The sequence below is a fragment of the Enterobacter sp. kpr-6 genome, assembly GCF_900116015.1.
In the GTDB taxonomy this organism is placed as follows: Bacteria; Pseudomonadota; Gammaproteobacteria; order Enterobacterales; family Enterobacteriaceae; genus Enterobacter_D.
The window spans coordinates 172,667-230,337 of the sequence record NZ_FOYH01000001.1 but is presented as its reverse complement, the minus strand read 5'-3'; the positions used below and the strand labels follow the sequence as shown (position 1 = coordinate 230,337).

Below are 57,671 nucleotides of genomic sequence, written 5' to 3'. Positions count from 1 at the left end.
TGCCCGCTACTTTACGCAGGGGGGCATCATCGCGGCGCACATCATACACTAAATGCACCAGCCTTTTCAGCGTTGGCTGATCGAGCGGGCCGTGCAGCGTGATGCGACCAAATTCCGGCGCGGGCAGCAGTGTATCCAGCGCAACCTGCTGGCGTTTGCCGAGAAATTCGCTGTAGGCTTCGAAGACCTGGGTTGTGCCGCGCGCTTTGCCTTCAAGCGTGTAGCCCGCAATGTGCGGAGTGCCGATATCCACCTGCGTCAGGAGTTCAACGTTAAGATCCGGTTCAGGCTCCCACACGTCCAGCACTACGCTGAGATCCTGACCCGCATTCAGGCAGTGTAACAGCGCGGCGTTATCCACCACCGGTCCCCGGCAGGCGTTGATCAAAATCGCGCCCGGCTTCAGGCTGCTGATAAGTGCTTCATCGGCCAGATGCAGCGTTTTGTACGGCCCGTCTTTGAACAGCGGCGTGTGGAAGGTCAGGATATCGGCTTCACGCACCAGTGTTTCCAGCGGGTGGAAATCGGCTTCATCGCCGCGATCGGCGCGCGGTGGATCGCACAGCAGCGTGCGCATGCCCAGCGCTTCCAGCCGCGCCTGCAAACGGGAACCGACATTACCGACGCCGACAATGCCGACAGTGCGATCGGTCAACGTAAACCCGTCGCGCTCAGCGAGCATCAGCAAAGAAGAAAATACATATTCGACCACCGCAATGGCATTGCAGCCGGGGGCAGCGGAAAAGGCGATACCAGCGGAATCAAGCCAGGATTCATCCACATGATCGGTCCCGGCGGTCGCCGTGCCGACAAATTGAATGGCCGTGTCTTTGAGCAGGGATTCATTGACCTTTGTTACCGAACGCACCATCAGCGCATCAGCGCCGGCGAGCTTTTCAACCGGGATCGGGCGGCCCGGTACAGGCACTACGTCCCCCAGTCGGCTGAAGAGATCGCGGGCATAAGGCATATTTTCATCAACGAGAATTTTCACGTTACAGTACCTGTATGATAACGGGAGATAACCGCGCAAGTGTGCCATAATCTCGCCGCCAGGCATACCGACAATGCCGACCACCGTAACGAGGATTTAGATGATGCAACCCATCCAGGGTGCGCCGGTGCGCCCTCCAGGGCACGACCCCATTAGCCCCGCCAATATTGCGGGCGAACAGCCATTATCCACGCAGCAGCGCACGGTTCTGGAACGCCTTATCACCCGCCTGATTGCCCTGACGCAGCAACAGGGTGCGGAGGTCTGGGCGGGTGTAAAAAACGATTTAGGGCTTAAAAGCGACGCCCCGCTCCTGTCGAAGCATTTCCCGGCGGCGGAACAAAGCCTCAGTCAGCGTCTGGAAACCGCCACGCAAAATCACGGCAACCGTCAGGTGCTCTCGCAGCTTACCGAGCTGTTAAGTCAGGGCAACAATCGCCAGGCGGTGAGTGATTTTATCCGCCAGCAGTTTGGGCAGACCGCGCTCAGCCAGTTGTCACCAGAGCAACTCAAGACGGTGCTGGTGATGCTGCAAAAAGGCGAACTGACGATCCCGCAGCCGCAACAGCGCCCGGTCACCGACCGCCCGTTGCTGCCGGCAGAGCATCAGACGCTCAATCAGGCCGTCACCAAACTGACCGCCGCCACGGGAGAATCCGCGAAGGTTGTCTGGCAGTCGATGATGGAACTGTCTGGCGTCGAAAGTGGCGAGATGATCCCGGCAAAACACTTTGCCCCGCTGATGACCTGGCTTCAGGCGCGTCAGACGCTCAGCACCCAGACGGCTCCCACGCTGCACACGCTTCAGGCGGCGCTAAAACAGCCGCTGGATAGCAACGAGTGGAACACGATGCAGGATTATGCTCAGCAGACGTATCAGATTACGCCGCAGACCATTCTGACCACCGCTCAGGTTCAGGATTTACTCAATTTCGTCTTCCTGCGTCGTGCCGATCGCGCGCAGGAAACACTGGAAGTGCGTGACATTCAGCCGATCTACAATCCGCTGTTTGCCCCGGTGATGGAGTCGGTGAAATCACTTTCTGCCCGGCCGGGCCTGCTGTTTATTGCACTGATGGTAGCGTTGCTGCTGGTGTGGATTGTTATTTAGTCCTGACCATTAAAACCGGGTAGTCACCCTACCCGGCTTCAGAGTGAAATTACAGATTCTCACCGTTGGTTTTAATCACGTTCTGGTACCAGTCGAAGGATTTCTTCTTGCTACGCGCCAGCGTGCCGTTGCCTTCGTTATCTTTATCGACGTAAATAAAGCCGTAGCGTTTTTTCATTTCGCCCGTCCCCGCCGACACCAGATCGATACAGCCCCATGGCGTATAGCCCATTAAATCCACGCCGTCTTCAACGACCGCTTTTTTCATTTCACGAATATGGTTGTCCATATAATCGATACGATACTGATCGTTAACCGTGCCGTCGTCTTCTTTCTGATCGATTGCACCAAAGCCGTTTTCCACAATAAACAGCGGCAACTGATACAGGTCGTAGAAATAATTCAGCGAATAACGTAAACCGACCGGATCAATTTGCCAGCCCCAGTCCGACGCTTTGACATAGGGGTTGGTCACCAGGCTTTTGGTTTCGTCATAATCCAGATGCGGGTTATCTTCCGTCGCTTTGGTGGCGAACGACATGTAATAACTAAAGCCGATGTAATCGACGCAGCCACGGGTAAGAATATCGAGATCCGCGTCGGTGATATCGAGATTAAAGGCTTTTTGCTCGAAGTAATTAAGAATGTGTTTCGGGTAATATCCACGTACGTGCACATCGGTAAACCAGTAGCGGCGGTGCATAGCGCGGACAGACATCATCATATCGTTCGGCGCGCAGGTGAGCGGATAAATGGGGCACATGGCAATCATGCAGCCAATCTGGAAATCGGGATTAATCGCATGTCCGGCTTCGACGGCCAGCGCGCTGGCGACCAGCTCGTAATGCGCCGCCTGGTACATGATTTTTTCACGGTCTTCACCCGGCTTATAATGCAGGCCGGAGTTGGTGAACGGCGCGAAATCTTCGTGGAAATTAGCCTGGTTATTAATTTCGTTAAACGTCATCCAGAATTTGACTTTCTTCTGGTAGCGGGTAAATACCGCTTTGGCAAAACGGACAAAGAATTCGATAACCTGACGATTACGCCAGCCGCCATATTCTGTCACCAGGTGATAAGGCATTTCAAAATGGGAAAGTGTAATCACCGGTTCGATATTGTATTTCAGACACTCATCAAACAGATCGTCATAAAACTGCAGGCCTGCTTCATTAGGCTCTTTCTCATCACTGTTCGGGAAAATACGCGTCCAGGCAATAGACGTGCGGAAACATTTAAAGCCGAGTTCCGCAAACAGTTTGATGTCTTCTTTATAGCGATGGTAAAAATCGATGCCTTCGTGATTCGGGTAATATTTCCCCTCAATCACACCGTTGGTAATTTCTCGTGGGACGCCGTGTCTGCCCGCGGTCATGACATCCGCGACGCTGACCCCTTTACCGCCTTCGCGCCAGCCGCCTTCCAGTTGATGTGCTGCGACCGCGCCGCCCCAGAGAAAATCCGCTTTGAATCCTGGCATGTTTACCTCCTTTCCGTTGATAACTCAAAGAGAATAACAACGAAGCGTCAGCATTGCCGGATCGACATCACATTATTGGCCTGCTCTGCGACGGAAAGCCGCCAGCGTTACGGCCACGCCTGCCAGCGCCGAAACCGCGCCTGCGAGGAAGACAGACGGGTAACCATATGCGGTAGCCAGCAATCCCGCCAGCGGGCCGGTGACGCCGTAGGAGATATCCTGAAACGCAGCGTACCCGCCGAGCGCCGTACCGCGTACCTGCGGCGGAACGCGCTTCACCACCTCGACACCCAGCGCCGGGAAGATCAGCGAGCAGCCGCAGCCCGTTAATGCCGCGCCGAGTAATGCTATTCCTTCAACCGGAGCCAGCCATAACAGGAGAAGCCCGGCGGCCTCCACCAGCAGCGACACAATCGCCACATTGACGCCGCCAAATCGATCCGGCATCCAGCCAAACAGCACGCGCATTAATACAAATGCGCCACCAAAGGCCGTCAGGGTAAAGCCCGCCATCGCCCAGCCGTGGCTGACGAAGTAAAGGGAAACGAAGGTGCCAATCACCGCAAACCCTACGCCCTGTAATGCCAGCCCCAGACCCGGTTTCCAGATAAGCCCAATAACGCTAAGCAGCGACGGACGCTCCCCCGCATGGGCCGGCACTTTTCGCACCGTTCCGTTAAAGAGCAGCGCCAGCAGCGGAAGCAGGATCGTGGTCGCGGCCAGTACGGCAAAACCATAATGGCTATGAATAAACAGTCCTAAAGGTGCGCCGACAGCCAGCGCGCCATAGATCGCCATCCCGTTCCACGACATCACTTTGCCTGAGCGCGCCGGGCCGACCAGCCCCATGCCCCACGTCAGCGTCCCGGTGAGCAACTGGCTTTCCCCAAAGCCCAGCATAAGGCGGCCAACAATAAGCAGCGCGAATTGTACCGGCGCAGAAACCGGCAGTAGCGCGGCGAGTAGCCAGGCGACACCCGCCAGGCCGCAGGCTAACATCCCCTGCAAGGCGGAACGTTTGGCACCAAACTGATCGGCCAGTCGCCCGGCGTAACCGCGCGTCAGAACGGTAGCCAGAAACTGGATACCGACCGCGATGCCTACCATTGTGTTGCCGTATCCCAGTTCCTGATGCACAAACAGCGGGATCACGGGCAGCGGGAGGCCAACGGTCATATAGGTGAGGAACACCGCGAAGGCGATGCGAAACAGCGGGATATTTGCCGGGGGTGTATTTTGTGCTGAGGTGATGGCAGTCATGCAACGCTCCGAAAGACAAGCATAAAAAAAAGGGAGCCATTCGGCTCCCTTATACTATACGTTCAAAAACTTACGCTTTCAGCTTACGCATAACCAGTGTGGCGTTGGTGCCGCCGAAACCGAAGCTGTTGGACATGACGGTGTTCAGTGCCGCGTCAGTCGGTTTGGTCACGATGTTCAGACCTTCGGCCTGCTCATCCAGCTCTTCAACGTTAATGCTTGGGGCGATAAAGCCATGTTCCAGCATCAGCAGAGAGTAGATGGCTTCCTGCACGCCAGCCGCACCCAGAGAGTGACCGGTCATTGCTTTGGTCGCGGAGATGGCCGGGCTGTTGTTGCCGAACACTTCGCGGATCGCACCCAGTTCTTTCACGTCGCCAACCGGGGTTGAGGTGCCGTGGGAGTTCAGGTAGTCAATCGGGGTATCCACGCCGTGCATTGCCATCTTCATGCAACGCACTGCGCCTTCACCTGACGGAGCAACCATGTCAGCGCCATCAGAGGTTGCGCCGTAACCGACGATTTCAGCATAAATGTGCGCGCCACGGGCCAGCGCATGTTCCAGCTCTTCAACCACGACCATGCCGCCGCCGCCTGCGATAACGAAACCGTCACGGTTCGCATCATAAGTACGGGAAGCTTTTTCCGGGCATTCGTTGTATTTGGTGGACAGTGCGCCCATCGCATCGAACTCACAGGCCATTTCCCAGCCCAGCTCTTCGCCGCCGCCAGCAAATACGATGTCCTGTTTGCCTAACTGGATCTGCTCTACCGCGTTCCCGATACAGTGGGAAGAGGTCGCACAGGCGGAGCTGATGGAGTAGTTTACACCGTGAATTTTGAAGGGTGTTGCGAGACAGGCAGAAACCGCTGAGCCCATCGCTTTGGTCACGACATACGGACCGACCGCTTTCAGGCCGCGCGGGCTACGCATTGCGTCCGCACCGAATACCTGCGCTTTAGAAGAACCACCGGAGCCAGCAATCAGGCCCACGCGCGGGTTGTTCTGGTAAACCTCTTCTTTCAGGCCAGCATCAGCGATAGCTTCCTGCATGGAGAGGTAGGCATAAATGGAGGCATCGTTCATGAAACGGACCACTTTGCGATCGATCATGCCTGTGGTGTCGAGTTTTACGTTACCCCATACGTGGCTGCGCATGCCGGAATCAAGAAACTCTTGAGAGAAAGTGATCCCTGAACGCCCTTCACGCAGAGATGCCAGGACTTCCTGCTGGTTATTACCGATGCTGGAAACGATGCCCAAGCCAGTAATCACTGCACGTTTCATTCAATACCTCTGTAAGTCGCACTATTTAAGTTTCGATTGGCAAGATAGCGTACACTTGTACGCCGAACAAGTCCGATCAGACAATTTCTGCGGAAATTTGCACCAATTGACACACCTCGTTAAGATCATCCCACTGCCTGTCAGACGAGTAACTTACGTGAAACCAACCGCTATACAATCTGCTAACCTTGAATTCAATGCTGAGGGTACACCTGTTTCCCGAGATTTTGATGATGTCTACTTTTCTAATGATAATGGACTTGAGGAAACCCGCTATGTTTTCCTGGGCGGTAACCAGCTTCCCCCGCGTTTTTTAACCCATCCCCGCCCGCTGCTGGTGGTGGCTGAGAGCGGATTTGGTACCGGGCTTAATTTCCTCACGCTCTGGCAGGCGTTTGAAGCACACATCCAGTCGCATCCTCAGGCTACCCTGCAAAGATTACATTTCATCAGCTTTGAAAAATTTCCGCTCAAAGCAGCCGATTTACAGAAAGCGCATCAGCACTGGCCAGAGCTTGCGCCCTGGGCGGAACAACTCCAGGCGCAATGGCCCCTGCCTTTTGAAGGCTGTCATCGTCTGCTGCTGGATGGCGGGCGTGTCACGCTCGATTTATGGTTTGGCGATATCAACTCCCTGACCAACGAACTGGATGACTCGCTGGAGCAGAAAGTAGATGCCTGGTTTCTTGATGGCTTTGCGCCCGCGAAAAACCCGGATATGTGGACACCCGCGCTCTTTAACGCCATGGCGCGGCTGGCCAGGCCAGATGGCACGCTTGCTACCTTCACCTCCGCCGGATTTGTCCGTCGGGGATTACAGGATGCGGGTTTCACCATGCAAAAATGCAAAGGCTTTGGCCGCAAGCGCGAAATGCTGACCGGTGTGATGAAGCAAACCCGCCCGCTCTCCCCTCGCGTGCCCTGGTTTGCCCGCACCGGTAGCGAAAGCCGCGAAGCAGCAATTATTGGTGGCGGCGTCGCCAGCGCACTGCTTGCACTCGCCCTGCTGCGTCGCGGCTGGCAGGTGACGCTCTATTGCGCCGATTCTGCGGCCGCACAGGGGGCATCCGGTAATCGCCAGGGGGCGTTGTATCCGCTATTAAGTCAGCACGATCGGGCACTGGCGCGTTTTTTCCCCGCCGCGTTTACCTTTGCCCGCCGACTCTATGACTCCCTGCCCGTCACCTTTGATCATGACTGGTGCGGCGTCACGCAACTGGGCTGGGACGAAAAAAGCCAGCGTAAGATCGAACAAATGCTTGCGCTCAACCTGCCGGACGGGATTGCCACGGCGGTGGATGACGCGCAGGTAAAACAACTTACCGGGGTGGAAACGGGTTGTTCCGGGATCCACTATCCTTCCGGCGGCTGGCTGTGTCCGGCGCAGTTGACCACCGCAGCGATTGAACTGGCCGTTACGCAAGGGTTGCGGGTGCATTATGAGCATGAGGTCGCTTCGCTCTCATCCAGTGAGCATGGCTGGCAACTGGGTTTTGCCGGGGGAGAGTGTGCAATGCATCAGAACGTGGTGCTGGCGAATGGTCACAGGATTAATCGTTATACGCAGACGGAAGATTTGCCAGTCTATTCTGTCGCCGGGCAGGTCAGCCATATTCCCTCTACGTCTGCGCTGGCAAATTTGCGCCAGGTACTGTGCTACGACGGCTACCTGACGCCACAAAACCCCACAAATCAGCAGCACTGTATTGGCGCGAGCTACCACCGTGGTAGCGAAAGCACAGAATACAGCGAAGACGATCAACAGCATAACCGCCAGCGGCTGATCGACTGCTTCCCGGATGCGGAGTGGGCAAAAGAGGTGGATGTAAGCGCTAAAGCGGCACGTAACGGCGTGCGCTGCGCGACACGCGACCACTTGCCTATGATGGGAAATGTGGCGGATTTAGCGGCGACACTACGCGAATATGCGGATCTTGCGGATAGCACCGAGCAGGCCGTCAGCGCCCCGGTGTATGAAGGGTTGTATCTGATTGGCGCGCTAGGCTCACGCGGAATGTGCAGCGCCCCGCTGGCGGCTGAGATTCTGGCCTCGCAGATGAGTGAAGAACCCATTCCGCTGGATGGGGAAACGCTGGCGGCGCTTAATCCGAACAGATTGTGGGTGAGGAAGTTATTGAAGGGTAAGGCGGTTAAGCAGGACTAAATCTAAGAAAGAAACTCTTATTGCCAGGGCACGCAGTGCGTGCCCTGATTAAGGCTACTCGTTATCGTTGAATTTAAGGTAAATGGCAATTGTCTGGTTTGAATGACCCGTCTTTTCATGCACTGTATTCATCTTCTCATCGAAGAGAGCGATATAAGGTTCTCCTGGTTTAAGATTGCTGAGGTCATTCAAAGAACTATCTGTCAAAGGATGAGTGACGCCCTGCTTACATTCCTGATCCAGATTCCCAACGATAGCGTAAAACAAGGGCACGTAACCTTTTTCAAGCGGTAACGTATTGCTTAATTGTGCAATAGAGAAACTATCTGACGATTTATCACATAGAGAAATTTTACTCATAACTTCAGTTTTATAGTTAATTCCTGATGCAGGAGAATAATTGTAACTGTTACGCACAAGGAAAAGGCCTGGATCAGAAATCTCGGTTCCTGCAACACTGGTGGATTTAACAATAGCGTTAATACCGGCCGCTGAAACTGTGTTTTCCGTATGACTAATTTGGGTCTCAGGAGTAAAAATTACTTTTCCCCAGTGAATAAGGTTTTTATCTATAAGTTCTTTTCTAAAGTAAGATGCCTGCGATGAGGAAATAGTGAAAGCATTATCCATCTCCAACTTTATCGATGAATTATCATTTGATATCAGGGATGAAACAGAACGCGTAGAGGCCAAAGAACCATTATAATAACAGTAGCTTCCTTTGTATCCTCCCAAACCCGGATTCAAGGTGGCCAATGCATCACATCGGTCAATCCATAAAAACAATTGATTATTAACAATTAAACTACTCAAAAAGAACTCAAGCAAAAAACGGTTATCACCCGATGAAAGAACATTTTCACTTCCGTATAATATCTCTTCGATCTTGCCAGAAGGCGTATAGCGAATTAAAGCAGGGAATGGGAATTTTTGGTTATCGATAACAATTTTTTTATCATTGAGGCTAATAGCTAAATTATTCTTTAAATCTGGATATCCCCAAAAAGACATATCAATAACTTTACGCCACGATATAAGTTTAGCGTCAATTAATTTTTGTAAGGGAAAGGTTTCAGCAAGGGTTGGTAATTTCCCGTTTAAATCCCGCCCCAATCCGATAGCCTGCGAACCGAATTGTAAATAATTCAGTAGAGTCGGAGCAATATCTAACGTCGTTCCTGGCCGGGTTTTTTTTGCAGGATGGATGCCTGCACCGGACACCATAAACAGATTATGGCGTTCCGCTTTTTCTAATGTCTCATAAGGTTTAACAGTAACAGGGGCCAGGTGATCTGACGCAAAAACGACGACGGTATCGTCAAAGATGCCTTCTGCTTTCAGGGCACGGTATAGTTGACCAATCAGAGCATCAGTACAATGAGCAGCGTTCAAAAGATTGTCATTGCCATCACCGTATTTAACTTTCTCACATTGCCGAGCCAGGTAACCTTCTGGTTGATGCGTACCAATATTGATCGAAAAAACACCCCATGGGGATTTCTTTTTATGCAAAGTTTTTATTCGATTAAACAATTGTTCATATAAAGTATCATCAAATAACCCCCAGCTATTTAGATACCCATCTCCTATATCCTTATCAATAAACTCCTTTTGGCCTTCAACGTTGATAAAACCATGGTTTTTATAAAACAAACCTTTACCAGCAAATTCATTGTTGGCCCCGCCCATAAACTCCAGATGATAGCCTTGTGATTTTAATATATCACCAAGACAAACGGCATCTGGCATAAAGTTATTCATATGAAAATTATCGTTGGTAAAAACCGATAGTAAAGGTAAACCACATTGACTGGCGACCATACCTGCCATCGTCCAGCTTCCACCAATCGTTTGACCGATATGAGTAAATGTTACGCTATCTTGTCCGATCTTATGCAACTCAGGTAAAAGCCCAGGAAAGAGATTTTCATCCATATAATTTCTCTCAAGGCTTTCAAGGTAAAAATAAAGAACATTTTTAGGTTTGTTAACATTTTGTATTTTCGAGATTTGAGGTTTAACAAAATATTCTGGGAAGTCTTCCATTATCTGTGTTGTGAATAGATAAGAAATTAAATTTGACGTGGCAGGCGCAACAAAAAAGGCGCAAAAGATCATCCCTACCCCCATGAAAAAAGGGAGTATTAAAAAAGATTTACTTTTATTTATGAAGAAAATCCGGATATAAAAAACAATCAGAAGAAAAAAGAATATCTGTACAGAAACAAAAAGTAATATGAGTGGCAGAAATTCCCAAAGCCCTATGCCCTCAGTACCAAAGCGAAACTGGTAAAAAACAGAATCATCAAAACCAATGCCAGTAAACCAATTAGCAATAAGATAACTTCCCGTGAGTAAACTAAAGAGCAGAGAGACTATCGAAAAAGTTATTGCAATTGCACCGCCGATTAAACCACGGCTAACAGATTTAATTAAAAAATAAAAAGCAAATAAATATAATACAACCGCAATAGATGACCACAAATTATTATCCATATCCATAATGGAATAAGCCCTTGAAAATCCGGATTGCAAAACGTATATATTGAAGAAAAGTAATGGGAAGGAGTAGTGAGTAAGTTAAAGATGATAGTATAAAATAAAAAAAGCCTGTAGATTATTATTCTACAGGCTTATAAAAATTATACCACTAACTGAGATTCAACTTCTTTTACATGATGACGCGCTAATGCCAGATTAGCTTTAGTTTTGTCCAGAACAAAATAGATGAATAAACCCGGATTCTTATCGATTGGACAAATGATGTGATACTGCTTGCCTAAAGTAATCAGAATATCATCAATTTTATCATTCAGTTTCAATGTTTCCATTGTTCTCAGCTTAGCGCGTACCACTTCAGTGTTACCCGCAGAGGCAAGCTCAAGGTTAATACCTGAACCAACCTGGCCCAACATCATGCCGCTGTTAGAGTCGACAACAGAAGCAACGATCGCACCAGAAACTGTCATTAATGAATCTAAAGATTCAGTGATATTACTCATGATAAATCCCTTATAAAATATTAATTAACGTCCTAAACACAACTATCTAACAAGCATTGTAATTAACTTAAGCATATCCTCCTTATTCCTGACGTCAACTGCGACAACAGGAACATCGATCTGTAATTCACTTAACAAGTCTTTTAACTGGTCGACACGTGATAAGTAACTATTTTCAAACTTACTGATACCAATGATGCATCGATCCGAAAGTAAAATGTCACGAAATCGATTTATAAAAAAATCAACTTCGGATAAATAAGTGTTGCTTGTTATATCAAAAAGAATAACGATCCCACTAGCGCCTTGATAAATAAGATCCCATAAAAACTCAAAACGAACTTGTCCAGGCACACCATACAATCTTATACGCGTATGGGCATCTAAATTAAACTCACCATAGTCAATTCCAATCGTGACAGTGTTTTTTGGTGAAGTCTGGCTGTTCAGAGATTCAGTATCTAGCGAGGAGCGGAAAACTTCTGTGCTCACAACAGAAATTTCACTCACAGCACCAATCGCGGTGGTTTTACCCGCACCTGTAGGGCCTGCAAACAGTATTTTTATTTCGTCCATATATAAAAGCACCCAACCTTAAATAAGGGCATTCTTGTTCAGACATAACATCCAGTACCTACTTAGCTATAAGCGGCATTATAACCACAAAAAATAGTAACCACCATGGAAAATTGAAAGCAATTCAAAAATAATTTCCATAAAAATTATGTAATAAACACCAATGAATTATAAATAAAATATATATATGAAACAAAAATAAGGTAATTGAAAATTAAATATATAATTAACTCATCATTGATGATTAACGATGTAACACTGAAAAGATCATTCACCTCTTAATTGTTTAATTCCGCCCGCAGAGTTATTTTTGGAATTAATTTTATTATAACGCCGTTGCTCAGGATCTGAACTTGCAGCGCTATCTTTACCTAAAGCAGAAGTATTTGTAGAGGGAGTGCTACCTTTCGCTCCGGTTGATATAACAGGTATAGGTAAAACGTTACTATCTGTTCCATCAGGGATTTTAACGTTCGCTATTCTCTCTACATAACTACTGCTTCCGCTAGCGTCAGCCATGAACCCACGAGTAAAATTTCCACTGTAGTAACATGAAAATGCCTGAAGCCGGGCAGTAGCAGCATCAGACAGTTTATTTGCTCGTACAAAACATTCATTATAAATGGAAGCAGCTGCGCGCAGATTTGAACAAGGCTCAAAAACTGAATCGTAATCGAGCCCATACTTAGGCAAATTATAACGGTTGATTTGCGCTAAACCCATGGAGAAATTCCAGCCATTGCTTGCTAAATAATTAGCGGTAGCAACAGCCTCATTTTTATTTTTGGGCTGGCGCTCCAGTCGCCCGCCAACAACTCCAATAGCATAAGGGTTAAATGAGGACTCTACACTGACAATACGCTGTAAAGTATCAGTGAAGACATCTGGTCCACATTGTAATGCAATAGCAGGAAAATCGATCATAATAAAAATTATTTCACATCATTGGGATTAAGGTACTCGATCTCATTTTTATATATAGCTTGCCTTATCACATCCATCAATTCTTTGATATTGGTCGCAATAAAAGCATTATCCTGACCTACACAGTTCTCGGCCCAGTCTTTGATGGTATTATTATGAACCAATGAAATATAATAAATGTCAGATTCTGTAGTTGACGTATTTGCAGGGTATTTTTTTAAGCCCTCCTTAATAACGCCACATAGATTATCTTTGGCCATCATATCCTGCCGAAGTTTAGGAAAATCATCATCACCATCAGATATAACAAAAATAATTTTTCTCGGATTCTTACCCTTAGCAATTAAAGGTACTGAACGTAATAATCCTGAAAGACTGTTTGTACCTCCAGATGGCTTCATACCCTCGAATTCATTGATAATTTGTTTATGGGTAGATAACTCCAGGAGGTAATACATTGGTTTACTAATGGTTGTTAAAGTTTCTAACTTTGTTTTAATAGGTGATGCCCAGTTACAACTATAGTGAGTAGCAGGAAAAATACTCCTGTCGCCGTCCGGTGGCAATTTATACAAAGAATAACTATTGTGAAAACTACTTATAGTTCGCACATTGGATTCATCAAATAAATAATCACCTGACACCGTACCGGCAACGTCCACTGTTCCTGAGTTCAAAATAGAATGATAGTCTTCTTCTAGGGCGGTAAAAGCCACAAAATCACTATATTGTTCCTTCAATTTATACTGATTAAGCTGATTATGTATATCTGACTTAGGATCAGCATCACAGAGTAATTTATCTCCAGATTGTCTACAGTAATTATTGTCTATTAACCAATTTGTTCTTCTTCTATCAATACGATATCCTTGAAAATCAGAAATATACCAATAATAATCGTAAAGCGCATCATCAGTCTTTGTTACATATTTAGATATTTCAGTCGGTAAACCCTTTCCTCCTGGCTTATTATACCAGAAATTCCAGTCAAGCTTTTCAAATCGACCATGCATTTTACCAATAAAAGAACATCCATATTCTTTACTTTGAGATGATGCGTAATTTTTTTTATTAAGTATTACTGGAACTCCTGAACCAAAAGGCACTATACCAATGGTACTACCATCTTGCAGATCAAAAATTTCATCACCTATATCTCTGACAACTTTTTTAAGTAGCTTTTCACGTGTTAATCCAGATTGCGCAGAATCCTCAGCCATAGATCCCGAAAAATCCACTACAAAGACATAATCTCCAGGAGACGGATTTACCACTAATGTACGACGGACAATCCCAGACAAGCCGTTTCCCGTTATAGTGACGTTAGAACTAAAACCAGGTGAACCGTTTTTCGATAAATCAAAAATAGGATTAGCGATTACACGTGCATTAACCTGATAGTCAACTGCTGGAATTGGAGTCCCTCCAGGACCAGGAACCAGTTGGTTATTGACAGTCACAGTCACATCATTTTCACTAATTTGCTTATCTGGAAAGTAATAAGACAAATAACTCACTACCTGGTTGTTATTTTGTGCTCTAAAAGCAGCCGTATTATTTCCGTTATTAGTTATCGCAACAGCATATACACTTTGATTGAGAGCATCATTTAGCCTGGAGCGTTCTGCATTGAAACGAGAACCATCGACAGCTATAGAAAAAAAACCGATTAGCGCAGGCAACATAAATGCGAAACTTACTGCTATAGCACCACGTTTATCCTTGCAAAATTTCAGACTAAGTAAATAAAATTTTTTCACTTTTTGTCTCCAAAACTCATCTCAATTTATAGGCGTGGTATCGCAGCATTTCTAATAGTTAAGTTAGCCATATTTTGGTTTGCGCCGCCGATGAATTGTTGAAAAAAACTATTGGCCCCTGCAACGCAAAGTGTAATCTCATAGACAGGGTACCAAAAAGCTGCCCCCGTTCGTGTAGTAGTAACAGGAGGAAGTCCCCAGGAGGATAATGCACTTAGCTGCGCTATTGGTGTCGTTGGATCTGTTCTAAAATTACAACCTGCTATAGCATCAGTTGATAAAGTAATGACTGTCCCTGGAGGTTGAGGAAATTGTATTGGTTGAGGAGCAAAAGTTACGGCTCTAATAGTTAATTGATGTGGCTGAATAGTGCCATCGCTGTTTGTCAACAATACATTCGCAATGCCATTTAGTTGCGTTAAGTCAGCGTTAGTAATATTCATTCGACCATTATAAAAAGCATTCCTTTCACGTAAAATAGATATTAACGAATTACTTACTCTTTCTAATTGTCCTTTTCTAACGACTGATGAACTCATATCAATCATAAACCAACTCATAAGTACAAAAATAAAAAAGTAACCTGCAAATTCGATTGATGAAGATCCGTTTTCGTTTTTCAATTTACCCAAAAACATTTTCATTCCTTATAATTAGTGAGCGAAATTATTTTCCAGGATAAGAACTACTCTGCGAAACATTTGTTTTTGAACAAACGATGTAGGGAAAATAAAGAAAACTGGTTCATAAGGGACGTTTACTTGATAAATAGCAAGAGTTGCATTAGCAGCTACGGCGGGAGCGTTTGAGCATCGACCAATTACTAAATCATTAATAGTCGCGCAATATTTAATATCCGTTTTGATATTTATATTCTTTCCTGTTAATAGTAGCGCCCAACCATCAGACACCTCGGAAAATCTTTTTTGAAATTCTTTATTTCCTGAAGATGATTGTGATGTTGCGACTGCGCTACTCGTCTCGGAAAGAATTATATCTATTGACGACATTATATATATAACGCGGCAAAGTTCCATAATAAACAATATAGATATAATAAATGGGATAACCACTAACGCAAACTCAATGGCAACAAAACCTTCATTCCTAAATATTAAACTCTTTTTTTTTAACATGCTAAAAAATTCCAGACATAGCAACTATATATCCAATCGAGATCGCGATGCCAAAAGGTACGGTATCCGAATGGGCTTTAATAATATATTTTGAAATGATTAATGCGATAATTGATACAGGAGAACCCAGGCAACAAATAGCGAAAAAGAACACGTCAAAATTAGCTTGCGGCATACCAATTAGAAGAACAGCTAATAATTTAATGTCTCCAGCGCCTATTACCCCAACATTCGTCAATAAAAAACCCAATATCATGACAACCACAGGAATAAAAAAATTAATACGCCCTAAAAAAAAAGCCATTCCAATGGAACACACTAAAATGAGTAAAACACAGTGATTTTTTATCTCTCTTTTTAAAAAATCTGTTGTCGAGGCGTATAGCAAAAGGAAAAATATAATAAATGTGATAATTTTTACTACAATTGGCACCTGTAACTCCAGCATAGAACAATATGCTTCCGCATAATAATATATGCGGAAGCATTAGGTTTCAGAACAATATCTTTTATCTTTTGCCTTTTTTTAATTTTGCTTTTTTCATTTTTTGGTAAACAGGAACTACTATTGTTTTATAACCACCTGCACTCTTAGAGTCTGATGAATTATTAATGGATGAATTTTGTATATTAGCAGGAAGAGCCGGAGAAACTTGCAATGAAGATGTCATAGCTAGTGTAAGATCAAAATAAAACTCAATGGTTTCACAAATCTTGTCGTTACGATCATATAGAATAGGCTCAACTGCTATAACACCACATGATATATCAGAACACGTTAATTCAATTGCTTTTTTAAAGCAATATATTACTTTCTCCTCAGTCTCACTTTGATTTTGTGACTGAATTTTTTCTTTAACCTTGTTTACTAATTGATAAACATAATTAAGACGTTGCTCGGTGAGTTTTTCACGCGTATCAATAACGGGTTTCGCTGAAATAAAGCCACTCACATGGTCAGAACAGCATAACTTAACAGCACAATCAAACAGAAAAGCATTATTCATGATATAACCTTGCAAATTTAAATATGTTGATTACAGATTTCAACTACATTGTCTGAAAGCTTACGTACTCGCCAAAATATTTGCCCTATTGATTCATCTTTGCTTGTTACAGCCATCAAGCACAGCATTCTTTGAGCAGCAGGTATTCGGTTAAAAAGAATCATGCTGTCATCGCTTTCCATGAAAACAGCATTTTGCTCACCTTTACCAACTTCTTTTAACATAGCAGAACTTATACCCAATAAAGAACTTGTTAATGCGGATACCTTTCTTATATGAAGTTCATACCCAGCGGTAAATAATGAAGCAACTTCAAACCCATCCGCCGTTGATATTAATACATTTTTAATTATCTGATTATCCTGAGAAAACGACTTTAACTCAGATTTTAGCGCCACAATGAGTTCTTCTGAAATATTGCTAACATCTTTCTCAGCAGGTTTTTCTTTGATTTCTTCAATCTCTTTAACATCATCCAATTGTTCTTTCTGTTCTGGCGTCTGTATATCGAAAGGCAATTTATGAAAATTCATAATAATCCCCTTAAGTAAGTTAATGAATAATGACTTGTCTGCATTTACAGAAAATCATCCTGGTTAATCTTAAGCAAACCGCTATTTCAAATAACGCTCTAAGGTCTCGTTTAACCTCAGGCGTGTAAGAGCAATGTTTGCACCGCGAGAAATGCTTATATAGATGAAGTATTTTGCTGTACGGAAAAGTGGTTTAAGAAGATGAATTTCATCAGAATATGTAATAAGAACATCTTCTATCTCGTTATGTTTTTCCGTAAGACGGGAGTATTTCATATTCACTCTTACGACGTCACTCATAGCCTGCACTAAAGCATCGCATCTATCATGTATGTTAATGCAGCGTTCAATTTTTTTTGTTATATTGTTTATTACTGCAACTTTATTTACGCCATCAATTTTTGATATTTCATCCAATAAAGTATCTACTTCATGTTCCATACGCACTCCCAAATCCATTTTGCAGCAAAGAAACAAAATTTACTGATTTTTTACTTCTATAGCACATATATAATCATATACTGATAATTAATCACTTAATCTTTGTATGTGAAGCTGATATTAATTTGTTCCTTTAGATTTCCATTTGAGATTTTTCGCTCAATTTTTTTACTTGCGATACACTTGCCTGTCACTATCCGCAAAAGAGCATTCCCATCATTTTTATTTGTGAAATCAATCAATTTAATATCAGGATTCTTTTGCAGAATGGATAACTGCGTTTGGTACAAAGATTTTATCGGCTGTGCATTAAATAACTCCAGCTCAATTTGATTATTGTACTTTTGCGGATGGACAATATAGTTAATAGGATAAGCGGAATATAAAGTAAACCTTCCTGCTGAAGGTTCAGGAGAGAAGCTGATCTTTTTAATTTCTTTCCCATTTTTGATGTTACCGATAAAATTTTCTGCTTTTAATTGCGTGCTCATTTCGATAGCACATATGTCAGATGATTCAGTCTTAACACCGGAATTTTCTGTTAATGCATTACTTTCAGGACTGATGGCGGATGTAACGATGGGGTCTTTTGCAGTGACGATATTTTCAGTTAATTTTGTTTCATCTTTTTTTGTCGATGCTATAGATTGCATTTCTAAATTAAATTTTTCCTTAGGCGTCAAATTGGCCAATGAATAAAGCAATTCATTAACATCGCCTGAGTATAATCTTTCATCATTGATAATTTTCCTGGCACTTTCATAATCATTTAATTTTACTAAGGTATAAATCAAATTATATACGGTTTGCGGTTTATATTGTTTTCTGGAATATAAAGATAACAAATAATTTCGTGCGCTCGGATAATCTTGTTGCAAAATAGCCATCATTGCCAGATTATTCATTACAATTGATTCATTATAAAACAACCCACGCGCATGCTCGAAAGATTTAATTGCCTCGGAATACCTTCCCTGCTGCGCTAATAAACTTCCGTTTAAATTCCACAGCTCTCCATTGGTGGAATCATTTGCAAGTAAATCTTTTAAAACCATCTCACATTCTTCTTCCTGCCCAAGTTCGAGATAATTTTTAGCTTGCAACAATCGATACTTTTCATCACCATGTTTTTTAACTAATGGTTCGAGATAAATATTCGATGAACTATAATCTCCTATTTTATGATAAAGCTGCGATAGATTAAATCGCTCATCATTATTATCCTTAGCGCTCAGTTTTTTCCTGGATATTTCGATTAAGCCTTGATAATCGTTCAACTGAGTAAGAATATATTCTTTTTGCGCATCCGCGCTAGCATTTGAAAGTTCATGAGAACACCCCGTAAGCGACACAATTGTAACAAATACAGATAATAATTTTTTTACCATGTTGAGCTCATCTTAATAAGGCCCGGACACGCAACGATTGCGATCAGGGGAAATAAAATAAAGGCAATCATTGGAAACGTCATTTTTGCAGAAAGTGCAGCAACTTTTTCTTCCATAGCCAAGAGATGCATTTGCCTGATCTCTTTAGATAAATCAATCAGTACAGCATATATTGAAGAACCAAACTTAGTACTTTGTAATAAAGCAGAGCATAACATCCTGAGCTCTTCATTGTTTATTTCTGAAGAAAGTTGCTCGAGAGCAGCGTTTATACCGCTTACATCTGCACGCATCACAGTGCGTACTAACAATGATGAAAGGTCTTTATTAATCACCTCCATTTTGCGAGCAATATAACTCAATGATGCTTCAACTGTCATTCCAGATTGTATGCAAACCGCCAGGAGATCAATAGCGTAAGGAATATCATTAGTTATTCTACGAATACGATTCCCGCTCACCATGGCCTGGATTCTTGCTGGAACGATGATGATTACAGAAAGTATAGCCAACAGGGTGATTAACAACATCTGATCATCTAACTCGATCCATCCTATGTAATCAATTATAAAAATGGGGCCTGCTATAAAAGAGAACAATAATGCTTTGACTTTAACGTTTTTATCAAGCTCAGATGCAATAGAAACAACCTTGCTATTCTTTTTGAAGGTTTTTTCCAACTGAGTTTCAATCAAATTAGAACCGTTTGCTAATAAATTGCTTCTATCAGTAGCATTAATACTAAAGTTTACTAACTTTTCAACTTTTTTAATACGCTGTTTTCTATAGACTAAAAATATCACCCCCCTCAAACCCATTAAAAAAATCATAAAAAAGATAAAATATGACATATTACCCTACCTTATTCATCATTGACCAAACGATAAGCAAGCCTGTCAATATACTTCCCAGTGCATAGTAAAGAATGTATTTCCCAGCATCTGTTCCTATTAATACTTCAAAATTGTCAGGGGCAACAAATTTCAAGAAAAGGAAAAAAAAGACAGGTATTATGACCAAAACCTTTACTGACATTCTTGCTTCGGCTGTCATAGCTATTTTCTTTCTTTCTAATATCTTGCTCGCAGAAATTAACATCGTTAAACGAGACATTACTTCACTAACCTGTCCTCCGCCTTTCATATTAATCAGCACCGTAATGACAAATGAGAAATATTCACTATATGGATAACGTGAGTATGAATCCATAAATACTCGTTCTGGTTCATCACCGATATCCAGACGCATTAAAATTCTTTTAAATTCGCGCCCAAAATCGCTATCAATAACTCGGCCACACTCCTCAAATCCTTGCATAACTGGTCGGCCTACTCTCACAGCACTGTTAATGATATTTAATGCTTCTGAAAAATCCCTTTCAAAATCACGACGACTTTTCTTGACTTGCTGAATATATAAAATATAAAAACCAGCAAGTATAGTCACAGATAACATAATGATTTTATCAAAATTCAAAAATTCCATATTGACATATAAAACAACCCCGCATGCTACAATAATAATTGCCAGGTGCTTTGCAAATAGTTCGTTATTCTTACCTATTAAGTTCACACGGATTTTTTTAAGCTTTGCACTTAGCGCAATAAGGAAATTATTCAGCGCTTGTTTTTTAACCTCTTCCTCTTGACTCGCTATAACGTTAGTAGAAAATAATTTAGCTTTTATCTCTTTGGTATTTTTGACGGAAAGGTAAATTTGCACCGCACCTAAAAATAACATAGCCAGAGAAATGATTATTATCATCATGATACTTTATTTCCAAAAAGTTGTCGTAACGGATCTAAATAACCGTGTACTAACGCCTGGCGGTATACCGCAGAACGTTGTAAGAGGCCATTGTTTGTAAAAGTTCCTACAATCATCCCGTTATGGTCTCTTTCCGGGTTAGCATTAAATGCAAAAATATCTTGTAGAATAATATTCTCCCCTTCCATCCCCATTATTTCAGAAATATTTGTAACTTTTCTTGAGCCATCTGGTAAACGTGAAGCCTGAACGATGATGTTAACCGCTGTTGAAATATTTCGCCGAATAGCAATTAGAGGCAATGAAGCATTGGCCATCATTATCATACTTTCCAGACGTGCTATTGCATCTCTGGGATTGTTTGCATGTAGCGTAGACATTGACCCATCATGCCCAGTGTTCATAGCCTGAAGCATTTCGAAAGCCTCAGGGCCACGACACTCACCAATAATGATACGATCTGGCCGCATACGTAATGCGTTTATCACCAGATTGCGCATACTAATTTGCCCCTGATTTTCAGAACCTGCCAGCCTGGTTTCAAGCCTCAAAACATGAGTTTGCTGTAATCGTAATTCTGCAGCATCTTCGAGTGTCAACACTCGTTCACTTTCATCGATATACTGAGACATGGCGTTTAAAAGCGTTGTTTTACCGGACCCCGTACCACCAGATACGATAATGTTTACTCGACAGCGGCTGGCAATAACCAGAAAATTTGCCATTGTCTCATTCATACTGCCAAACTTTATTAAATCACCTAAATTTATATTGCCTTTACCGAATTTACGGATTGACATGGATGTGCCATCAATCGATATGGGTGAAATAACAACATTCAATCGACTACCATCTGGCATACGAGCATCCACTAACGGTTGCGCGTCATCAATGCGTCTGCCAACTTTACCCACCAGTCGTCTGGCAATATCGGTTAATTGCTCATTATTTATAAACTGCCGTTCAGAAAGCTCTAATTTACCTTTACGCTCAACAAAAATTCGGTTGGGGCCATTAACGAGAATATCACTGATTGAATCATCTTCCATTAATTCTCGTAATGGCCCGTATCCTGTAATTTCATCAACAACAAGCTCACATAACTCTTGTCGTTCTGGCGCTGATAGATAATTCTCTGTGCGATTGTTATTAATTACAGTGCGTATAACAGAATTAACTTCATTAATTAACTCACCTCTATTTTCCTTTATATTTTCAATCTGTTCTAGATCAATGCTCTTAAGAACTTCCTGCCTAAAATAAACGATCGAAGCCGACTTATTCATATATCATCCATGATCAGTAATTAATAAAACTAAAATTTATTTTTTCTTATTAAACCTCAAAATATTTAATATTTTACTGTTTTTGTCATGGCTTTTTTCATTACCAGGTTTTTTTCCCAGCATTTTTGCGACAAAAAGATCTAACTCCGATGTTGTTTTTTTCTTTGCAAGATCTTTTATGTATGAACAATAAATATCTATTTTCTTCCCTAAATAATTTTCAATATCTTCGTTTGATAAATCGTTCGGGCGTGAAAGGTGATTTTCATTTAAAATAATTATATTCTTCGAGAATGTTTTATTCCCATCATGAGTAGGTGCTGTACGTTCTAACTCATCAATAATTAATCGAGCGTTACGTACCGCCGATAACTCTCGTGTTACAACAATAAATATAAAGTCAGACTCTGGAACTATATATGCGAGCTTATCTCGAGCCTGCGTTGAAACATTATGTTCAAAAATTACCACATTGTAATTTTTAAAATCTGGGGCATCAAATTGCCATTGTTCTTCTTCTGTAGCAATTTTCATAGCCTGGTAAGGGCTTACATGAGTAATTACGCCATCACGTTGTAACGCCACATCTGATATAAGGTCCAGATCCGGCGTTCCGGTATGTCCTTGGACTAATAAAGTAGGCAAATGGCTAAGTTCGCCTATTGCCTTATAAAGCTGAAAAGCCATAAGAGTACTACCACATCCACCCTTACAGCCGAGAACACTGATTTTTTGCGTATAACTGATTTCTGAACCTATTTCACCCGCTTTTTTTATTGCCGTACCCAATAGCATCATTTGAGAATCAAGGTGCAAATATAATGCACCCATACGCTTCATTTCGTCATAAAAACTGATCGAGTCTACATCCCCAACAAATATTTTTTTACTGGTCACAGGGAAAAGATATTTTATTTTTTGTTGAATACCAGCAATGTCACGATAATCTTCTATATCAACAATTATATACTCACTGGAAAGCATATCTTTATTGTCGACAATATTATCAAAAAACTCGGCAATAACATTAACGTCATGCCCACCATTCATTCGAATTTGAATGGATATGGCGGAGATAATATGCGGACGTGAAGATATAATGGTAGCAGAACCTACTGAAGAAATTGTCGTTTTATTTTCTACACTTCTTTTATTGATTTTTGTTAAGTCCAACATAATTTGCTACCCTTGTTTATCGAACAAAGCCACCACGTGAAATAAACTCACGACCCTCATCCCTGGTTAGTCTGTCTTTATGTTCGTCAGCTACACCAACATTAAAGAATAACTTGTTTACTGAGGTTTTATGGAACCGAGGAGTAGGTATCTGATAATTTTCAGTTGCAGAAATAGGCTTAACTAATTTCACTGTTGCAAATACAACCAATTCGCTTTTTTCTCTTTCAGTTTGCGAGTTGCGAGCAAATGCGCCCAAAATAGGAATATCACCGGCAAATGGCACCTTCGATAAGGACTCTTTATCTGACTCAGTCAGCAGGCCACTGATAACAAAGCTATCACCATCTGCAAGTTCAATTGTTGATTGCGTTCTCCGGGTATTTATTGTCGGAATAGCATAAGAATTATATGTATAACTACCGGTAATATTACTCAATTCATTCGAGATAAATAATCGGATCTTATCCGAGCGGTTTACTTTTGCGCCAATGTTAAGACGTATACCATATTCTTTATATGTAATAGTCGTTTCATTATCATCACCGCCATCCGTAACAATTGGAATTTCACCTCCTACAAGGAAATTTGCTGACTCTCCCGAAAGAACGGTTAAATTGGGTTGCGCCATCACTCGAGCAATGCTGTCGTCTTTAACTGCATTAATCACTGTACTAATATTTTGCGCATCAAAACCACCTTTAAAACCGATGAGGCTGAATACTCCGGTCGGATTGGCTGAGCTACCACTATTAATGATGCTATTTAACGTTAAACTGCTCCATTCAATCCCTAAGGCATCTGTAAATTGCTTAGTTACTTCTACAACCGTCAATTTAACATTAACTTGTTGAGGTGACGAGATTATTGTCATGCGATCAATTACATTATCCCAAATTTTTTTGGTAAGCATATCAATATCAGTTTCATCTGATTCTGAACCACCACTTTTTAATTTGGTTTCACGTACTCTATTTTCCCCACCTACTAAACTCCCTACCGTTTGATAAATTTGGTCACGTAACTCTTCTGTAGCAACATCACCTTTAATAATGTACGCAAGTTTATCACCATTCATAAAGCGTTCAATCTGGATATGCGTACCAGGATATTGTTTATTGACCTTTTCGGCCAATGCACTTCCTATTCCATCAACCGCAATGCTGATCTTTTTGAGAACTTTTCCTTTTTCACCATAAATTGTTAAATCAGCAACGCCAATTTCTTTTGCATAAACGACAATTTTTGTATTGTTTATGACTTTATAATCTGCAACTGTCGGATTTGAAATAAAAACAGTATCTATTTTTTGTGTTGTGGAAATATTTTTCGCTTGCCCTTCTTTAAGCACTAAATCTTCACCATAAGCGAGCGGGGTTAATCCTGGTAATGCAAATAGTAATATTGTTAATACTTTCACTATCCTTAACATACATCTGTCCTTTTGTTAAAGTACGTATTTTTAGAAATTATTTTGCAAAAATGCGTTATTTTATTTAGCAAATTACTCTTTTTCCTCCGTCTCTTTTTTGGTTTCAACGGAACCGCGGTACTCAGTGACACTATCACCCGCACCACCGCTTCTTACATCTATAGATAAAATATCACGATTATCAATTGGCCACTGGCCCTCGTTACCAACGAGTACAGAATGTGCGAAATCAAGTTGAGTCATATTTTCTGTTGTTGGGAAAATATATAATTTTGCGTCATCCAGTCCTTTTAAGGTTCTGACTTCTGCAGGTGTTAACTCGACTAAAACATAACCTTCGTTAGTCAACGGATTATCACCAACCTTTAAATTGTTACTTTTAATAAATAGTATTTTTTTATTCTTCATTAGAAGTTTAAAATGACGATCGTTGATTTCATCTGTAGTGTTAACTGTAGGTGTTGTGCTGACATCCCCATTTTCATTTGTTATCTTCATTAAATTATAAGAAAGGTAAATATCTAACCCTTCGCCAGCATGAGCATTTGTAAAAAGATAACTATCCGTCTGTTTTATTGAAAAACCATAAACTATATTTCCTGGCCGCACTGACATTGCAACGTATTGCTCGCTGCCAGGTTCAATTAATGACTCTTTTGGTATATATGAACCAGCCGTAATATCGTTCCCGGTCATCCAACTATCAATATTTTTTGATATAGCATATAAATCCTTTTCATTACTACCTTCAGGGATATTTAATGTTTTAAGTACGAAATCTTCCGCATTTAATAATTTCCCTTTCTTTAAATCTTTTTGGGCAACAGCTACAGTAATATTTTCTTTGATGACTTCAGGTTCTTTTACCTGCTGCTCAACTACTGGTGGTGCCTGGACCACCACTGCTGGTTTTTTATTGATTGCAAAATAGATTAATATACCAATTAAACCAACAACTAACATGGCGATATTAATTATTAACGCGTACTTCTTATTCATGGATATCCTCAGAAATATATAATGCATCTAATATAGATGATTTTCATGGACGTATAAAATACTTATGCCATTCAGAAGCCAAGTTAAATTATAAGGAGTATATTTAGATAAAAAATAAATGTTTTATATATATTGAGTGAGATATATTGATGAGCTGTATATAATTATAAGTAACCATAGCTACCGCACAAACTGATTAAAAACAGTTTGATATTAATCAGCCATTGTCATGACCATTATTAACACAAGAACCACCGATGTTTTATTTAAAGTTTCTTATTAATTGGAAATATCACCTTTGATAAGTCATAGCATAATGCGGGCAGAGTTTCCCCTTCCCGCATGATTTTTTCAGTATTCGAACTATCTACTTATGGCTTCGGCGCTGACATTGAGGATTGAACTTGTGCAGAGACCGTGGAGAAGATGCCCTTAATCATATTTTCGACAGTACCGTTACGACCAAAGATAACTGCCACTACAGCTGCCACACCAGCTAATACGATTGCATATTCAACAGCAGTAACACCACGCTCGTCTTTCAAGAAGTCACGTGCGCGCTCAACCCCATTTAAACTCTTGACATATGCTTTGATTAACAAATCATTCATTTCTTTTCAATTCCCTTTTAATATTAAATACCCTGTTCGTTGGCACTTCTTTAAGCCACCAGCAAACGTCAACTAGTATGAACTCGCATTTTGAAAAACCTAAGCGATTGCGGGGTTTTTAGGAAAAAATTTAGATTCATAATATGAATTTAAATAGATTTATTGTCGTTAATATATAGCCCGAGATTATTGCCATTTTCTTAAAAAAGAAAAAAGAACTATAAAAACATGCACTTAATTTGATGGATGTATTAAAACATATGGATATTGCATACAGATTTTATCCATGTGCATTATTATTAGGTAATGTAATTTATAAACACATATAAATCTTATCGTTCCAGAAAAACGATTTAATTTAAATATGCTGGTAGTTTAAGCACTGGTTAAAACCATAGTAAAAGGCCGATATACATGACATCGGCCTTTAAAATGAGAATAGTATGGAGAAATGTAGGTATTTCTGAGGGAAATTTAGCGATTACTTCTCTTGTGCCTGTTTAAACAACGTATCCCACATGCCCAGTACCAGTGCCTGATCGCGCGGTGAGAGTTCCCCGGCCTGGATAGCTTTCTCAAGGCTTGAACTGACATTCGCATAAACCGCCTCCGGTGAATGGTCACTGCCATGTTCCAGTTCCGCCACAGCGAGCGTCAGGTGGCCACGCAGATAACCGCTGGCAAACAGCTCGTCGTCTCCGGCCGTGTCCACCATGTCATCTATTAACGCCAGAATGCGTGCTTCAAACTCCGCGATCATCTTCTTTCCTCTTTATAACGTGGCTTCAGTTAAGGTCTTCTGGCCACGGAAACTGTTCCGCCGCGAGTGGCGGCGTATGGTAATAATCCTGTAATGCTTTGATAAAACGCGCCGGACGCGGAGGGATCCCCTCTTCCAGATACGTCATGACCTGCGCGTGTACACGGCGCTGAAAAACAATGCGGTCGGGTTCAAAATCCCCTTCCAGATTGTCGCAACTGACGTTGAACGGGTAACCTGCCGCCACACAAAACAGCCAGTCGAACGCCTGCGGTTTAACCTCGACGTCTTCAAATTGCCCCTGTGTTTTGGCATCACGCCCATCCGGGCAATACCAGTAGCCAAAATCCACCTGCTCGCGGCGTGATTTCCCGGCAATACACCAGTGGGAAATCTCATGCAGTCCGCTGGCATAGAAGCCATGAGCAAACACGATGCGGTTGTACGGCACGTCGGCATCCGCAGGAAGATAGATGGGTTCGTCGTCGCCTTTAATCAGACGTGTATCAAAGTCGTCGGCAAAGCAGCCGTCGAAAATTTCTATAAGTTGTTGGTAATTGTGCGTGCTGTTCATTAGTTCATCCCCAACCAGTGAAGGATCTCCTGTCCATGGCTATCAAAAAGAAGTTTTGCGCTCATCACCGCCGAGACAATCACAATCATCGGGCGGATCAGTTTTTGTCCTTTGCTTAATACCAGACGTGACCCCATACGCGCGCCGAGAAACTGCCCGGCCAGCATGACGAAGCCTGTCGCCCAGACCACCTTGCCGCCGATGATAAACAGCAGCAGGCCGCCGATATTCGACGTAGCGTTCAGCACTTTGGCGTGGGCTGTGGATTTAGCGAGATTGAACCCGCACAGCGCGACGAATGCCAGCGCGTAGAACGATCCCGCACCAGGGCCAAAAAAGCCATCGTAAAAACCGACGCAGCCACCCGCAATGAGCGCAAAGGGCAAACCGTACAGACGACGCTGGCGATCTTCTTCACCAAGCTTCGGCATCAGCAAAAAATAGAGGCCGATGCAGATCACCAGTACCGGCAAAATCTGGCGCAGGACGTCAGATTTAACGTACTGCACCAGCAGCGCGCCAGAGGTGGAGCCAATAAAGGTCATCAAAATATTGAGCTTCTGGTCGTGCAGGCTCACGACTTTGCGCCGAATAAAATAGAGAGAAGAAGAGATTGATCCGCCACAGGCCTGAAGTTTATTGGTTGCCAGCGCCTGAGCAGGCGTCATCCCGGCTGCCAGCAGTGCCGGAACGGTCAACAGCCCTCCCCCGCCCGCCAGCGCATCAATAAATCCGGCCAGTAGCGCGACGACAAACAGCACTGCCAGCAGAAGCGGTGACACCAGAAAAATATCGCTAAAATTGTCCATTAAAGTACATGCTCATCCAGTAGCGCCTGGCAGGAAGGCGGCAACGGTGGCGGTGTCTTCTTCTCAGGCTTGGTTGTTGCGGGTTTTGGTGGTTCAAACCAGCTTTGCAGTTCCGCACCGCAGCCATCACCTGGTGGTGGCAGAGGTTGATCTTCGCATTCCAGGCTTCCCGCCGGGCAGCGCAGCCGGACATGCATGTGCGCACGATGCTGGAACCATGGACGGACTTTACGCAGCCAGTCGCGGTCGGTTCCGGCGTCCTGGCAAAGCTGCTGTTTAATTGCCGGGTTCACGAAAATGCGCGTCACGTCATTATCTTCTGCCGCCAGCTTAATCAGATGGCTGATCTCAGGCTGCCACAGCGACGGCACGACATGCTTGCCATCGCGGGAAACCAGATCCAGCGCCTGCGGTTTTAATAACTGAGCCGCGCTCCAGCGGGTTTGCGGAAGCTGGAGGAAAATGTCCACATCCAGCCCGGTCTGATGACTGGCGTGGCCGCCGTTAAACCGCCCGCCTGCGGGCATCCCCATGTCACCAATCAGGATTGTCCCAAGACCCAGGTTATATACCTGATTCCCCAGGCGCTGAATGAAAAGCACCAGATCCGGGTGACCAAAATAGCGACGCTGATCGGTACGCATTACCTGATACGTTTCTGACTGCACGGGAAGCTCAGCGGCTCCCACGATGCAGCCATTTGAAAACGCCCCAATCGACTGGGCGCTACCAGCGACGGGATGCGTAATTTTTTGCCAGGGTGTTGCCGCAAGGCTAACGTAACTTGCGAGCAATGCCAGCAGAGCAATGGCGGTTTTTTTCATCAGTTACCAGCGTGGAATAGTCGTTGTGACATCGGCGTTCTGCGCGCGCTGGCGCATAAAGTGATCCATCAAAACAATCGCCAGCATCGCTTCGGCGATAGGCACCGCACGAATACCCACGCAGGGATCGTGACGTCCTTTGGTGATCATCTCCACTTCGTCACCGAAACGGTTAATGGTGCGGCCGGGCACGGTGATGCTGGACGTTGGTTTCAGGGCGATGTGGGCCACGATAGGCTGACCGCTGCTGATGCCGCCGAGCACGCCGCCCGCATGATTGCTCTGGAAACCCTCTTTGGTGATTTCATCACGGTTTTCGCTGCCGCGCAGGGCCACGCTGTCAAAACCGTCGCCAATCTCGACGCCTTTCACCGCGTTGATGCTCATCAAAGCATGGGCGATGTCAGCATCCAGGCGGTCAAATACTGGCTCGCCAAGACCTGCGGGCACGCCCTCGGCGACCACGGTGATCTTCGCCCCAATCGAGTCGCCCTCTTTTTTCAGGCCGCGCATCAGTTCATCCAGCGCCTCGATTTTATCGGGGTCCGGGCAGAAGAACGGGTTCTGTTCCACCTGATCCCAGTCTTTGATTTCAAGCGGGATGCTGCCCATTTGCGTGAGACAGCCCCGGATCACGATGCCGAATTTCTGGGCAAGGAATTTTTTGGCAATGGCACCCGCCGCCACGCGCATCGCGGTTTCGCGTGCGGAAGAGCGTCCGCCACCACGATAGTCACGCAGGCCATATTTTTGCTCGTAGGTGTAATCAGCGTGGCCGGGACGGAATACGTCTTTGATGGCGCTGTAGTCCTGAGAGCGCTGATCGGTATTCTCAATCAGCAGGCCGATACTGGTGCCGGTCGTCACGCCTTCAAAGACGCCAGAGAGGATTTTGACCTGATCCGGCTCGCGGCGCTGGGTAGTGTAGCGCGATGTACCTGGGCGGCGGCGATCAAGATCCTGTTGCAGATCGGCTTCTGTCAGCGCAATGCCCGGCGGCACGCCATCCACGATACAACCGAGCGCCACGCCGTGTGATTCACCAAACGTAGTTACGCGAAAGAGTTGTCCAATGCTGTTTCCTGCCATCACGGCTCCGTTATTTTGTTGTGTTGTTACGTGGCTTAGATTTGCGGCTTAATCTTTATAAATGCTGAAGTGTTCGCGCGCGGCGAGCAACTCCGCTTTGGTCAGCATAAAGACGCCGTCACCGCCGTTGTCGAACTCAAGCCAGGTGAACGGGACGTCCGGATACTGCTCCATCAGATGTACCATGCTGTTACCGACTTCACAAATCAGGATGCCCTCGTCGGTCAGATACTCCGGTGCACAGGCCAGAATGCGGCGCGTCAGCTTCAGACCGTCGCTGCCGGAGGCAAGGCCCAGTTCCGGCTCGTGGCGGTATTCATTGGGCAGATCGGACATGTCTTCTTCATCAACATACGGCGGGTTGGTGACGATCAGATCGTATTGCACCTTCGGCAGATCGCGGAACAGATCTGAGCGAATCGGCGTGACGTGATGGATCAGACCGTGCTCTTCAATATTATGCTCGGCCACCGCCAGCGCGTCCGGGGAGATATCCACGGCGTCGACTTCCGCGTTGGGGAATTCATAGGCGCAGGCAATCGCGATGCAACCGCTGCCGGTACACATATCCAGAATATGCTGTGGCTGGGTGTTAATAAGATCGGCAAAACGGTTCTGGATCAGTTCGCCAATCGGCGAACGCGGCACCAGCACGCGCTCATCAACGTAAAATTCATGGCCGCAGAACCAGGCTTTATTGGTGAGATAGGCCACCGGGATGCGCTCGTTAACGCGGCGGATCACGCGCTCAACGATACGGTGGCGCTCGCTGGAGGTCAGGCGCGCGTTGCGCATGTCTTCCGGGATATCCAGCGGCAAGTAGAGTGTCGGTAAAACCAGTTGTACGGCTTCATCCCACGGATTATCGGTACCGTGTCCGTACCAGATATTCGCCGCGCTGAATCGGCTAACCGACCAGCGCAACATGTCCTGAATGGTATGCAGTTCACTCACTGCTTCATCAACAAAAATTTTATCCACACTATCCTCCAAGACATGCATTGCTTTAAATTCGGCGGCTAGTTTGCCATGAAGACGCCGATAAATCAGCATTCACGCGCGTGGCAGGCCTGGAAAAATGCGTTTTGTCTGAACACAGCTGGCACCTTGTCGGGTAAACTGTCGAAAACAGAAAATGAGATGAATAAATGAAGAAGAAAACATCGCTTAGCGAGGAGGATCAGGCGCTGTTCCAGCAGTTGATGGCAGGCACTCGCAAAATTAAGCAGGACACCATTGTTCATCGCCCGGTGCGCAAAAAAATCACCGAGGTGCCGGTAAAACGTCTGCTTTCCGAGCAGGCGGACGCCAGCCATTATTTCTCTGATGAATTTCAGCCGCTGCTTAATACCGACGGTCCGGCAAAATATGTGCGCCCGGACGTAAGCCATTTTGAAGTAAAGAAGATCCGTCGCGGTGATTACTCCCCAGAGTTGTTTCTCGATTTACATGGTCTGACGCAGATGCAGGCAAAACAGGAGTTGGGCGCGCTGATTGCCGCCTGCCGCCGTGAGCATGTTTTTTGCGCCTGCGTGATGCACGGCCATGGCAAGCACGTACTGAAGCAGCAAACACCGCTGTGGCTGGCGCAGCATCCGCATGTGATGGCTTTTCATCAGGCCCCGAAAGAGTACGGCGGTGATGCAGCCTTGCTGGTGCTGATTGAAGTCGAAGAGTGGCAGCCGCCAGAATTGCCCTGATTTATCGCCTGTTTACCCGGTCCAGAAACAAGAAGAGCCGCATTACGCGGCTCCATTTCACAACTTCCGGCGGATCAGATCGCTTTGGCGACCTTCAGATTGCAGGGACTCATTTGCCAGTTAAATACCCCTTTACCCGCTCCGTCCAGCGTGACGCTGGCGATGGCGGAGGTAGAAAACATAGGCGGTGTTTCGCCCGGGCAAAGTTCTGCCACCAGATAACCGACCAGCGGCAGATGAGAAATCACCAGTATTGAGCCGGTAATTTCGCTCGCCAGCGCCTGAATGTAAGCGCTGACGACACGCACATCGCCGCCTGGCGTGAGCTCAGGCAATACTTCAACTTTCCCTGGCAGGTTAAGACACTCCCCCACCTCATCCAGCGTTTGTTCAGCACGCAAGAACGGGCTGACCAGAACACGCTCGATATCCACTTTTTGGCTTGTCAGCCAGGTTGCCATTTGACGGGACTCATCACAGCCGCACGTCGTCAAAGGTCGAACCGAGTCACTGGCTGCATCCAGAGCAGCGTCGCCGTGACGCATGATAAAAACTTGCATATTGCACCGCTTTTGTTAACCAGAAGCATTGGCCATGTCGGGCAAAACAGAATCTTTTTGCCGGGAAGACCAATGGCCGGGCATTGTGCCTTATCCATTCGTTGAATGAAACGCTGTGTTTTACATCATTGGCGCAAGTATAGTCAATCTCCGTTTACATATTGAGCAGGACTATCTTATTCAACGTCAGATTTACTCTTTTTTGACCTTAACTTACGGGGTCAGTTTCCTTTGTTGACCAAAACCTTACACCACGCTCTGCCATATCAACCAGCGGCGGGCAGGGTGTAAAGCGCTCTCCATATTGCGAGGCCAGACGTGTCAGTCTCGCAACAACCTCCCCCGCGCCGAGAGAATCCATATAACGGAACGGGCCACCCAAAAACGGGGGGAAACCAATACCAAACACCGCGCCGATGTCGCCATCGCGCGCGCTGCGGATCACCTTCTCATCAAGACAGCGCGCCGCCTCGTTGAGCATCAGCATGACGCAGCGTTCAACAATCTGATCGGACGACAATTTACCGTTGCCTGTACCGCCTGTCAGCGGGTAGATCGCCGGATCAACCTGTTTTTTGCTTGTACGCCCTTTCGCCGCGTAAAGATAGAATCCACGGCCATTTTTTCTGCCTTTGCGATCGTCATTCAAAATTGCGGTAATGACATTTGCAGGCGCGGAAAAACGTTCACCGTAAGCGCTTTCCAGCACAGGAATAATTTTAGTGCCTGTGTCGATTCCCACCTCATCCAAAAGTTGGATTGGGCCGACCGGGAAGCCAAATTTCACCAGCGCATTGTCGATCTTGTCGACCTGCTCACCTTCCGTCAGCATACGGATGGCCTCGTTAATATAGGGAGCCAGGATGCGGTTGACGTAGAACCCGGCTTTATCGGCTACCACAATCGGCGTTTTGCCCTGCAACTTCGCCAGTTGCACAGTAGTGGCGATAGTCTGCTCGCTGGTTTTTACGTGCGCAATGACCTCCACCAGCGGCATTTTTTCCACCGGGCTGAAGAAATGCAGGCCGATAACGTTTTCCGGTCGCGCGGCGTTAGCGGCAATATCGCTAATCGGCAGCGACGATGTGTTAGAGGCAAAAATCGTGTGCGGCGCACAGTGCGCTTCCACTTCCGCCACCATTTGCTGTTTGAGACTTAAATCCTCGAACACCGCCTCAATGACCACATCGCGGTGGGAAAAGCCCCGATAATCGGTGGCACCGGAGATCCGCGCCATTTCACGGTCGCGCTCACTGGCTCTGATATGGCGGCGGCGGACTTTTTTATCAAGCTGCTGCCAGCTGTATTGCAGGGCGTGATTGATCCCACGGGGATTAATATCTTTGATCCGCACCGGCAGCCCACCTTTACTGGCCGTGACATACGCAATGCCCCCGCCCATCAACCCGCCGCCAAGAATGCCGACTGATTTCAGCGGCCCTGCCGCAACAGCACTGCCGGGATCTTTTTTAATCTCGGTGCTGGTAAAGAAGATATGGCGTAACGCCTGCGACTGCGGGGTCATCGCCAGTTCACCAAAGGCCCGCGCTTCAGCCTCATAACCGCTGCTGCGGCCCTGCGCCAGCCCGGTCTGGATCACATCCAGAATGCGCTGCGCGGCAGGATAGTTGCCGTGCGTTTTCTGCTGCGTCTTTTTCTCAGCCATGCGGAACAGCAACGTGCGCCCCAGCGGGCCGGCGAGGATTTTCTCGCGTACGGGTAAATGACGGGTCGACGGGCGGCCTTTGTTGGCCAGCGCTACGGCAGCTTCCAGCAATATCGAGACGGGCACAACGTCATCGACAAGCCCCACTTTGCGCGCCTGACGCGGGCGAAGCTGTTTGCCGGTGAGGATCATATCCAGCGCGGTGCTGACGCCAATTAATCGCGGCAAGCGTTGCGTGCCACCGGAGCCGGGCAGAAGCCCTAACTGCACTTCCGGCAGTCCGAGCACGGTTTTGGGATCGTCGGTACAGACGCGGCCATGGCAGGCCAGCGCTAATTCCAGCCCGCCGCCCAGACAGGCACCGTGAATGGCGGCAATCACCGGCACCGGCAGCGCATGAATTTCTGCCATGATCTGCTGCCCCTGACGGGCCAGCGCTTCTGCTTCTTGCGCGCTGTGGCAGCGGTCAATCATGTTGATATCGGCACCGGCGATAAAATTGTCGCTTTTCGCGGAGATAAAAATAACGCCGCGCAGCGCTTTGTTCTCGCGCAGTTCTTTTAAAATGGCCCGCACCTGGCTGCCGAACTCCGCTTTCAGGGTATTCATTTTTTCGCCCGGCACGTCAATGGTCACGACGCCGATGTTATCGGGGCGCAGGGTGAGGGAAAACGCGGATGTCAGTTCCATTATTCAGCCTCCAGTACCATTGCCGAGCCGAGCCCGCCTGCGGCGCACGCCGTAACCAGGCCGAATCCCCCGCCCCGGCGACGTAATTCCTGTAACGTTTGGGTGATCATCCGCGCACCCGTGGCGGCAAACGGGTGCCCGTAGGCGATGGAGCCGCCCAGCACGTTAAATTTGCTGTCATCCACTTCGCCTGTCGCCTGCGCGCGCCCCAATACGTCGCGGGCAAACCGATCGCTTGCAAGCAGCTTGAGGTTCGCCAGCGTTTGCGCAGCGAAAGCCTCATGCATATCAAACAGGGTTAAATCGTTCAGGGTGAGCCCTGCCCGCTCCAGCGCCAGCGGTGTTGACCACGCCGGACCGAGCAGCATGTCTTCTTTGACGCCAATCGCGGTAAACGCGTAGCTGCGCAGATAGCCGAGCGGCGTTAAGCCTAATTCTCTGGCGCGGGATTCGGTCATCAGGATCACCGCTGCCGCGCCGTCGGTCAGCGGCGTACTGTTCGCCGCCGTGACGCTACCGTGTTTACGGTCAAATGCCGGGCGCAGTTTTGCGTAATCCGCAAGCGTGGAGTTATGGCGAATATTGTTGTCCTGATCGACGGGTTCACGGTATGGCGGCACGTAAGCGGTCATCACCTCGTCGGTCAGTTTCCCTTCGGCCCAGGCTTGCGCCGCACGTTGATGAGAGCGATGCGCCAGCGCGTCCTGCTCTTCGCGGCTGATTTGCCAGGTTTTTGCCATTTGTTCGGCGGTATCGCCCATCCGCAGTCCGGTTGAATACTCTGCGACGGCGGGCGGGACCGGCAACAGATCGCGTGGGCGCAGCGCGGAAAGCAATTTAACTTTATGCCCGGTAGTGCGGGCCTTACTGAGATCGAGCAGCGTGCGCGCCAGTTTTTTACTGACGCCGATAGGCAGCACGGAGGAAGAGTCAGCCCCGCCCGCAATGCCCGCGCGGATGGTACCCGCCATCAGGCTTTCCGCCACGTTTGCCACCGCCTGAAAGCTGGTGGCACAGGCGCGGCTGACGCTGTAGGCATCGGTATGGATATTCATGCCGGTGCCCAGCACGATTTCACGGGCAATATTGGGGGCTTCCGGCATCTGAACAACCTGGCCGAACACCAGTTGCTCGATGGCTTCCGGCGGAATTTCGCTGCGCGCCAGCAGTTCGCTCACGACCATTTTCCCAAGTTCGATGGCCGGGATGCCGTGAAAAGCGGTGGCCTGGCGGGCAAAAGGGGTACGCAACCCGCTGACAATGGCAATGCGGTCGCCCTGACGGGTGACAAGCGGTAATGCCTGACTCATAACACTCCCCTGTTAACAACGTAATTTACTAAGTGGTCTGACCTCAACAGTCTTAACCATTTTTTTACATTTAGCCAACCGGGGGAGCGAAATTTTGGGAGCTAACACGCGAAGATAATTGAGAAAACGCTCCTGAGAGAGGAGCGTTTTAGAGAGGGGATTAACGCAGGCCTAACTGGAAGATCAGGGTTTCGGCTTCACACGCGAAGACAAAATCGATATCCAGACGCACGCCATCAGCTTCTTCAGTAAAAGTTGGGGTGATTTCGCACGGTTCAGATTCCACGCTGCGGGCTTTAGCGGTCAGCGCGGCCAGCGTTTCATCGGCTTCTGCGCGATTGGCAAACACGCGACTGTACGATGCGGTGCAATCGGTGTTGTCCATAATGGTGCCCACATCCATACAGCAGCAAACCGGGGTTTCATCAGCACTGCATTTACTCATGGTAGATTTCCTCTGTATTTTGCCAGATAAACGATGTGTGTATTTTACGCGCCACCGGATATGTGCTCCAGTCGAGTTTGAGCGGAAATCAGATAAGTGACCGTTATCACACTTAAAAATGATCTAAAACAATTATCGCCCTTTCTTCTGAGTGCGCCTGGCCGCAATTTTGCCAGGTAGATCTCGTTTCGATGATCACAACTGAAAATTTTTATAAACAACCTTGCAACATTCCATCTGGTCAGACCTATACTTGCGCCACTGGTCTGATTTCCAAGCCGTACCTCAGACCCTACACTTCGCGCTCCTGTTACGGCATGTAACAATGATTGAATAAAAATAAATCGGATGAGGTTATGGTCATGAGCCAAAAAACCCTTTTTAACAAATCTGCACTTGCTGTTGCAGTGGCAATCGTCTCTACACAGGCCTGGTCAGCAGGCTTCCAGTTAAATGAATTCTCTTCGTCCGGACTTGGCCGGGCTTATTCTGGTGAAGGTGCGATTGCGGATGATGCCGGTAACGTCAGCCGTAACCCTGCCCTCATCACGATGTACGATCGCCCGACGTTTTCTGGCGGTGCTGTCTATATCGATCCCGATGTGAATATTTCCGGTCGCTCGCCGTTTACAGGCCGCAGCACTAACGCGGATAACATCGCGCCGACCGCGTGGGTACCTAACCTGCACTTTGTTGCACCGATCAATGAACAATTTGGCTGGGGCGCGTCCGTGACCTCTAACTACGGTCTGGCCACCGAATTCAACGATAACTACATCGCGGGCGAATACGGTGGCAAAACCGATCTGACCACGCTGAACCTGAACCTGAGCGGCGCATATCGCTTAAACGATAACTGGAGCTTCGGCCTCGGTTTCGATGCCGTCTATGCTGACGCAAAAATCGAACGTTACTCCGGTGAGCAAACTGCTGCGTTACCGAAAGTGAACAATAAAATCGCCAGCCTTGAAGGTGACGAGTGGGGCTTTGGCTGGAACGCCGGGATCCTGTATGAGCTGGATAAAGACAACCGCTACGGTTTGACCTACCGCTCAGAAGTGAAAGTCGACTTTGATGGCGATTATAAAGGCAGCATCGCGACCCCAATCAACTCGGTTGTACCGGGCGCGGGCACTGCTTATCCGTTTGGCACCTCCGGCCAAACTGTTCCTGGCTCGCTGTCGCTGCATCTGCCTGAAATGTGGGAGCTGTCCGGTTACAACCGCGTTGCGCCGCAATGGGCTGTGCATTACAGCATCGCTTACACAAGCTGGAGCCAGTTCCAGGAGCTGAAAGCCACCGGCACCAACGGCCAGACTCTGTTCTATAAAGATGAAGGCTTCAAAGACTCTTACCGCCTGGCGCTGGGTACCACCTACTACATGGACGACAACTGGACATTCCGTACCGGTATCGCCTATGACGATAGCCCGGTTCCGGCTGGCAAACGCTCCATCTCCATCCCGGATCAGGATCGTCTGTGGCTGAGCGCAGGGACCACCTACGCCTTCAACGACAACGCGTCGGTGGATGTGGGTGCCTCTTATATGCACGGCCAGAAAGTGACCGTCAACGAAGGCCCGTATACTTTCCGCTCTGAAGGTAAAGCCTGGCTGTTCGGTACTAACTTTAACTACGCGTTCTAATCATCGCGTAATAAAAAAGGTGAACTTCGGTTCACCTTTTTTTGTTTCTTTCGTCCGGACTTATTCGGAATCGATATCCTTTAAATCATCCTGAATCGCCTGGGCGTTAGGATTCTCATCAGGTTTCAACTGACCGCCGTTAGCAATAAAGTCGTGACGCTGGAAATAGGCTTCGCGCACCAGAATATACGGGTCGGAAGACTGGCGCAGCAGGCCGTCGGAATCCAGAAGCTGAGCGCGGGACTCGATCCCTTCCACCGTCCATTTACCCACCGAGAGCGGCCAGGTCAGCCAGGAGAGCACCGGATAGAGCGTATCCGCCATATCGCCGCCATCTTCACGCAGCGTGAAGCTGCCATAGAAAGGAAGCTGGACATACGGGCCGTAACCTACGCCATAGTGCCCCAGCGTGCTGCCGAAGCGATGCGGCTCAATGCGTTGCAGTTTTTCATTCGACAAGCCCGCCACATCAATAAACCCACCCATACCCAGCAAGGTATTCAGGAAGAAGCGAGTGAAGTGGACCATACCTTTATAGGGATCGCCCTGCAGGAAGAAGTTCACCATGATGGCGGGCTCTTCCAGGTTGCTGGTGAAATTGCTCAGACCATTTCTGGCCGGCTGCGGAACATAATCACGCCAGGCAACGGCAACCGGCCGCAGGACATACGGATCAACCACATTAAAGTTGAAGTTGTACATTGTGCGGTTGAATCCTTCTAACGGATCCGAGCGCCCTTGTTGTTCCCCGGAACTGGCACAACCAGCCAATAACGTGGCTCCCAGCGCGAGCGCCGACAGGCGAAGTTTCATGGGTGTCTCCCTGTAAAAATGGCCTTTGCGGAATGTCATCCGTAACGGTACAAACACGCTTCACTTATGTACCTGGTTTGAATACGCAAGCAATTGTATCAGCACGTTTAAACCTGTCTATGTCCGGCTGACGCCGGGGGATGTATTCAGCATAGCGGTATTTGGCTGCAATTTTATACATACTTTGAAACATCGTTATCACCTTTCTTGCGATTACAGGCAATTTAGGTGCAAGCCGCTACGCTTAATGCAGTGAATGAAGAACGGGAGCGGCCATCGTGGACGAGTTAAAAGAAGATAAATTAGATAAACATAGCGACGAAATTGAAGTTGAAAGTGAAGAGAACTCACGCGGTGAAGATATCGAGATGGATGAAGATCATCTCCCGTCGCGCGCCATGGCTATCCATGAACATATTCGCCAGGATGGGGAAAAGGAGATGGAGCGCGATGCAATGGCGCTCTTGTGGTCAGCTATCGCCGCCGGACTTTCCATGGGCGCGTCGCTACTGGCAAAAGGCATTTTTCATGTCCAGTTAGAGGGCATACCCGGCGGATTTGTACTGGAAAACCTCGGCTACACCTTCGGCTTTATTATCGTCATCATGGCGCGCCAGCAGCTGTTCACCGAGAACACCGTCACCGCCGTTTTACCCTTCATGCATAATCCGACGTTCAGTAACGGCGGATTGTTACTGCGTTTGTGGGGCGTGGTATTACTCGGCAACCTGATCGGCACCGCGATTGCCGCCTGGGCGTTTGAATATATGCCGATTTTTGATGAAGAGACGCGCGATGCGTTCGTTAAAATCGGCATGGAAGTGATGAAAAACACGCCGTCAGAGATGTTTGCGAACGCCATTATCTCCGGCTGGCTGGTCGCCACCATGGTCTGGATGTTCCCGTCTGCGGGTGCCGCCAAAATCGTGGTGATCATTTTGATGACCTGGCTTATCGCGCTTGCCGACACGACGCATATCGTGGTCGGCGCGGTGGAGATTTTCTACCTGGTGTTTAACGGTAATCTGCACTGGAGCGAATTCCTCTGGCCCTTCGCCCTGCCAACGCTTGCCGGCAATATCTGCGGCGGTACGTTTATTTTTGCGCTGTTAAGCCATGCTCAGATCCGCAACGACATGAGCAACAAACGCAAAGCCGAAGCCAAAGCAAAGGCCGATAAAGCGCAGGAAGAACGAAAGTCTGCGAAGAAAGATACGTAAATGGCGACACTTTAAGCATTCAGGCGGTCACGCGCTTAACGCACTGACAAAATGACGCTATACTCGTGCCGCCTCGTCCCCTTAGTTAAATGGATATAACGAGCCCCTCCTAAGGGCTAGTTGCAGGTTCGATTCCTGCAGGGGACACCATATACAACTCTCCTGACGTCTACCGAATTCAATAAAATCCCCTCATCATCAGTGAAAAAACCTCTATTTTGACCAGGTGCGTACGTGCCAGCGTGTATCAGGCCGCCGTCTGTAGCTCCACACCGTTTTGCTTAAACAGTAACAGGCAGATTTTTTCGGCAGAACGCCAGTTCACAGCTTATTCATCTCATCGCGCAGGGCGGCATAATCCGATAGCGCGCATGGGGTCGCTACCGGTTTTAACATTTTATGCATAGCCATCCTGTCGCTCTTGCAGGTCAACGCCGGCAAATTTCGTCAACTGACGACTGATGCTGTTTTCTTTGTAGCAGGTCACCAGCAGCGAACGCGTTGCGCGGGTAAATGCCACATAAAGCGCTGGGATAACTTCCGACTCATCCTCAGCGCCTTTATGAACAAAAGACGCATTGATGACGGCAACGTAAGGAAATTCCAGACCTTTACTGCTCTGGAAAGTCATGAGATGTACAACATCGTCGCGGTGTGAGTAGGCTTTTTTATCCCCGGAGGTAAAGCTAATGGCGGTGGGTATCTTATGCTGCTCCAGCAATCCGGTGAGTCCGTCTACCGAATAACGCGTCGGGCAAAGGACAGCTATATCTCCCCATCGACCTGTAACCGCATGTTTTTCCTTCAGCCATGCCACAACGCGACGGGCTTCCTCTGCTTCCGACTGGCATAATTCAATATCAGGAATATCACCCTCCTCTCCGCAGGCCTCCGGCAGCACCAGAGGAAGCTCCTGATTATGATGACCGTCAAAATAATCACGCGAGAAGGCATACGCAAAATTGAGTATACGGCAGGGATTGCGATAGTTAACGCGAAGAACCGACGTGCGCCCCTGAGCCTGGATACCCACACTCGCCAGCGAGAAGTTAAGTGCTCTTTCACGTCGGTACAGCGACTGCGCGTCATCGTACATCAGCAACAGCGAACGGGTTGTGTTATCAAACAGTCGGGCAATGAGCGAAAGCCAGCGCTGGTCAAAATCATGTCCCTCATCAACCAGCACAGCATCATAACCGCTATCTGTCACGGCTCCGCTGTTAACCGCATTTTCGAGCGCGGCAAAACAGTTATCGAAGAACAGCCCTTCCCGGCTCACATTGAGTTTGAATTTTCGGGCGGCACTCGCACACCAGTCGTGGAAATGATACACGTGCACTTTATCCGACAGCCCTCTTTCAGCAACAGAATCGCGGATGTAGTTTGCAAGAATAATATTAAAACAAAGCACTAATACAGGACGCGTTGTCGTTTCTGAAAGATACAGACAACGGTAGAGTAAAATAAGTGTCTTGCCGGAACCCGCCACACCATGGATAACGCGGTGCCCTTCCCCAAGATTGCGTGCCAGCACCTCCTGCTGCAGGTCCATTACCCTGCAGACCTGATTGCTCTTTTTCTTCGTCCGAATAGCAATCTCCGGGAACAAATGCTGGCGGAGAATATCCCTGACTGCCGGAGTGACTGCCGGTCTGAATCGGGTGGTAAACAAGCCAGAAATTTTAGAACGAAACGCAGAAGCAGAGACAGATTCCGTCATTTCATCCTGACAAATTGTCAGTGCCCGGGGAAATAAAGATTCGACTGCCCCGTCGTCTGAGAGGGAGGTCAGTTGCTGGCGGGTGATATTCGTAAAAATAACACCATAAGCCCAGGCAATATTGAGCTTTCCTTTGTACAGGCCAGTATTTTGCTGCAGTTTCGGCTCACGGGATAACGATTCGACGGTCGCACAGGCGTACTCCCTGACCTGTACCAGCGGATTTTGTTCCTGCTTTTCTCCCTGCGCAGTCAGGAGAGTTACAGTCTGCGGGTCAATATGTTGAAGTGTGCTCAGCTTCCAGTCTTTAACTTCAAGAAAAATAAGTCCGTTTGCGGGATCGATAACAACAAAGTCAGGATGCCTGTATTCCCGCCCCACTGGAATGTCATACCAGATAAGGCAGTCCTCCCCGAGATGTGATTCAAGACGCTGGGCTACACGCCGCTCCCCGTGCGTCATTCTGCCTGAGCATAGCGTCAGGGATGTCATTAATTTCGCCATACAATGTTATCCACTTAAATGCAGTACATCAGCAGAGCACGACATTAGCTCTGCTGTCAAAACATCAGGATATGATGTTATGCGGCTTCGCTCTCTGCATATTTGAGACTCTGCAGATACTGTAGCGCCATCGGGTCGGCAATATATTCAACCTGTCCATGGTGACGCTCTACCTCATCAATAATTCTGCTGAGCTCAACCCGGAAAAACTCCTTACGCAGGTTAATTCGGTTAATCCGGTAGCGTTCCAGATGGTCATGTAGTGTCTTTTCAAGTGCGGGGGCATCATCACAGGAAATCATGGCATGGACGTCAAAATCAAACGGCACGGCTGCCCCGCTCAGTTCTTTCACGCGTTCCATCGGTTCCAGCCGTCGGGTCATACCGATTTTGAAGACATTTTCACCGAAGGAACCAATATTTGAAATCACATATACATGTCCCTGCTTTGTAAGCTGGGCCATGGATTTGGCGCGTTCATACTGCTGATGCACATCCTGGATTTTCTGCTCCAGCTCCAGACGCTGTCTTTCCAGCTCTTCCCTGTGAGCACCTTCAGCAGCGAGCAGGGCTTCATCCAGTAGACGCTGCTGCTCAGCAAGGCGTTGTTTCTCCTCCTCTGCCTCACGCTGTTGCTGGTCCAGTTCATCCTGACGCTGTTTTTCTTCCCGCATCTGACGCTTGAGCTCAGCCTGGTATTCTTTTTCTTCCTGCGCCTTTTCCAGCAGGGCGACCTTATCCAGAAACTGCTGTTTTACGCCTTCCCAGTCAGCATTATCCTCAAGTTTCAGAAAGGTGATTTTCTCGCTGATGGCCGCGTAAGCCTCTCTCTCCTTCCTGAGCTGGTCGTACTTGCTTTGCCAGTTATTTACAGTGGTGCCGGAAAGCAGAGTTTTGACTTTGAATTGATACGCTGCGTCCACAATACGCTGCAGCGCCCGGGAGGCTTTATTTTTGGCATCGTGAAATTCATCCCATTGACCGGAAAGCTGTTTCTTTTCCTGGTACAGGCCGCGAGCCACTTCGGTACTGACGGTTTCTTCAAAGGCTTTCTCTTTCTGTGCTAACTCCGACACGGCCTGTTCAAGCTCCGCTGTTTTCTTTCGAAAACCCCGGTAAATGAAAACCCGCATTATTAGTGCAACGGCAATTAACAAACCGAAGAACAGAGTGATGATTCCTGCCGGATTTGAAACAGACTCAATAAATTGTTCATTTAGATTGATGAGTGCTCTTGCTGCGACATAAACGCCCCAGGCAATGACGCCAATAATGACAAGAATAATACCTGAAGCATTATCATCTTTTTTTCTTCGTGCCATATTTTATTTCCCTCTTCTTATTTCAATCCTGATTATTTAATCTGAAGGACAGGCAAGGGCTTTTTGCCATGCCAGATTAATATTGGTTCCCTGAGCAAATCGGTAAATGGGTGTATCCGGGCTTGTTGGCCATATAGAGCGGGGTGCATGTTGGCTGACGGGGTTGCGTACTGACCGGTTCGTCGTTTTCTGTAATACGTCGCGGTTTTTTATTTTTCGCAGTTGTCACCTTTTTCGTCTGCGTTTTGCGGGTGGAAGTGGACGGTTTTACCGGGTTGCTGACCTCTGAAGAACCATACCCGGAACAGAATCGCTTCGACTGACTCAAACTCCCGTCATTGCAGACAAAGCGTCCATCCGATGAGCAGTGCGCAATGCCTCCCTTTGAACCCGAACAGGGTTGCCTTCCACGCGCGGCATCGGCTTGTGCCGTGAATAGTATTCCTGAAACCAGAAGGAAGATTAATTTTTTCATTTCCATATCCGTGATTTATTTTTTATTTTGGGACTCTGTCCCAGCCAGCACTGACTGTTTTTCCAGGTAAATACTCAATCACTAACACGCAAAAAAAAATAATAACTATTACTCACTCCAATTCAACTATAACAGTAGCGCGATGCTCAGCTAAAAAACGTTATTCATCATAAACATATGTATAAGCAAACCGATATATGAAATAGCCTACAAAAAATCCTGCTATCGAAAACATACCCCAGAGATATCTGGATTCGCTTGAAGATAACAAAAAAAACCAAATAGTAAATACAATACCAGAACTTCCCAGCCCTATCCCCGCTCCGCGAATTAATCGGGAAATGATTACCAGAAGAATTATCTTGATATTCATAAGCCTCCAAAAAAGTATTCGCATACTTTATCAAACTCGGCAGGATTTCTGTCTCCTACCTCACAGGCTGTTTCAAAAGGCTTAACGATATCTTCAACAATAAAATAAAGAAGATCGAGGTCACCAAGGCGTTGGAGCTTATTGTGCAAAACAGGATTTCTGTCTTCGAGGTCTCTTGATGTATAAATTGCTCTGGATGTTTCAGCACCAACAGATAACAATAAGCCAGCCAAACTTCCGGCAAAAAAGGCTGATACACCTCTGGATGCTATTGCTTCACCCAGCTTCACACCCGTTAGTTCAGTAAATGCCATTTTCCCCATGAACGAACCGGAAACATTTTTCACGAAAGAAGATATTTTTTCGATGTGAATGCGTGAAATAAAATCCTCGAGAGAGGTTTTAATAATTTGCTCAATAACCTGAGGATTAAACACGCCATTTTTAATCAATTGAGCCAGCCTGAATTTATCATCAAGGTTATCTCTGCGATGATCAGTATCAATAAAATCATATCCCAGGTAGCCAAGACTGACTGGAAATGAAATAAAACCTTTTCCTATTGCCCCCCAAAAACCAGAGCCATCGATATTAATAGCCTCAAGCATATCCCTGGCAATTTCTTTCGCGCTGTCCATAATTGTTACCTTTTAGATAAGCCTGTTAATCAAACTCCAGCCCTATTCCTTCTTCCTACCTCCATTTCAGAGTCAGGGACGTGGGTTATTACCTTACAGCCATGTGAGTCAGCAGCTGTTGGCTCAGTACCGGCAGAATTTGCTGGTTGAGACTGTAAATCCGAGCATGTACCTGAAATGAGAAATTCGGATAAAACCCACTAGACTGGTAGTCTAGAAACGTTTTCTGCTTGAGCGGAATTAAAAAAATGTAACAATTTTTTGCATATAAAATATTTAACAATTAAAGATTACCATTCTAAATTATAAGAAATTTCTTGCATAACCCGGTTAAGCCTGATGGGAGAAGGGCGTGCAGTAAATCAGTAATTAAACTTAGAGCTGAACATGTACAAAATCACATCAATTGCATGAAATGTCTGATTTTATACTTTTAACAAAAAAGGAGAGACAGGACGTATCTGCGGATGTGAAAAATGACGGCATATACAGGTTTCCATCATTTTTATGACTCAGCCAATTGATATTTGTTATTTTCATCAAAAAAGTAAATATCACGGCGGGACTTTATAAATGTTTAATACCATTAGCCGTGATATGTACCTATCAGACACCGGCGAGCATTAGCATCCTGTTTGAAAATAATGAAGGCCATTTCAGCCTTCATTATTTTATAGTAATCACCAACACCTGATATTAGCTTTGCCATTTTCAGTTTCTACTAATGTAAGAAAACAATCCCTCCCCCCAACCAACTCATTGCATGTCAACTATCCTTAACGCTGCATTTACTTTTTTCAGCCAAGAGGCAGAACAATGACAAAGATGACCAGCGATTATTTCATTGAGCGCCTGAAAGCGTGGGGAGTGACCCGGATTTATGGCTATCCCGGCGATGGCATCAACGGCGTGCTCGGCGCGCTGCAACGGGCTAACAAAGCGGGCGATGGCATTGAATTTATTCAGGTGCGCCATGAAGAGATGGCGGCGTTTATGGCGGCAGGCCATGCCAAATTTACCGGCGAGCTGGGGGTGTGTCTGTCCACCGGCGGACCGGGAGCCACGCATCTGCTGACCGGGTTGTATGACGCAAAAATGGACCACGCGCCGGTGCTGGCGATTACCGGACAGGCGGAAGTCACCGCACGTGGCGCGAGCTACCAGCAGGAATTAAACCTCGACCGGGTATTCGCTGACGTGGCGAACTTTGTGCAGGAGGCGGCTTCGCCCGCGCAATTACGGCATCTGGTGGATCGCGGTGTACGCATCGCCGTGGCGCAAAATGGCGTAACGGTGCTGGTGCTGCCCAAAGACATTCAGGATGAACCCTGGGAGGAGCCGCCGCATACCCACGGCTTTACCCACTCCGGTCCCGGCTATCAGCGGCCAAAAATCGTACCTTATGACGCCGATCTGCAAAGAGCGGCCGATGTGCTTAACGCCGGGAAGAAAGTGGCGGTCCTCGTGGGCGCAGGCGCACGCGGCGCGGCGCTGGAAGTGGTGCAACTGGCTAACATACTGGGTGCGGGCGTCGCCAAAGCGCTGCTGGGAAAAGATGTGCTGCCCGATGACGCGCCTTTTATTACCGGGGCGATTGGTCTGCTCGGCACCAAACCCTCTTACGACATGATGATGAACTGCGACACCCTGCTGATGATTGGCACCGGCTTCCCGTGGACCGAATTTCTGCCGAAAGAGGGCCAGGCGCGTGCCGTGCAGGTGGATATCGATCCGGCGATGCTGGGGCTGCGCTACCCGGTGGAAGTCAATCTGCACGGCGACGCCGCAGAAACCCTGCGGGCGCTGATCCCGCTGCTTACGCAAAAAACCGATCGTGGCTGGCAGGAAGAGATCGCCAAAGGGGTGAAGGAGTGGTGGCAGACGCTTGACGATCGCGCGCACGCTGCGGCCAAACCCGTCAATCCGCAGCGGGTGGTCTGGGAAATGTCACCGCTGTTGCCGGATGACGCCATCGTCACTTCCGATTCCGGTTCCTGCGCCAACTGGTTCGCCCGCGATTATAAAGTTAAGCAGGGCCAGCGCGCCTCGCTCTCCGGTGGCCTGGCCTGCATGGGCGCGGCCGTGCCCTACGCCATCGCCGCCAAATTCGCTTACCCGCAAAAACCGGTGGTGGCGCTGGTGGGCGACGGAGCGATGCAGATGAACAACATGGCGGAGCTAATCACCATTCAGAAATACTGGAAAGGATGGAGCGATCCGACGCTCATCGTCTGCGTGTTCAATAACCAGGATCTGAATCAGGTTACCTGGGAGCAGCGGGTGATGGAGGGCAATCCCCGTTTCGAAGCTACCCAGGATATCCCTGACTTCAGCTACGCCGGGTTCGCGGAATCGCTGGGACTGAAAGGTATTTTCGTTGACGATCCGGAGCAGTTGCAGAGCGCCTGGCAGGAAGCGCTGTCATCCGATCGCCCGGTCGTGCTGGAAGTGAAAACTGACCCGGAAGTCGCGCCGTTGCCGCCGCACATCACGCTGAAACAGGCGAAAGCGTTTATGGCGTCGATGGCCAAAGGCGATCGCTCCGCCGGGAAAATCGTTGCTGACACCGCCAGCCAGATCGTGAAAGGGATCATGCCCGGCAAAAAATCATAACGCCCCGCCCGGTGATGCCGGGCGCTAATGAATTTTTCCGCTAAAGACCCGGAATCCCCAGGTGTTGTAAATCAGCGTGATCGGCACCAGTAAGCCGAAACTCACCAGCAGAAAACGCTGCGTCGCAGGCGGCGCAGCGGCCTGACGGATGAGAATGTTATCCGGCACGATAAACGGAAACAGGGTAAATACCAGCGCGCCAAACGCGCAACTGACCAGCACCAGTATCGCCGCCAGCGGCAGGAAAGCGTAGCGTCTGGCGAGGCCCACCCACAGCGCAAGAATGCCCACGAGCGCAATGCCCGTCAGCGGCAGCCAAAGCCATATGTTCAGCAAATGTTGCCGCCAGCTTTCCTGCATAGAGGCGGTCCAGAGCAACACGCCCGCCAGCATCAGCGCGGTGAGCACCAACAGGCCCGGAATAGCGCGGCGCGCGCGTTCTTCCTGCCCGCCCGTGCAGCGCCAGTTCAGCCAGCCCGCGCCCATTAAACAGTACCCTGCGATCAGCGCGACGCCGCAGAACAGCGGGAACGGGCTAAACCATTCCCAGCCGGTGCCGGTAAATTGCTGGCCGTCGTTGGGAATGCCCGCAATCAGGCTGCCCATGATGATCCCCTGCGACAGACTGGCGACCAGCGATCCGCCCCACAGCATCGGATCAAAAAGTCGCGGCGCGTTGGGACGGTACTCAATCGCCATCCCCCGGACGATCAGCGCCAGCAGCATCGCGAAAACCGGCACATACAGGGCGCTGAAAATAATGGCGTAGGCGAGCGGAAACAGCCCGAGCAGGCCCCCTGCCGCCAGCACCAGCCAGGTTTCGTTGCCGTCCCAGACCGGCAGTAACGACAAATGAATGCGTTGCCGGGACGTTTCATCGCGCTCAAGTCCAGACAGCATCCCCGCGCCCAAATCCGTACCGTCGAGCAGCACGTAAATCCACAGACTCAGCACCAGCGCCGCTGCCGACAGCGCCTCAAGCCAGGACTGCCCCAGAAACTCATTCATTGCCCTGCCCTCCTTCCGTGCGCCGCGCCACGTCCGGCACCGGCCCCTCTTCATCCGGCTGCGGCGGACGCCAGAGCAGTCGCAGCAGGCACCACAGCCCGATGGCGAACAGGGCGCAGCACACCGTCACAATAATGATAAAGGAGCCGAGCAGCAGACCGGGCGCAACCGGCGACGCGCTTTCCGCCGTGCGCACAAGGCCATAAACCGTCCACGGCTGGCGTCCGGCCTCGGTAACGACCCACCCTGCGAGCATGGCGATAAACCCCGCCGGGGCCATCAGCACCATCAGCCGGTGAAGCCAGCGCGCGTGCCAGAGGCGTCGGCGCAGACGCAGCACCAGCCCGGCGACGCCCGCCACCACCATCAGCAGACCCAGGCCAACCATCAGCCGAAAAGACCAGAACACCAGCGGCACCCAGGGCAGTTCGTCCTGTGGATATTGATTAAGACTGTGAATGGTTCCGTGCAGATTATGGCGCAGGTAGAGCGAGCCAACGTCAGGGATCGCCACCTCATACAGATTGCGCCGCGCGCTCATATCGGGGATCGCAAACAGTCGCAGCGGCTCCCCTTCACCCGGCGGCGGCGGGTCCCAGTTGCCTTCTATCGCCGCCAGCTTGACCGGCTGGTGGTCGCGGGTGTTTTCGCCATGCAGATCGCCGAGAACGACCTGCACCGGGGCCATCACCAGCAGCAGCCACATGGCGAGTGAAAACATCTTTCGCGCCGCCGGATGACGCGCATCACGCAGCAAATGCCACGCGCCGCAGCCCGCCACCAGGCAGGCGGTGCCGAGCATGGCGGCGGTCACCATGTGCGCCATCCGCCACGGAAAAGAGGGATTGAAAATCGCCGCCCACCAGTCGACAGGCACAAAGCGCCCGTCTGCGCCCAGCGCGTAGCCGTCCGGCGTCTGCATCCATGAGTTAGCTGCCAGGATCCAGAAGGCGCTGAACAGCGATCCGAGCGCCACGACGCAGGTAGAGAGAAAATGCACCCACGGGCGCACTCTTCCCATGCCGAACAGCATCACCCCCATAAATCCGGCTTCAAGAAAAAAGGCCACCAGCACTTCCATGTAGAGCATCGGCCCGAGCACCGCTCCCGTACGGCTGGACAGCCCGCTCCAGTTGGTGCCAAAAGAAAACTCCATCACCACGCCGGTGACCACGCCCATCGCCACGTTGAGCGCAAAGACTTTGCTCCAGTAGCGCCAGAGGCTGAGCCAGACCTGCTGTTTACGCCACAGCCACATCCCTTCCAGCAGCATCAGGAACTGTGCCAGGCCGATGGTGAACGCCGCCAGCACGATATGAAAGCCGATGGTAAAGGCGAACTGGCTGCGCGCCAGCCACAGCGCGGTTTCCGGGCTCATGTCAGGCGTCGCTGGGTTTGCCGGTAAATGACGAAATCGGCTTGTCCACCTGCTCATCCATGCGGCGGGAAAACGCCTTCAGCCCGTTGAGCACCGGCGTTAAAGAGCGCCACAGATCCTCATCCTGCAACATCTTCCATACGCCCTGCACCCCGGGCGCGGCCTGCGACTCATGCTGAGCAGGCGTGCTCAGGGCATCGGCCATATCCCGCAGGCCGAACGCCAGCTTGTAGACACGCTCAGGCGGCAGCGAGGAGAGCGCCATGATGATCACCGAGATATTCTGGATGACATTCAGCGTACCCTCGCGCTGTAGCCCCTTCACCAGCACCTGCGCCACCTCGTTGTTGGCCGCCACCAGATCGTTCATCAGGCGCAGGACGCCGTGCTGGTGCAGCGTTTCCAGCAGGCGGTCCAGTTCTTCGCGGGCGTCAGGCCCGATTTTTGCCGGTTCCGGCTGATACTCTATCGATTTAGCCATCAGAATCTCTCCGGATGTGGTTCGGTTGCGGGCGGTTCAAGGTAATCATCACGCTGCCATTTCTCTTCGACCGGGACTTTTTCGATCGGAGTGCGCTTGCCGTGACGGAAATTGTGCGCCGGTAACGGGCCGGGGTGCGCAGGCCGCGCCAGTGGCTCCATCCGGATGGCGATCTCTTTGTAGGCCGGGGTATTCACCGCCGGATCGTGATGCTCGCCGGTGAGCAGATTAATTCCCGGTTTGCCCTGATGAATGGAGACAAAGAGCACTTTTCCCTGCACCCGGTCAGTGACCACGACAGGCAGGTCAATCGCTCCCCGGCGGGAACTGAGCCGGACCCAGTCGCCTTCGTTCAGGCTGCGTCCGGCCGCCAGTTCAGGACTGATTTCCACGTACCAGTCGGGAGAAAGACTGGTGGTTCGCCCGCCCTTACCGCTCTGGTTAGTGGACTGGAAATGTTCCAGCATCCGTCCATTGTTGAGGATCAGGTCGAATTCCGCGTCAGCCTCCTCCGCAGGCGGCTGCCAGCTTAACGGGTAGAGCCGGGCGCGCCCGTCCGGGAATTTAAATTTGTCGGTATAGAGCAGCGGCGTGCTGGTTCCGTCGGCGCTGACGGGCCAGACCTGCGACTTCCAGCCGTCGAGCCGCGCGTAGCTGACGCCCGCGAAACTCTCGGCGATGCCCGCCGCCTCCGCCATGATCTCTCCCGGATGGGTGTAACCCCAGTCGTAGCCCATTCTGGCGGCAAGCTGAGTGAGGATCAGCCAGTCGGGGCGGCTGTCGCCCAGCGGCGGCATCACCGGATAAAACCGCTGAATGCGTCGCTCGGTATTCACGAACGAGCCCTCTTTTTCCACGCTCGGGCAGCCCGGCAGCACCACGTCGGCAAACTGCGCGGTGCGGCTGAGGAAGAGATCCTGCACGACCAGGAAATCCAGGTTAGTAAAGCCCTCATGCACGCTGGTGGTATCCGCATCGGAAAACGCCGTCTCCTCGCCAATGACATACATCGCGCGAAGCTCGCCGCTGCGCGCCAGCTTGACCATCATGAAGTTATCCTCGCCCACCTCAAGGGAGAGTTTTTCCGGCGCAACGCCCCAGGCGCGCGCCCATTTCTCGCGCACGGCTGGATCGCTCACCGACTCGTAGCCCGGATAGAAATTCTTCAGGCAGCCGAAATCACTCGCGCCCTGCACGTTGTTGTGACCGCGCATCGGGTAGCCGCCGGTGCCAGGCCGTCCGTAGTTGCCGGTCACCAGCAGTAAATTCGAGAGCGCGGTGCTGGTGTCAGCGCCGTGGCTGTGCTGGGTGATGCCCATCGCCCACATGATGCACACGCTCCCCGCGCGGCCGATCAGCTCCGCCGCCTCGCGCAGATCGGCCTCCGGCAGACCGGTAATTTGCGCCGCGTAGTCGAGGGTAAAAGGCGCGAGCGACTGGCGATAGGCTTCCACATCGTTGACCCGCGCGGAAAGGAATGCGTCGTCAGCGTAGCCGTTATCAAACATGTAGCGGGACATCGCCGAGGCCCAGACCAGATCGGTGCCGGGATGGATGCGCAAGTGCAAATCGGCGCGCTCGGCCATCTCATGACGACGCGGATCGATAACCAGCAGTTTTTGCCCGTGATGCTTTTTCGCCGATTTTAACCGCGAGGCGATCACCGGGTGGTTTTCCGCGGTGTTGCTGCCCACAATCACGATCAGCTCCGCCTGCTCCAGATCCTTAATCGTGCCCGCATCGCCGCCGTAGCCGACGGTTCTGAACAGCCCTTCCGTCGCGGGGTTCTGGCAGTAGCGCGAGGAGTTATCGACGCTGTTGGTGCCGATAATCAGACGAGCAATTTTTTGCGTCAGGTAGGCTTCTTCATTGCTGCCTTTACTGGAACCGATAAAACCGATGCTGTCCGGCCCCGATTCATCGCGGATGACCAGCAGGCGCTGGGCAATCAGCGTCAGCGCTTCATCCCAGCTAGCGGGACGGAAGCGATCGTTTTCACGGATAAGCGGCGTGGTGAGCCGTTCCGGGCTGTTGATAAAATCCCACGCGAACTTGCCCTTCACGCAGGTGGAGATGCCGTTGACCGGGGCATCAACGACCGGCTGAACTTTCAGCAGATGGCGGTCACGCGTCCACATCTCGAAGCTGCATCCCACACCGCAGTAGGTGCAAACCGTCTTGGTGCGTTTGATCTCCTGCTGGCGCAGATGGGTATCGATGACCGAGATACCGGAGATGATTTCCGCACCCGTGGAATTTTCCAGCGTTTTTATCACGTCGATCAGCGGGCGTTTTAGCGACTGGCGCATGGAGGTAAACGGCCCGGCATCGGGCTGCATCGATTTTTCCAGCAGCGCGTTGCAGGGGCAAACCGTGACGCAGTGACCGCAGCTTACGCAACTGGAACCGGCAATCTGCGTGCCACCATCCCACAGCACGCGCGGGTGCTCCTGGGTGTAATCAATGCTCAGCGTCTCGTTCACTTCCACATTCTGACAGGCCTCCACGCAGCGACCGCACAGGATGCACTGGTCGGGATCGTAGGTGTAAAACGGGTTGGAGTGATCTTTTACATAAGGCTTACGCTCGAAGGGATAGCGCTGAATGGGAATGTGCATATCCACCATGGTGTTATGCAGCGTACAGTCGCCGGTATTGTGCTCGCAGACGGTGCAGTAGAGTTCATGCTTCGCCAGCAGGCGATCCATGCCCTCCTCCCGCGCCGCACGCCCGTGTTCGGTGGCGCTGTTAATAATCATCCCTTCTGCACTTCGCAGCGTGCAGCCGCGCACCAGCGCGCCATCCTGTTCCACCCAGCAGACGTCGCAGGTTTGCAACGGCGTAAGCGACGGGTGGTAACAGACATGAGGCAGAGTGATGTTGCAGGCTTCAAGAAAGTCGATAAGGGGAACGTCGGCTGGCCCGACAAGGGCTTTACCGTCGTAAATCAGGGTACATTTTTGCAGGCTCATTTTGCTTCCTTAAACCAGTCATGTACGTTCACTCCCTTGTCCTCAGCGGCAAAAAGCGCGGGATGTCTGTAGGTGACGTATCGATTGTAAAGCTTATGTAAAGTTTAAAGGTAGCTGTCCCCGATGAGACTGCAAACGGCAACGGGGCGAAGAGGGACTTTGTTACAAAACAGCGAGAATTTGGGGAGTGTCGTCATGACAGGGAAAATGGACGGGAAAAGTTGAGCGGGCGTTGTTGTGCCCGGCAAGCCTGCGCCGCCGGGCAACGTTAATCAATAATCAAACTGCCGGTAATAACGGCGGATATCCAGGCTGTGGCCGGTGTAATGCTCAAAGTGGGCGGCGAGCCGGTCCACCAGCACCGTGGAAGCCACGCACGGGGCCATGATCCAGCGGAATTCGTCATCAATGCCGGTGAGTGCAAACTCGCGTGGGTCGATCACCACCAGGTGATCGGTGATTTTACTGGCAAACGCTTCGATGCGATCGTCGAGCGCGCGGCACTTGCCTTCCCCTTTCACCAGAAACAGCGGGACCTCTTTTTCCAGCAGTTCCAGCGTGCCGTGGAAGAACTCCGCAGAGCTGACGGATTTGGTGCGCTTCCACTGCATCTCTTCCAGGATGCACATTGAGAACAGATACACCTCGCCCCACATCTCCGCGCCGCCAATCCACATCATGTAATCGGAGGTGTGGTAGCGACGGGCAATCTCGTCGGCGCGATCGTTAAACTGGCGTTTGGCCTGGAGCAGGTTTTCCGGCAGTAATTCAAGCTGGCGGGCAAAACGGTCATAACCGCTAAATTCACCGTTAAGCGCCACCAGGCGGAAGAACAGCCAGTACAGCAGCATGTACTCATATTCCACGCCGTTTTTATGCTGCATCGGAATATGCCAGGTTGCCGCCGCAGCCAGCGGTGAGTCGGCGTTTTTGGTGATCGCCACCACCCGAATGCCCTGCGCTTTGCACCACTCGGCAATCGCCACCGACTCTTTGGTATCACCCGATTTTGACAGCGTGATCACCACCGACTCTTTAGTGAGTTTTTTATTTCCTTTGCAGATTAATTCGGCGGCCTGTTCGGTATAAACCGGTAGCGCAGTTATTTCTTTGGCGAATTCCTGCATTGCCATCATCGGTGCCAGTGAGCCACCAACGGAGGCGAAGAAAATATTACTGAAGCCTTGCTCGTGAATATTCTCAGCAACCTGCTCAGCTTTTTGACGCGCAGCGATAATATCGCGAGCACTGGTCAGGTACTCGTCCTGATTAAAACCTAACATAGTTATTCTCCTGAAAAGGAATTAAATCTTGCTTTTTAATACACGGTCGAAATCATCAAAAATACGCACGCTTAAATCGGTTCCTTTTGCGGTGGCAATATGGAACGCCATTAATTGAAAAGGCACAATTAATAACAGCGGCGCAAAGTTATGGTCGGCTGTAAAATCCAGCGCCAGCTTATTGGCCTCGTGATTATCCGCGGCAAGCGTGACGGTAAATACCGCATCGACAGCAGGCTGCATATAATCCCGTAGCGCGCGGGTGCGGGTATGGACGTCATCCTCAATAAAAAACAGCGTATGACGAGTATTAGCCTCAAGGTACGGGCCATGCATATACGCCTCCAGCTCGAAGCCGCTGGACGGCAGGCGCACGGTTTCGGTGAACTTGGTTTCAAACTCTTTCGCCACCCCGACCAGCGCGCCGTAGCCAATCGCCACAAAGCGCGAGGCCTGAATAAAATGCGCCTGATGCCGGGCAATAAAGGCGTTGGTTTTCTCAATTACGCCCGGTATCGCCAGGGCCACCGCGCTAAGGTCGGCAAGCGCCGCCGCCTTTTCCGCTGGCGACATCAGCCCGCGCTTTTCAGCCACGATCAGCGCGATTAACAGCAGATTAAGCACCGTGGCGCTGAAACCGCGCGTCACAAAACCGACGCTTTCAATACCAGTATTGATATCCAGAATGCCGTCGGCCTGTAACGCCGCCGGGCTTTGCGGGCTGGAGGTCAGGCAAAAAACCGGAATAGCCAGCGCCTGCACCTTTTTCATCGCCGCAAGCGTGGAGGCGCTTTTACCGCTCTGGGATACCGCAATCACCAGATCCGTCGCCGGATCGACGCGTTCATAATGGGTAAAGTTATACGGCTCTTTAATATCCACCAGAATGCCGAAGCGCTCTTCGAAATAATAGCGGGCGCACAGCGCGGCGTTATACGATGATCCGGTGGCGAGGATCATGATTTTATTTACCGGTTTACCGGCAGCATAATCTGTTAATTGCGCCAGTTTTTCAGGGTATGACTTTAATATCGCCGCCAGCGTCTCTGATTCCTGGTCAATATAATCCAACATCGTTGACATCTTTTTCTCCTCAGAATAACCCAATCCACGAACCGGCAATGCCGACCACCGCCATGCCGCCGAGAATGGCTAACGGCTTCACTTTTTTACCCAGCAGCCAGTAGACGATGCCAAAGCTGAGCAGCGGTAACAGCGACGGCATGATGTCGTTAATAATGTCCTGCACCTGCGTTTTCGCTTCGCCCGTTCCGAAAGTCACCGGGATGGTGATATTGATCATCGAAGCGGTCATCGCGCCCACTACCATCAGGCCGATAATCGACGCGCCGTAGGTCAGGCTCTCCATCATTCCGCTTTTCTGGATCCGTTGCAGGACACCGGTGCCGAGCACGTAACCCCAGCGGGTAAACAGATAACGCACCAGCAGATGCGGGACGTTAAACACCAGCAGGAACAGGATCGGCCCGAGGATATTGCCCTTCAGCGCAAGGCTGGTGCCGATACCGGTGGCGATAAGCCGCAGCGTTCCCCAGAAGAAGGAGTCCCCGAGCCCCGCCAGCGGCCCCATCAGCGAGGCTTTTACGCTGTCAACGGATGCCGCATCCATTCCCTTTGACTGACTGTTTTTCTCTTCCATGGCCGCCGTAATGCCGAGGATCAGCGTCACGATATGCGGCGTGGTGTTAAAGAACACCAGATGACGCTTGAGCGCGCAGGCCAGATCTTCTTTACGGGTGTAGAGTTTTTTCAGCACCGGGATCATCGCGTAAACAAACGCCAGGTTCATCTGCCGCTCGTAGTTCCAGGAAAACTCCATCTGGAATGAGCGCCAGAACACACTGCGCAATTCTTTATCGGTAATGGTGTTTGCGGCGTCGTCGGCCACCTGAGTTTCCTCAGAAATCGTCTTCATCGTCATTCTGGACTCCTTGCGCCGCAGACGGGCGGGGGGAAGAAAATTGCATTACGTTCACCATCACTACCGCCGTAATCGCGCCTAAAATGGCGATGCCGGTGACCGGGATTTTCAGATAGGCCATCAGCACAAATCCGAGGAAGAAGTAAGGTGCGACTTTTTTGTTGATTAACAGGCGAGCCAGCATCGCAAAGCCGAGCGCAGGGATGATGCCGGTGGCGACGCTCAGCCCGTGTTTGATGAACTCAGGAATGGCATCCAGCAGGCTTTTCACCGCACCGCTGCCCACCAGGAACGAGACGGTGACCACGGTGGCCAGCATTAGCGACAGGCCAAATCCGGCGATCAGATGCATACGCTCTATGCCGCGCGTGTCGGCCCGGTCAGCATAGGCATCGGCCTTCTGGTTAAGCGTCGGGATAAACAGCCCAAGGTAGATATTTTTTAACACCAGCGTCAGGGTGGCGATGGGTAAGCCCAGCAGCAGCGCGGTTTCCGTGCCTGCCCCGGAGGTGATGGCAAAG

General features: G+C 48.8%; 52 protein-coding genes and 1 tRNA gene (2 of these 53 running past the window's edge). 7 read left to right on the top strand and 46 right to left on the bottom strand.

Annotated features, from left to right (window positions below):
- Positions 1 to 994, bottom strand: partial view of a 4-phosphoerythronate dehydrogenase PdxB gene (gene pdxB, locus BM373_RS01080; protein ID WP_090458451.1) — the 5' portion only. It extends 143 nt beyond the left edge of the window; only the first 994 of its 1,137 coding nucleotides appear in the window; the start codon lies at positions 992 to 994; the stop codon falls past the left edge of the window.
- 103 nt (positions 995 to 1,097) lie between these two features.
- Between pdxB and flk the strand changes: the two genes are divergently transcribed.
- The gene (gene flk, locus BM373_RS01075; RefSeq protein ID WP_090458449.1) at positions 1,098 to 2,105 is read left to right on the top strand and encodes a flagella biosynthesis regulator Flk; all 1,008 of its coding nucleotides are present in this window, start codon (positions 1,098 to 1,100) and stop codon (positions 2,103 to 2,105) included.
- A gap of 49 nt (positions 2,106 to 2,154) precedes the next feature.
- Here the strand turns inward: flk and BM373_RS01070 are convergent, their stop codons facing one another.
- The 3 genes from BM373_RS01070 to fabB form a co-directional block, all read right to left on the bottom strand.
- On the bottom strand, positions 2,155 to 3,585 hold the full coding sequence (locus tag BM373_RS01070; protein ID WP_090458447.1) for a 6-phospho-beta-glucosidase: 1,431 nt from the start codon (positions 3,583 to 3,585) through the stop codon (positions 2,155 to 2,157).
- Between the two features lie 72 nt (positions 3,586 to 3,657).
- Positions 3,658 to 4,845, bottom strand: a complete 1,188-nt coding sequence (locus BM373_RS01065; protein WP_090458445.1) for an MFS transporter — start codon at positions 4,843 to 4,845, stop codon at positions 3,658 to 3,660.
- 70 nt (positions 4,846 to 4,915) lie between these two features.
- Complete coding sequence (gene fabB, locus BM373_RS01060) at positions 4,916 to 6,133, bottom strand: beta-ketoacyl-ACP synthase I (protein ID WP_090458443.1); 1,218 nt, start codon at positions 6,131 to 6,133, stop codon at positions 4,916 to 4,918.
- Positions 6,134 to 6,290: 157 nt separating this feature from the next.
- Here fabB and mnmC point away from each other — a divergent pair, with 157 nt between their 5' ends.
- Positions 6,291 to 8,297 carry a bifunctional tRNA (5-methylaminomethyl-2-thiouridine)(34)-methyltransferase MnmC2/FAD-dependent 5-carboxymethylaminomethyl-2-thiouridine(34) oxidoreductase MnmC1 gene (gene mnmC / locus BM373_RS01055; RefSeq protein ID WP_177220099.1) on the top strand — a complete coding sequence of 669 codons (2,007 nt, stop codon included), beginning with the start codon at positions 6,291 to 6,293 and terminating at the stop codon, positions 8,295 to 8,297.
- A 54-nt stretch (positions 8,298 to 8,351) separates the two neighbouring features.
- Here mnmC and BM373_RS01050 read toward each other — a convergent pair whose 3' ends face one another.
- From BM373_RS01050 to prmB, 25 genes are all read right to left on the bottom strand, one after another.
- On the bottom strand, positions 8,352 to 10,799 hold the full coding sequence (locus tag BM373_RS01050; protein ID WP_090458439.1) for a sulfatase-like hydrolase/transferase: 2,448 nt from the start codon (positions 10,797 to 10,799) through the stop codon (positions 8,352 to 8,354).
- Positions 10,800 to 10,939: 140 nt separating this feature from the next.
- Positions 10,940 to 11,299, bottom strand: a complete 360-nt coding sequence (locus BM373_RS01045) for a hypothetical protein (RefSeq protein WP_090458436.1) — start codon at positions 11,297 to 11,299, stop codon at positions 10,940 to 10,942.
- A gap of 42 nt (positions 11,300 to 11,341) precedes the next feature.
- Entirely contained in the window at positions 11,342 to 11,875 is a 534-nt protein-coding gene (locus BM373_RS01040) for a GTP-binding protein (RefSeq protein WP_090458434.1), read from the bottom strand.
- 267 nt (positions 11,876 to 12,142) lie between these two features.
- Complete coding sequence (locus BM373_RS01035) at positions 12,143 to 12,799, bottom strand: lytic transglycosylase domain-containing protein (protein WP_090458432.1); 657 nt, start codon at positions 12,797 to 12,799, stop codon at positions 12,143 to 12,145.
- Between the two features lie 8 nt (positions 12,800 to 12,807).
- Positions 12,808 to 14,559, bottom strand: a complete 1,752-nt coding sequence (locus tag BM373_RS01030) for a pilus assembly protein (protein WP_143102607.1) — start codon at positions 14,557 to 14,559, stop codon at positions 12,808 to 12,810.
- Between the two features lie 26 nt (positions 14,560 to 14,585).
- Entirely contained in the window at positions 14,586 to 15,197 is a 612-nt protein-coding gene (tadF, locus tag BM373_RS01025) for a tight adherence pilus pseudopilin TadF (protein ID WP_177220098.1), read from the bottom strand.
- Positions 15,198 to 15,212: 15 nt separating this feature from the next.
- Positions 15,213 to 15,695 (bottom strand): TadE/TadG family type IV pilus assembly protein, encoded by a 483-nt coding sequence (locus BM373_RS01020; RefSeq protein WP_090458424.1) that lies wholly within the window; start codon positions 15,693 to 15,695, stop codon positions 15,213 to 15,215.
- 1 nt (position 15,696) lies between these two features.
- Complete coding sequence (locus tag BM373_RS01015; RefSeq protein WP_177220097.1) at positions 15,697 to 16,128, bottom strand: A24 family peptidase; 432 nt, start codon at positions 16,126 to 16,128, stop codon at positions 15,697 to 15,699.
- A gap of 76 nt (positions 16,129 to 16,204) precedes the next feature.
- Complete coding sequence (locus BM373_RS21345; RefSeq protein WP_143102606.1) at positions 16,205 to 16,702, bottom strand: hypothetical protein; 498 nt, start codon at positions 16,700 to 16,702, stop codon at positions 16,205 to 16,207.
- Between the two features lie 17 nt (positions 16,703 to 16,719).
- Positions 16,720 to 17,235 (bottom strand): roadblock/LC7 domain-containing protein, encoded by a 516-nt coding sequence (locus BM373_RS01010; RefSeq protein ID WP_090458419.1) that lies wholly within the window; start codon positions 17,233 to 17,235, stop codon positions 16,720 to 16,722.
- 81 nt (positions 17,236 to 17,316) lie between these two features.
- Positions 17,317 to 17,682 (bottom strand): hypothetical protein, encoded by a 366-nt coding sequence (locus BM373_RS01005; RefSeq protein ID WP_143102605.1) that lies wholly within the window; start codon positions 17,680 to 17,682, stop codon positions 17,317 to 17,319.
- 89 nt (positions 17,683 to 17,771) lie between these two features.
- Positions 17,772 to 19,064 (bottom strand): tetratricopeptide repeat protein, encoded by a 1,293-nt coding sequence (locus tag BM373_RS01000; protein WP_090458413.1) that lies wholly within the window; start codon positions 19,062 to 19,064, stop codon positions 17,772 to 17,774.
- Positions 19,058 to 19,915 carry a type II secretion system F family protein gene (locus BM373_RS00995; protein ID WP_090458411.1) on the bottom strand — a complete coding sequence of 286 codons (858 nt, stop codon included), beginning with the start codon at positions 19,913 to 19,915 and terminating at the stop codon, positions 19,058 to 19,060. The genes BM373_RS01000 and BM373_RS00995 overlap by 7 nt, the downstream gene beginning before the upstream one ends.
- A 1-nt stretch (position 19,916) precedes the next feature.
- A complete protein-coding gene (locus tag BM373_RS00990) occupies positions 19,917 to 20,831 on the bottom strand; it encodes a type II secretion system F family protein (protein ID WP_090458409.1) in 915 nt (304 codons plus the stop codon).
- The gene (locus BM373_RS00985; protein ID WP_090458406.1) at positions 20,828 to 22,117 is read right to left on the bottom strand and encodes a TadA family conjugal transfer-associated ATPase; all 1,290 of its coding nucleotides are present in this window, start codon (positions 22,115 to 22,117) and stop codon (positions 20,828 to 20,830) included. Before BM373_RS00985 ends, BM373_RS00990 begins: the two co-directional genes overlap by 4 nt.
- Positions 22,118 to 22,153: 36 nt before the next feature.
- Positions 22,154 to 23,293, bottom strand: a complete 1,140-nt coding sequence (locus BM373_RS00980; protein WP_090458404.1) for a CpaE/TadZ family protein — start codon at positions 23,291 to 23,293, stop codon at positions 22,154 to 22,156.
- A gap of 16 nt (positions 23,294 to 23,309) precedes the next feature.
- Positions 23,310 to 24,725 carry a type II and III secretion system protein family protein gene (locus BM373_RS00975; protein WP_090458402.1) on the bottom strand — a complete coding sequence of 472 codons (1,416 nt, stop codon included), beginning with the start codon at positions 24,723 to 24,725 and terminating at the stop codon, positions 23,310 to 23,312.
- 72 nt (positions 24,726 to 24,797) lie between these two features.
- Positions 24,798 to 25,724: an RcpC/CpaB family pilus assembly protein gene (locus BM373_RS00970; protein WP_090458399.1), complete on the bottom strand. Its 927-nt coding sequence runs from the start codon at positions 25,722 to 25,724 to the stop codon at positions 24,798 to 24,800.
- Positions 25,725 to 26,095: 371 nt separating this feature from the next.
- Positions 26,096 to 26,335, bottom strand: coding sequence for a Flp family type IVb pilin (locus BM373_RS00965; protein ID WP_090458396.1), 240 nt, complete (start codon positions 26,333 to 26,335; stop codon positions 26,096 to 26,098).
- Positions 26,336 to 26,816: 481 nt separating this feature from the next.
- The gene (locus BM373_RS00960; RefSeq protein ID WP_090458393.1) at positions 26,817 to 27,095 is read right to left on the bottom strand and encodes a YfcL family protein; all 279 of its coding nucleotides are present in this window, start codon (positions 27,093 to 27,095) and stop codon (positions 26,817 to 26,819) included.
- Positions 27,096 to 27,120: 25 nt separating this feature from the next.
- Complete coding sequence (locus BM373_RS00955; RefSeq protein ID WP_090458391.1) at positions 27,121 to 27,669, bottom strand: elongation factor P hydroxylase; 549 nt, start codon at positions 27,667 to 27,669, stop codon at positions 27,121 to 27,123.
- On the bottom strand, positions 27,669 to 28,478 hold the full coding sequence (locus tag BM373_RS00950) for a sulfite exporter TauE/SafE family protein (RefSeq protein ID WP_090458389.1): 810 nt from the start codon (positions 28,476 to 28,478) through the stop codon (positions 27,669 to 27,671). The genes BM373_RS00955 and BM373_RS00950 overlap by 1 nt, the downstream gene beginning before the upstream one ends.
- Positions 28,478 to 29,302, bottom strand: a complete 825-nt coding sequence (gene mepA, locus BM373_RS00945) for a penicillin-insensitive murein endopeptidase (protein ID WP_090458388.1) — start codon at positions 29,300 to 29,302, stop codon at positions 28,478 to 28,480. The genes BM373_RS00950 and mepA overlap by 1 nt, the downstream gene beginning before the upstream one ends.
- Before the next feature lie 3 nt (positions 29,303 to 29,305).
- Positions 29,306 to 30,391, bottom strand: a complete 1,086-nt coding sequence (gene aroC / locus BM373_RS00940; protein ID WP_090458386.1) for a chorismate synthase — start codon at positions 30,389 to 30,391, stop codon at positions 29,306 to 29,308.
- A 48-nt stretch (positions 30,392 to 30,439) separates the two neighbouring features.
- Positions 30,440 to 31,372 (bottom strand): 50S ribosomal protein L3 N(5)-glutamine methyltransferase, encoded by a 933-nt coding sequence (gene prmB, locus BM373_RS00935; protein WP_090459938.1) that lies wholly within the window; start codon positions 31,370 to 31,372, stop codon positions 30,440 to 30,442.
- A gap of 167 nt (positions 31,373 to 31,539) precedes the next feature.
- Here prmB and smrB point away from each other — a divergent pair, with 167 nt between their 5' ends.
- A complete protein-coding gene (gene smrB / locus BM373_RS00930; protein ID WP_090458385.1) occupies positions 31,540 to 32,091 on the top strand; it encodes an endonuclease SmrB in 552 nt (183 codons plus the stop codon).
- 74 nt (positions 32,092 to 32,165) lie between these two features.
- On the opposite strand, the gene sixA is transcribed toward smrB, so the two are convergent.
- From sixA to BM373_RS00910, 4 genes are all read right to left on the bottom strand, one after another.
- Positions 32,166 to 32,651 carry a phosphohistidine phosphatase SixA gene (sixA, locus tag BM373_RS00925; protein ID WP_090458383.1) on the bottom strand — a complete coding sequence of 162 codons (486 nt, stop codon included), beginning with the start codon at positions 32,649 to 32,651 and terminating at the stop codon, positions 32,166 to 32,168.
- Positions 32,652 to 32,859: 208 nt separating this feature from the next.
- Positions 32,860 to 35,007 (bottom strand): fatty acid oxidation complex subunit alpha FadJ, encoded by a 2,148-nt coding sequence (gene fadJ, locus BM373_RS00920; RefSeq protein ID WP_090458380.1) that lies wholly within the window; start codon positions 35,005 to 35,007, stop codon positions 32,860 to 32,862.
- On the bottom strand, positions 35,007 to 36,317 hold the full coding sequence (fadI, locus tag BM373_RS00915; RefSeq protein ID WP_090458377.1) for an acetyl-CoA C-acyltransferase FadI: 1,311 nt from the start codon (positions 36,315 to 36,317) through the stop codon (positions 35,007 to 35,009). The genes fadJ and fadI overlap by 1 nt, the downstream gene beginning before the upstream one ends.
- A gap of 160 nt (positions 36,318 to 36,477) precedes the next feature.
- Positions 36,478 to 36,762, bottom strand: a complete 285-nt coding sequence (locus BM373_RS00910) for a YfcZ/YiiS family protein (protein ID WP_090458374.1) — start codon at positions 36,760 to 36,762, stop codon at positions 36,478 to 36,480.
- A gap of 362 nt (positions 36,763 to 37,124) precedes the next feature.
- Here BM373_RS00910 and fadL point away from each other — a divergent pair, with 362 nt between their 5' ends.
- Entirely contained in the window at positions 37,125 to 38,408 is a 1,284-nt protein-coding gene (gene fadL / locus BM373_RS00900; protein WP_090458371.1) for a long-chain fatty acid transporter FadL, read from the top strand.
- A 60-nt stretch (positions 38,409 to 38,468) separates the two neighbouring features.
- On the opposite strand, the gene mlaA is transcribed toward fadL, so the two are convergent.
- On the bottom strand, positions 38,469 to 39,221 hold the full coding sequence (gene mlaA, locus BM373_RS00895) for a phospholipid-binding lipoprotein MlaA (protein ID WP_090458368.1): 753 nt from the start codon (positions 39,219 to 39,221) through the stop codon (positions 38,469 to 38,471).
- 278 nt (positions 39,222 to 39,499) lie between these two features.
- Here mlaA and BM373_RS00890 point away from each other — a divergent pair, with 278 nt between their 5' ends.
- Positions 39,500 to 40,441, top strand: coding sequence for a formate/nitrite transporter family protein (locus BM373_RS00890; protein ID WP_090458366.1), 942 nt, complete (start codon positions 39,500 to 39,502; stop codon positions 40,439 to 40,441).
- Between the two features lie 75 nt (positions 40,442 to 40,516).
- A tRNA-Arg gene (locus BM373_RS00885) sits at positions 40,517 to 40,591 on the top strand.
- Positions 40,592 to 40,838: 247 nt separating this feature from the next.
- Here BM373_RS00885 and BM373_RS00875 read toward each other — a convergent pair.
- The 4 genes from BM373_RS00875 to BM373_RS00855 form a co-directional block, all read right to left on the bottom strand.
- Entirely contained in the window at positions 40,839 to 42,665 is a 1,827-nt protein-coding gene (locus BM373_RS00875; RefSeq protein ID WP_371261075.1) for a 3'-5' exonuclease, read from the bottom strand.
- 77 nt (positions 42,666 to 42,742) lie between these two features.
- Entirely contained in the window at positions 42,743 to 43,987 is a 1,245-nt protein-coding gene (locus tag BM373_RS00870) for a GIY-YIG nuclease family protein (RefSeq protein ID WP_090458360.1), read from the bottom strand.
- Between the two features lie 76 nt (positions 43,988 to 44,063).
- Entirely contained in the window at positions 44,064 to 44,462 is a 399-nt protein-coding gene (locus BM373_RS00865) for a YdcA family protein (RefSeq protein ID WP_090458358.1), read from the bottom strand.
- Between the two features lie 369 nt (positions 44,463 to 44,831).
- On the bottom strand, positions 44,832 to 45,473 hold the full coding sequence (locus BM373_RS00855) for a hypothetical protein (RefSeq protein WP_090458353.1): 642 nt from the start codon (positions 45,471 to 45,473) through the stop codon (positions 44,832 to 44,834).
- 816 nt (positions 45,474 to 46,289) lie between these two features.
- On the opposite strand from BM373_RS00855, the gene BM373_RS00850 reads away from it, so the two are divergent.
- Positions 46,290 to 48,086 (top strand): thiamine pyrophosphate-requiring protein, encoded by a 1,797-nt coding sequence (locus BM373_RS00850; protein WP_090458350.1) that lies wholly within the window; start codon positions 46,290 to 46,292, stop codon positions 48,084 to 48,086.
- A 24-nt stretch (positions 48,087 to 48,110) separates the two neighbouring features.
- Here the strand turns inward: BM373_RS00850 and BM373_RS00845 are convergent, their stop codons facing one another.
- From BM373_RS00845 to BM373_RS00810, 8 genes are all read right to left on the bottom strand, one after another.
- Complete coding sequence (locus tag BM373_RS00845; RefSeq protein ID WP_090458348.1) at positions 48,111 to 49,094, bottom strand: cytochrome d ubiquinol oxidase subunit II; 984 nt, start codon at positions 49,092 to 49,094, stop codon at positions 48,111 to 48,113.
- Positions 49,087 to 50,472 (bottom strand): cytochrome ubiquinol oxidase subunit I, encoded by a 1,386-nt coding sequence (locus tag BM373_RS00840; protein WP_090458346.1) that lies wholly within the window; start codon positions 50,470 to 50,472, stop codon positions 49,087 to 49,089. Before BM373_RS00840 ends, BM373_RS00845 begins: the two co-directional genes overlap by 8 nt.
- A gap of 1 nt (position 50,473) precedes the next feature.
- Positions 50,474 to 50,953, bottom strand: a complete 480-nt coding sequence (locus BM373_RS00835) for a helical membrane plugin domain-containing protein (protein ID WP_090458344.1) — start codon at positions 50,951 to 50,953, stop codon at positions 50,474 to 50,476.
- Positions 50,953 to 53,925: a formate dehydrogenase subunit alpha gene (gene fdhF, locus BM373_RS00830; protein WP_090458342.1), complete on the bottom strand. Its 2,973-nt coding sequence runs from the start codon at positions 53,923 to 53,925 to the stop codon at positions 50,953 to 50,955. The genes BM373_RS00835 and fdhF overlap by 1 nt, the downstream gene beginning before the upstream one ends.
- Positions 53,926 to 54,197: 272 nt before the next feature.
- The gene (locus tag BM373_RS00825; protein ID WP_090458339.1) at positions 54,198 to 55,208 is read right to left on the bottom strand and encodes an SIS domain-containing protein; all 1,011 of its coding nucleotides are present in this window, start codon (positions 55,206 to 55,208) and stop codon (positions 54,198 to 54,200) included.
- A gap of 21 nt (positions 55,209 to 55,229) precedes the next feature.
- Entirely contained in the window at positions 55,230 to 56,291 is a 1,062-nt protein-coding gene (locus tag BM373_RS00820) for an SIS domain-containing protein (RefSeq protein ID WP_090458337.1), read from the bottom strand.
- Positions 56,292 to 56,301: 10 nt separating this feature from the next.
- Positions 56,302 to 57,150, bottom strand: a complete 849-nt coding sequence (locus tag BM373_RS00815) for a PTS system mannose/fructose/sorbose family transporter subunit IID (RefSeq protein ID WP_090458335.1) — start codon at positions 57,148 to 57,150, stop codon at positions 56,302 to 56,304.
- Positions 57,128 to 57,671, bottom strand: the 3' portion of a protein-coding gene (locus tag BM373_RS00810) for a PTS mannose/fructose/sorbose/N-acetylgalactosamine transporter subunit IIC (protein WP_090458333.1). Its footprint extends 236 nt past the window's final position; 544 of the gene's 780 nt are visible here — the last part of the coding sequence; its start codon lies off the right edge, out of view; its stop codon occupies positions 57,128 to 57,130. Before BM373_RS00810 ends, BM373_RS00815 begins: the two co-directional genes overlap by 23 nt.

Coding starts and splice junctions, on each gene's coding strand:
- fadI (WP_090458377.1), bottom strand. CDS start 36,317: ATGAGTCAGGCATTACCGCTTGTCACCCGTCAGGGCGACCGCATTGCC.
- BM373_RS00970 (WP_090458399.1), bottom strand. CDS start 25,724: ATGAATAAGAAGTACGCGTTAATAATTAATATCGCCATGTTAGTTGTT.
- BM373_RS00980 (WP_090458404.1), bottom strand. CDS start 23,293: ATGTTGGACTTAACAAAAATCAATAAAAGAAGTGTAGAAAATAAAACG.
- BM373_RS00965 (WP_090458396.1), bottom strand. CDS start 26,335: ATGAATGATTTGTTAATCAAAGCATATGTCAAGAGTTTAAATGGGGTT.
- BM373_RS00955 (WP_090458391.1), bottom strand. CDS start 27,669: ATGAACAGCACGCACAATTACCAACAACTTATAGAAATTTTCGACGGC.
- BM373_RS00950 (WP_090458389.1), bottom strand. CDS start 28,478: ATGGACAATTTTAGCGATATTTTTCTGGTGTCACCGCTTCTGCTGGCA.
- BM373_RS00820 (WP_090458337.1), bottom strand. CDS start 56,291: ATGTCAACGATGTTGGATTATATTGACCAGGAATCAGAGACGCTGGCG.
- BM373_RS00875 (WP_371261075.1), bottom strand. CDS start 42,665: ATGGCGAAATTAATGACATCCCTGACGCTATGCTCAGGCAGAATGACG.
- BM373_RS01070 (WP_090458447.1), bottom strand. CDS start 3,585: ATGCCAGGATTCAAAGCGGATTTTCTCTGGGGCGGCGCGGTCGCAGCA.
- BM373_RS00815 (WP_090458335.1), bottom strand. CDS start 57,150: ATGACGATGAAGACGATTTCTGAGGAAACTCAGGTGGCCGACGACGCC.
- BM373_RS01020 (WP_090458424.1), bottom strand. CDS start 15,695: ATGTTAAAAAAAAAGAGTTTAATATTTAGGAATGAAGGTTTTGTTGCC.
- BM373_RS00845 (WP_090458348.1), bottom strand. CDS start 49,094: ATGAATGAGTTTCTGGGGCAGTCCTGGCTTGAGGCGCTGTCGGCAGCG.
- BM373_RS00835 (WP_090458344.1), bottom strand. CDS start 50,953: ATGGCTAAATCGATAGAGTATCAGCCGGAACCGGCAAAAATCGGGCCT.
- BM373_RS00840 (WP_090458346.1), bottom strand. CDS start 50,472: ATGAGCCCGGAAACCGCGCTGTGGCTGGCGCGCAGCCAGTTCGCCTTT.
- BM373_RS01040 (WP_090458434.1), bottom strand. CDS start 11,875: ATGGACGAAATAAAAATACTGTTTGCAGGCCCTACAGGTGCGGGTAAA.
- BM373_RS01045 (WP_090458436.1), bottom strand. CDS start 11,299: ATGAGTAATATCACTGAATCTTTAGATTCATTAATGACAGTTTCTGGT.
- BM373_RS00985 (WP_090458406.1), bottom strand. CDS start 22,117: ATGAATAAGTCGGCTTCGATCGTTTATTTTAGGCAGGAAGTTCTTAAG.
- BM373_RS00855 (WP_090458353.1), bottom strand. CDS start 45,473: ATGGACAGCGCGAAAGAAATTGCCAGGGATATGCTTGAGGCTATTAAT.
- BM373_RS00870 (WP_090458360.1), bottom strand. CDS start 43,987: ATGGCACGAAGAAAAAAAGATGATAATGCTTCAGGTATTATTCTTGTC.
- BM373_RS00990 (WP_090458409.1), bottom strand. CDS start 20,831: ATGATGATAATAATCATTTCTCTGGCTATGTTATTTTTAGGTGCGGTG.
- smrB (WP_090458385.1), top strand. CDS start 31,540: ATGAAGAAGAAAACATCGCTTAGCGAGGAGGATCAGGCGCTGTTCCAG.
- BM373_RS00960 (WP_090458393.1), bottom strand. CDS start 27,095: ATGATCGCGGAGTTTGAAGCACGCATTCTGGCGTTAATAGATGACATG.
- fadJ (WP_090458380.1), bottom strand. CDS start 35,007: ATGGAACTGACATCCGCGTTTTCCCTCACCCTGCGCCCCGATAACATC.
- BM373_RS01035 (WP_090458432.1), bottom strand. CDS start 12,799: ATGATCGATTTTCCTGCTATTGCATTACAATGTGGACCAGATGTCTTC.
- BM373_RS00865 (WP_090458358.1), bottom strand. CDS start 44,462: ATGAAAAAATTAATCTTCCTTCTGGTTTCAGGAATACTATTCACGGCA.
- fabB (WP_090458443.1), bottom strand. CDS start 6,133: ATGAAACGTGCAGTGATTACTGGCTTGGGCATCGTTTCCAGCATCGGT.
- BM373_RS00975 (WP_090458402.1), bottom strand. CDS start 24,725: ATGTTAAGGATAGTGAAAGTATTAACAATATTACTATTTGCATTACCA.
- tadF (WP_177220098.1), bottom strand. CDS start 15,197: ATGTTTTTGGGTAAATTGAAAAACGAAAACGGATCTTCATCAATCGAA.
- BM373_RS00850 (WP_090458350.1), top strand. CDS start 46,290: ATGACAAAGATGACCAGCGATTATTTCATTGAGCGCCTGAAAGCGTGG.
- fdhF (WP_090458342.1), bottom strand. CDS start 53,925: ATGAGCCTGCAAAAATGTACCCTGATTTACGACGGTAAAGCCCTTGTC.
- mlaA (WP_090458368.1), bottom strand. CDS start 39,221: ATGAAACTTCGCCTGTCGGCGCTCGCGCTGGGAGCCACGTTATTGGCT.
- BM373_RS00910 (WP_090458374.1), bottom strand. CDS start 36,762: ATGAGTAAATGCAGTGCTGATGAAACCCCGGTTTGCTGCTGTATGGAT.
- aroC (WP_090458386.1), bottom strand. CDS start 30,391: ATGGCAGGAAACAGCATTGGACAACTCTTTCGCGTAACTACGTTTGGT.
- BM373_RS01000 (WP_090458413.1), bottom strand. CDS start 19,064: ATGGTAAAAAAATTATTATCTGTATTTGTTACAATTGTGTCGCTTACG.
- BM373_RS21345 (WP_143102606.1), bottom strand. CDS start 16,702: ATGAATAATGCTTTTCTGTTTGATTGTGCTGTTAAGTTATGCTGTTCT.
- sixA (WP_090458383.1), bottom strand. CDS start 32,651: ATGCAAGTTTTTATCATGCGTCACGGCGACGCTGCTCTGGATGCAGCC.
- mepA (WP_090458388.1), bottom strand. CDS start 29,302: ATGAAAAAAACCGCCATTGCTCTGCTGGCATTGCTCGCAAGTTACGTT.
- fadL (WP_090458371.1), top strand. CDS start 37,125: ATGAGCCAAAAAACCCTTTTTAACAAATCTGCACTTGCTGTTGCAGTG.
- BM373_RS00995 (WP_090458411.1), bottom strand. CDS start 19,915: ATGTCATATTTTATCTTTTTTATGATTTTTTTAATGGGTTTGAGGGGG.
- BM373_RS01050 (WP_090458439.1), bottom strand. CDS start 10,799: ATGGATATGGATAATAATTTGTGGTCATCTATTGCGGTTGTATTATAT.
- BM373_RS01010 (WP_090458419.1), bottom strand. CDS start 17,235: ATGAATTTTCATAAATTGCCTTTCGATATACAGACGCCAGAACAGAAA.
- flk (WP_090458449.1), top strand. CDS start 1,098: ATGCAACCCATCCAGGGTGCGCCGGTGCGCCCTCCAGGGCACGACCCC.
- BM373_RS00825 (WP_090458339.1), bottom strand. CDS start 55,208: ATGTTAGGTTTTAATCAGGACGAGTACCTGACCAGTGCTCGCGATATT.
- BM373_RS01065 (WP_090458445.1), bottom strand. CDS start 4,845: ATGACTGCCATCACCTCAGCACAAAATACACCCCCGGCAAATATCCCG.